We start from the raw sequence: 57,274 nt of genomic DNA, 5'->3' as shown, positions 1-57,274 counted from the left end.
CCTTGAACTCTGCATAGGCTGCATCGCGGGTGTAACCGAGGATCACTTCTTCGAGTGTAAGTCGTTGGTCGGGATCGTTCGCATCCCACTTGCGGCGGTTGAGCGCCGCATGCATGTGGATCATCGGGTCGAACGGCGCCACCGTCCAGTCACTGCCGAGCGCGAGGTGCGCGCCCGCATTTTTGATATCGCGCCATGCGAACGATTTTCCCCAGCGTTCCCTCCCGACACGGTCCAGCCAGACATCCCCATCCTCCGCGCTGAGCGGCGCATGTCCGCTCTGCATGGATGCAATGACTCCCAATTGCTTGAAGCGTGGCAGGTCGTCTGGATGAATGACTTCGATGTGTTCCACACGATGACGGCTGTCCCGCCTCCCATTTGACCTTTGAACTGCTTCATACCCGTCGAGCGTCCGCCTCACTGCGCCATCCCCGCAGCAGTGGACGAAGATCTGCAATCCCATGTTGTCGCACAAGGACGCCATGCGTGTGAAATGTTCTGCGGAGAAAATGCCCTGCGGCTTGGCATCCGGATTATCCGCATAGGGTTCGAGGTTGAGCGCGGTGTACGATTCCCAGACACCGTCCATGAAGAATTTTGCAGCCCCGCCGCGCACGTATTCGCCCTGCACCTTTGACATCTCTGCGGCTTCCTGCAGGTCCTGTTCGCTGGTTTCGGGTTTGATGTGATACGGCACATAGGCACGCAGGGTCATTTCGCCCGCATCTTCGAGCGCGGCATAGCTCATCAATTCCTGCATATCCCCGTTCATGTTGTGCACGCTGGTCACACCGCTGGCGTTGATGCGCGCAATGACCAGCTTCAACAGTTCGCGTTTGCGGGCTTCGCCCGCTTCGGGGATCAGGTCCGCGACGAGGTGCATGGCGGTCTCGCGCAGTTCGCCTGTGGCGATGCCGTTCCCGTCACGGACGATGACGCCAACCCCCTTGGCTTCCAGGCCGGGCTGCAGGATGCCCGCCATTTCGAGCGCCTTCGTATTTGCCCAGGAGGTGTGCCCGTCATAGGCGTTGATGTACATGGGTCTGTCCGGGAGGATCCTGTCCAGTTCTTCGCGTGTGGAGACGATCCCATATTTGATGCCGCGTCCGTCCACCCATGCGGAGGTTTTGTTCTGCGCGGAAAAATCCGTCAGAATATTTTTTACATCGTTCAAGTCTTTTGCTTCATATAATTGCGCGCTGCCCGCCCAAATAGCTCCCCAGAGCAGGTGGAAATGTGCATCAATGAAGCCTGCGGTGAGCGTCCGTCCCCGCCCGTCGATCACCCGCGTTGCCGGACCCTTGAATGCTTTTACGCTGTCGTTAGTGCCCACATGGATGATGCGGCCGCCTGTTACCGCCACGGCTTCCGCGCGCGGCATGTCCGCGCTGGCGGTGAAGACCTTTGCATTTTCGATCACAACTTCGGCTCTGACGGCCATTTTGTTTTCCTTGCTGCCCGCGCTGACCATGGCGGATTCTATGCCTGCACCAATAGGAAGATGGTGATGAGCACGAATTGTGCCGCCGGATAATGGCTGGCTTTATCGAACAGCGCCGCCGCCAGACGGCCCTCCTGTAATTTGTAGAGTTGGTAGCCCGGCTGCAGAAGCAGAATGTATCCAATGACAGCGCTTGCAAGCAGGTAGGGCAGACCAAGGGTTAAGGGGGATGCCAGCGGAAGAAGCATGCTGGCCGCCGTTGTCAGCCCCAGTGAAATCATGACGATCAGCCCGGCCTTTTGAGGGCCAAAGTGAATCGGGATTGTTTTTGCGTTGACACGCCTGTCTTCAGCTGTATCGTTCCAGTCCGCCGGAATATTTTGCCCGCCGATTTCCCAAAAAAAGACCCATGCCAGCAGGAGCAGCAGCAGGGCTGGCGGCGATGGATTTGGGTCGACTGCAAATATGGCTGCAATGGGGCCGCTCGACTTGACCAGCCCGCTGACAAATGTTCGCAAATAGGAGACCTTTAACAGCAGGCAGTAGATGATCTCCAGAATGGCGGCGGCGATCAGGATGAAGACGATCACGGGGTTGAGCAGGTAGGAACCGACCAGGGCTGCTGCAAACCAGCCCGCAAACCAAAGCAGGCCGCTGCGGTAATCGAGCACGTCCTGCGCCAGCGGATGGCGCAGGACAGACGCCTCCACGGAATAGCCGGCATTGATGCCGCCGCTGAATTTCTCGCGGTCCACCGCAATGCCGGCCAGGTCATTCAGGGCGTAGATTGCCGTGTACGCGGCAAAGGCGGTGAAGAGCGACAGCAGGATCACCTGCCATTGCGGGAAATGGCCCAGCCATAGCAGTGCATAAAAGCCGGGCGCGGCAATATCCAACACCCCGTGGGTGGTCCTGGAAAGTGCAAAAAAACGTTTCATATGCCATGTCTCCGATGGAGAAATTATTCCTGCTTGATGAAGTGCATCATGTAATTCACATCTTCCCTGCCTGCGGCAACCTTGAACCTGCGGGTGAAGGGGTTATACATCAGGCTGGCAAGCCTTGAAAATTCGAGCGTGTTTTCCTGCGCCCAGTGTTTCAGTTCGCCGGGGCGGATCAATTTTTTATAGGTATGGGTTCCCCTTGGCAGCAGGCGCAAAACATACTCGCCGCCAAGGATGGCAAACAGGAATGCCTTCGGGGTGCGGTTGATGCTCGAAAAAAAGGCGTGGCCGCCCGGTTTGAGCGCCTGTGCGCAGGCGGACACGATTTTCCCCGGATCCGGCACATGCTCCAGCATTTCCATGCATGTAACAGCGTCAAAGCTGCCGGCATGGTTTCGGGCGGTTTCTTCGATGCTTTCATAGCGGTACTCGATCTCCAGCCCGTGTTCCTGGGCGTGACGCCTGGCGGTTTCAATGGAGGCCTGCGAGAGGTCAATGCCTGTTACCTGTGCGCCGTCGCTGGCGAGTGCCTCCGACAGGATGCCGCCTCCACAACCCACGTCCAGGATCCTGGGATTGCGCACGGTTAAATTTTCCATGATGAATTTTTTGCGCAATGGGTTGATGGTGTGCAGGGTTCCCATTTCCCCTTTTGGATCCCACCAGGTTTGCGATACCCTGTCGAACTTGTCTATCTCCTTATGGTCGGCATTTTCAAATGTTTTCATGGGGTACTGCCATCCAATCTCCAATTATTTTTAATGCGGATTCGATCTCGTGCAGGCGGATGTCATTGGCGAAAACACAGCCTCCCAGTCCGTGGGGCAGGGGCGCGTTTTGCAGCCCGTTGCGGTGATAGGTGCGCTCCTCCAGTGATTGCCAGAGCAGGTGCGGGTCAAGCGTGGTCGTGTCCGCTGTAATTCCCAGCCTGCCGATCAGGTGAAATATCCGGCCGGTCTCCTCGTCTGATATGAGAGTACGCGATGAGGCGATCAGCGTGGAGACGATGATGTCCAGCAGAACCGCCTCGCCATGGAACAGGCTGTCTGTGTGGCGGGTTTCCAGCCCGTAGCTAAAGGTGTGGCCAAAATCCACTTTGCGCGCCAGCTCGTCTTCGAATAAATTCGGCATCAATTCCTCCAGCATTCCTTCAATGGCGCGGTCAAGAATTGCGCCGCCTTCGGGGGTTTGGAATTGGGCGTCCACGCTTTGAACCCCGTCTGCCTCCAGCATGTGGAACAGTTCAGCGTCTTTGATAATGGCCAGCTTGATGATTTCACATACGCCGTTCAGAATGTGGCGTTTTGGCAGGGTTCTAAGCAGGGATTTGTCCAGCAAAACCTTTTGCGGGGGGTGAAACACCCCCAGCCGGTTTTTGTTGCCGTTGAAGTTGACGCCGGTTTTTATGCCGATGGACGCGTCAATGTACCCCATCAAGGTGGTCGGAACCTTGATGTGCGGCACACCGCGGCGGTAGCTGCCGGCGACGAATCCCACCACATCGGTCAGCACGCCTCCGCCAATGGCAATGATGGGTTCATCCCTGCGGTGAATGGGGAAGCTGTCCAGTTCGTGCGCGATGGCCAGAAAACTTTCCACCGTTTTGTTTTCCTCACCGCCGGGGAAGGTGACGATCTTCGCCTCCATGCGCTGGTGATCGAAGTAATTTCGGATGTCGGCGGCGTAATGCATGCCGACATTTTCGTCCACAACGACAAATCTGCGCGCGTTCTCGATCCTGCCCACGGATACCAGCGCCCGATTCTGCGGGTGGAAAAGATCGGGGGCGTTGACTATCTCATATTCAATGCGATGTTGATGAGTGATGCTCCGCCTGCCTGTTCCTTCTGTCATACCACCTGCCGCCACCTGGATTTGGAATCCAACAGCCTCCTGGCAACGTTGCGGGCAAGCTCCACGCTGTGGTTCCTGAAATTGCCGCATTGTTCGCTGTTGGCATAGGGCACCTCGCCGGCGCCTAAAATATCGTTCAATATTTTTTCGTACACGCGGCAGATCCTCTCCGCATGCCCCTCATTGTACAGAACAAGGTAAAATCCCGTCTGGCATCCCATGAGTCCCACGGACAGGAAGCTTTGCGGCAGATATTTTTGAAAACCGGCCAGCAAAAAATGTTCGAAGGAATGCATCTCGGTCGAAGACAAAAAGTCTGTATTGGGCTGGTTGATGCGCAGATCAACGCAGAAAACCACATCGCCTTTCGGACCCTCTGTCCATGAACGCAGTTTTACGTGAGGGGCCTTCAACAAGCGGTGATCCAGTTCTCCGACGGTGCCGGCAGCCCACCCCAGTTCCTCAACATTTATCATATATCCGTCCTCCATCTGATCGAATCCCTGTTATACATATCGGGACAAATGCCTGAAACTGTCGTGCAGTGCCTTTTCCCACGATTGCACATGGTGATAGAGCTCCACGGACGCATAGCCGGAGAAGCCGTTGTCGGTCAGCGCTTTGAAGCTGGACTCAAAATCAAGCGTTCCCTCCCCCGGGATTTCGTGGAAATGGACAATGCCCGTCAGGGTATTTGCAACCATCCTGTCCACGAGCGGTCTGCCGTCCGCATTGCGGGTGCTGCGTAAATAAATGAGTATGGGCCTTGCCCGTTCCAGCACGTCGTAGCTCAATCCCGGAATGGAGATCAGGTAGGTGAAAATTTCATCATCGAAGGGTGTCGCGCCTGCAAACAGGCTGTTGTAGTCCACATGGGCTGGATGCTTTGAAATGTCGACTGCATTCAGGATGGTTTCAATACGCTTGGCCTGTTGCTTGCCGGGTTTTTCATCGTGAAAATAGATGGGGTGATTTCTATCCACCAGCAGGTAATCGGCATATTCGGGGAAGTAGATCAGGTAGCTGGCAAAGTCCAGGTCCATGACCGGGTTTTCGGAGATCTTGATAATTTTCAGGTTGTACCCCTGCCGCGCGTCAGAGACATGCAAATAGCGTGTGTGCGGGGCGGCCTGCGCCAGGGCGGAGACATAATCCTTCTCCGAGCAGTACATGTGGCAGATATCCAGGTGCAGTTGGAAGCGGGGAGAGTTGATTTCATTGATGAGACTCATGCCCTCTTCCACAGTTTCGATGAACATGCCGGGTTCCGGCTCGATCAACAGGCTGATATCTTCATCGTCGCGGATCGACTTCAGGCATTGATGGATGCTGTCCACCAGCAGCTCGCGCGGATTGACGGTCGGATTCGCAACATGCTCAGCCCGGATAAAGCCGCTTCCAAATGTGACCAGGGAAACGCCCAGTTTGCGGGCAACGTCGATGCCCCGTCTGACAAGGTCGATGCGGCGTTTCCTGCCTGCCAGATCCGGGCTCATCAGGGACGGCTCGTGCGGCCTGGAGGGTGTGAAGAAATGTGAGGCGGTTGCCACACAGGCCGCTTTGACCTCGACATTTTCAAATCGTTTTTTTATGGCGGCGGTGTATTCATCGGTGATATCAAACGGATTGAACTGGTCTCGATGGAAGGAAAGCTCAATACCCGCATAGCCCGCCTTGTCCACAATCTCGATTGAGTCCAGAAAATTCAGGTCGGTTAATCCAAACGTGCTGTAACTCAGTTTTATCATTGCTGTTGCTCCAAGGGTATTATGAACCTGCTCGCCGGCGCAACAGACAACCTGCTGTATGTTTATGTCAAACAAATCATTCCGGGTGGCATGGATCAACCTCCGCCCGGGTCGGTTTTGAGCGCGCTCGTGTCTATGCCTGCCGGCAATTTGCGATTCTACCACGTGGATGCCGGGAATCGGTTCCATAGTTCAAGGTTTTTATGCGGCATGCGCATCATCAGGCAGGCAGCCTCCTGGTTTATAATCACGTCCATCATGGAGAAACAAAAGGTGGTCGTCGCCATGTCCGGCGGTGTGGATTCGTCCGTTGCGGCGGCGCTGCTCAAACAGCAGGGGTATGATGTGAGCGGCATGATGCTCCGTTTGTGGAGCGAGCCGGGCAGGGAGGATTCCAACCGCTGCTGCACACCCGATTCGATGGCCCAGGCGCGGCGCGTGGCGGGCCTGCTGGATATCCCCTTTTATGTGATCGATGCGAAGGATGTCTTTCGTGAAACCGTGGTGCAGTACTTTCTCGATGGATATGCGCGCGGCGAAACGCCCAACCCGTGTTTGGTATGCAACCGCCAGATCCGCTGGACCTTTTTGTTGAACCATGCACTTGCGCTCGGTGCGGAGTATATGGCCACCGGCCATTATGTGCAAATCAGGAGCGATGAAAGCGGAAAACAGCAGCTGCTTCGCTCAGTGGATCATTCCAAGGATCAATCCTACGTTTTGCACGTCCTGACACAGGAACAGCTCGCCCATGCGCGTTTCCCGGTGGGGGAACACCCCAAGCCTGAAATACGCCGCCTCGCCTCTGACTTTGGCCTGCCGACGGCTTCGAGGCCGGATTCCCAGGATCTATGCTTTCTGGCCGGCGGCGATTACCGCAACTTCCTGCAGCGCAACCTGCCGGAGATATTGACACCCGGTGAGATCGTAACGGTGGATGGAAACGTACTCGGCGAACACAGCGGACTGGCCAACTACACCATCGGTCAGCGCAAGGGACTGGGGCTGGCTTCGCCCGTCCCGTTATATGTGATTGCGAAAATGGCGGAAAGCAACGCGCTTGTGGTTGGTGCGCAGGCTGAACTTGGCGTGGCGGAATTGACCGCGCGTGACGTCAACTGGGTGAGCGGGGAGGCTCCGCTGGAACCGTTCCATGCACAGGTGAAGATTCGCTATACGGCGAAGGAGGTCGCGGCCTGGGTGCTGCCGATGGACGGCAACCAGGTGCAGGTCAGGTTCGATGCGAAGGTGCGGGATGCAACCTCCGGCCAGGCGGCAGTGTTCTATCAGGGGGATGTCATGCTCGGCGGCGGGATCATTGTCTAAAAAATGCGCGTAGCCAGTCTATTAAGAAATAAGATGAAAGGATGTTCCATGAACTATCATATTGAGTCACTGTTGTCGGCGCGTTTGTTCGTTGTGCCGCAGTTTGCAGAGGAGCGTATTTATTTTCTGAGCAACCTCTCCGGGCACTTGAGTTTGTATGCCATGTACCATGGCGGGAGCGTGCCGGAGCCGTTGCTGCCGCCGCACATCGCCTTGCAAAACCCGGAATTGATCGGCGGGCATTCGTTCTATGCCATTCCTGAACTCGATACGATTTTGGTGATGATCGATAACAACGGCGATGAAAATTATCAGCCGATGTTGATTTCTTTGGAGGGTGGTTTCCCTGTACCTGCGTTCGATAATTTCTTCAAAGACTATCGCGTGCATTTGGGCGAGTGCGACCGCGCCAAAGGCATTGTCTATCTTGGGGCGGAACGCCGCGACAGGCCGTGGCATGAACTCTATCGCGGCAATTTGAAGACCGGCGAGTTGACCATGATTGCCGAAAGTGAATTTGGTTTCGGCGTGGCGGATCATTCACGCGACCACAGCAAGTTGCTGCTTGGCACGGGTTACTCGGTGGGGGATGGAGTGTTGTGCCTGTGGAACAAGGGCAGGCTGGAAACGCTCTACGGCAAATTAATGGAAGACCGCAGGCCGGGCGAGCAGGTTCCGTTGAACGGCTTGGGCAGCGCTGTGTTCTCGCCTTCGGGCAAGGGTGTTATCACCAGCAGTTCTGTTTTTGAAGATACCTACAGCCCGGGTTATATCTCACCCAGGAAGCCGGGTGTGTTGAAGCCGATCAGCATCAAGGGACTGGTACACAAAGGCATCGGCGAAATGGATGCGATTGGGCATGTCCATGACGACCTTTTCACGCTCACCTTCAACATTGACGGTTGTTCGTGGGCGTATGAATGTACATTCAACGAAGAGAAATTGGAATTCAAGGTCAAGCATGTTTTGATTGGGCGGGAACCGTTCGATGGCGGCACGCTCGAACATTTGGATTACGACAAGGTCGAAGATATTTTCACCTTTTCGCTTTGCACTGCCATCTCGCCGACGCAGATCTATTCCATCGAAGGCAAGCAGCGCGCGAACTTGTTTCTGCACACCAATGAGAAAATTTTAGGAATCCCAGATGCGTTACTCTCCAAAGGTGAAGACGCCTCTTTCACCTCGCATGATGGCTTGCGGGTTTCTGCCCGGCTTTACTGCCCCGCCAAAGCGCTCGGATTCAAAGGCCCGCGCCCGCTGGTGTGCTACATTCACGGCGGTCCGCAGGGACAGGAACGCCCGAACTTTGCGTGGTTCTCGATGCCGCTCATCCAATTCCTCACCCTGCGCGGATTTGCCGTCTTCGTCCCGAATGTGCGCGGCTCCACGGGCTATGGACTTTCCTACACCAAACATGTTGACCGTGACTGGGGCGGCAAGGACAGGCTCGACCACGTCCACGCGATGACGAAAACCCTGCCGAATGACAAGCGCCTCGACGTGAATCGTGCCGCTGTCGTTGGACGTTCCTATGGCGGATACATGACCCTCATGCAGGCAGGTTTGCACCCTGATTTGTGGAAAGCCTCGTGTGATATGTTCGGTCCGTATGATCTGGTGACCTTTTCCGAGCGCATCCCTGAAACGTGGAAGCCGTATTTCAAACTTGCCATCGGCGATATCGACAAGCCCGAAGAACGTGCCGACTTGATCGAGCGTTCGCCCAAGACGCATCTGCACAACATGGTCGCGCCTATGCTCGTCATTCAGGGAAGGAATGATCCGCGTGTGGTGGCGGCAGAGTCGGAAGACCTTGTGCGTGAGTTGAAGTCGAAAGGCAAGCCCATCGAACTGCTCATCTTCGAGGATGAAGGACACGATGTCCTGAAATACGAAAACCGCGTGGTTTGTTACAACGCGATCACGGATTTCTTTGCAAAATATCTACACCCGTAACATGACATTCCCAACCATTCTATTCGGGCTGGTCGTTGCCGTATTGATCGGCGTGCTCTTTCATATCTGGCGCGGCGGAAACGGCTGGCGCCTGCTTTTTTACGTTAGCTTGAGCATCTTTGGGTTTGCGCTGGGGCAGGCGGCCGCTATGATCAGCGGCTGGGGGCTGTACATGTTTGGGATGTTGGACCTCGGCCTGGGCGCGTTCGGAAGCGCCCTGATTTTGCTGGCAGGGAACTGGCTTGTCCGTTCATAACACCTGTCTGTGGAAGGTTTTCTCCGTTGCATGTTATCGAAGAACGGCGTATACTTCGCCGGTCAAAATTGTGACTGGCGGATGGATGTTCAATAGGAGAGAATCTCTGTGGATAATGTAGTTATATCAACCAGCGATGAACCCGGTCTTCAAACCGAATCGCTTGGTGAAAAGATCGAACTCATCATCGAAAAATTACCCCCAACCGAAGTGACGCTTGTCGAGATCATGGACATTGTTGGCGCGGATAGTCTGTTGCTATTAACGGTCTTTCTCTCACTCGTTTTCCTCGTGCCGGTCTCGATCCCCGGTGTAAGTACGGTCTTTGGGTCTGCTATTTTGTTGATCGGCATGACTCGGCTGTTCTCCCGCAAATTGTGGCTGCCGGAAAAGATTGCCATCCGCAGACTTTCTGCTGATAAACTGCGGCAAGGTTTCAAAAAAGCACTGGTCTGGTTTCACCGCCTCGAAAATATCAGCCATCCGCACCGCCTGAGCGGCTTGACAACCGATGGCGCGATGACGGTTTTGAATAATCTGTCGTTTATCTTTGCAGCTGTCCTTCTGATGGCTCCGTTTGGTTTTATCCCATTCAGTAATACCCTTCCCGCGCTTGCCCTCGTTTTTCTTTCCCTTGGGATGATACAGCGGGATGGGGTTTTTTTTGTGTTGGGAAATCTTTCAAATCTCCTGACGGTTATTTACTTTGGTTTCCTTCTGGCAGGGGGCAGTTGGTCCATGCATGAATTCCTTCAAATACTCTAAAGGTGAAATAAAGTTATGGAACAAAACACCACTAAAAAAAGAACATTATTGGAATATTTCTGGATCAGCGCGCGCGGATTTGCGATGGGCGCGGCGGATGTCGTGCCCGGTGTATCGGGCGGCACAATGGCATTTATCCTCGGCATCTACGATGAACTACTCGCCTCGATCCATGCCGTTGATCTGAATTTCATCCGCCGCATTCTCACTTTCAAATGGCGCGAAGCCTTTGCCGATTTTCCCTGGAAATTTTTGCTTGCGCTTGCCCTGGGTATCGGTGCGGCAATCCTGACCCTGGCGAACGCCCTGCACTGGGCGCTGGAAAATAAACCCGTATTTATCTGGTCATTTTTCTTCGGGCTGATCGTCGCCTCGATTGTGACTGTCCGCAGGCGCGTCGCTTCGTGGAGTGGGGTGAATATTCTGGCTGCAGCGGCTGCCACGCTTGGAGCCTACATCCTCGTTGGGTTAACACCTTCTGAAACGCCCCATACCCCGCTCCTGCTTTTTCTGAGCGGCGCCGTCGCCATCTGCGCCATGATATTGCCGGGCATATCCGGCGCATTTATCCTCGTGCTTTTGGGAAAATACGCCTATGTTCTTGGGGCAGTGAAGAATTTTGATCTGGTGACGATTGCGCTGGTTGGCGCAGGCGCGGTCGTCGGTCTGCTTGCTTTTGTCCGTTTGCTGCGTTGGATGTTGAACAAAAACCACGATCTTGTCGTATCCATCCTGATGGGTTTCATGCTCGGATCGCTACGCAAGGTCTGGCCCTGGAAAATCCTTGAACCTGTCCATGAGTCATTCGTTCGCGAGATGAATTTTATTCCGTCGGCCTTTAATGGTGAAGTCATGCTGGCGCTTGGATTCATGATTCTGGGCGTTGCCCTGGTGCTTGTGATCGAATACGCTGCGAATCGGCGCAATATTGAATAAATCCGCCCGGGCTCCTTATGAAATGGCTGACGGTCGTTTTTGCGTTTTTTCTGACCACGATCATCATTCTTGCCGATCTGGGATATATGCAGGGCAGGTTAAGGCTCCTGCACTTGATCCCCTATGGAGACAAGCTCGGACATTTTTTACTCGTCGGGGTGCTCAGCTTTCTGCTGACTGCCAGCCTGCTCCAGGCGCATCCCTCCCGCGACCCAGCCTGGATCGCCGTTTCCGTTGGTTTGATCCTCGGTTTTATATTTACGGTCGAGGAAGCCTCCCAAGCCTTTATCCGCGGGCGGGAGGCTTCGTTTAAAGACCTGTTTGCCAACTATGCGGGGATCATATTCTTTGGTTTTCTCGCATGGATATTAAATGGAAAGCGGGCGCCTTGAGACGCCCGCTTATGTAAAAAAACAGGCTGCCACGTCAAAAGTGACAGCCTGTTTTTTTACGGTATCAACCTCAAATGCCCTTCCGCATGATCGACGACGGAATCCAGCTCCCACCACATGGGGTAATACTCCACATTTGCCCAGAGCGGAGTCATGTCAATATAATGGGGGTGGTAGGCATGACCCGACTGCCCCGTGGTGTGGACGCTGAGCGAGTTGTTCAAATCACTGAAATCCACGATCATGCGCATGGATGGCAGCCAGTCAGTCTCGTAGCCGTCCTGGACTGACCAGCCTGTGGCATTGACCAGCGCATCCCCGCCGCCCGTGGGGAACGGTCCGCGGTTGAACAGGTCCTCGATCAGGAAGATCCCCGATTCCCCCAGGGTGCCGTTGCGGAAGGTGGCGGCATGCAGGTCCCCCCATTGCCATTGCGTGACGTCTTTTCCAAGCAGATGTTCGAGTTCGGCAACGCCCTGCTCGAATGACAGTTTTATGATGTCGTTCATGGTTTCAACAACAGCGCTTGTGGACACGTCATCCCAAAACGGGTCGTGCGGGTCATGTGCCATTTTGCGCATGATCTCGTTCCAGCGCGAGCCGCCGTCCACCTGATAGCGCTCGGGCAGTTCGTCGTTGAAGGTGTTTTGCAGGAGGTGCCGCCAGAACGCGTTGAAAACCGCGGCGGAGGTCGAATCGATGCGATTCTGATAGTCCCAACCCCTTAATGCATCAAGGGCAATGGCTTCATTGGGTTTCGCAAACCTAAATTCGCCTTGCAGCAGGACGGGCACAAACATCTCTGCGTTCACATCGTGTGCATCCGCGTGCATGTGCTGGATGAAGGGCATATCGATTTTGCCGGGCGCGTTTTCGATCATGTCCACAATGCGGCTGGCGCGGAAACCATAATCCCAATCTGCGGTGATGAGATATGGATAGTCATCGGGGGGAATCTGGTTATTCGCGGTGACAATGTATCCTTCGACGGGATTGAACGTATGGGGCAGTTCATCGAATGGAATGTATCCCGTCCACTCGAAATCATCCGTCCAGCCGGGCACAGGCAGCGTGCCATCGCCATTTTTGCGAATGGGAATCATCCCGGGCATTTGATAACCGATGTTCCCATCCACATCTGCATACAGCAGATTTTGGGCCGGTACATGGAAGGCGCGCGCGGCTTCGCGGAACTCCTCCCAGTTCTGCGCTTTGTTAAATCCCCAGATCGCTTCGAAAGGCGTGGATGGCGTCAGCGCCGTCCACGCCAGCGCGATGACATAATTTTCCGGCAGGTCAACACCTGCGCGGTCCCTGAAGGCCTCAAACTCCTCATCCTTTGGGCTGCCCTGATCCTTGAGCGGGCCATAGGCATCCGAGATGACCGGCCCGTGACGGGTGCTGCGGACGGTGGTCGTGACCGCTTCACCGCCCACGACCTGAATGGTTTCCTCCCGAATTTCAAAGTCCACCCATTGGCCGTTTGCCTCGTACTGGTCCGGGTTCTCAGGGTTCACCTTTTCGATAAAGAGATCCATGACATCCGGACCTGTGTTCGTGAATCCCCAGGCGATCCTGTCGTTGTGACCGATAATGAGGCCGGGCACACCGGCGAAGGAAAAGCCTGTCACTTCGAATGGGCATGCCGCTGTTTTCTCCATACAATGCAAGCCGATCTGGTACCAGATGGACGGCATTTGGATGCCAAGGTGCGGATCGTTGGCAAGGTAGGGCATGCCGGTGTCGGTAAAGGTGCCGGAGACTGCCCAGGAGTTGGAACCAATTCCATCGCTCCAGGCGCCCAGCACAGGGTCCAGCAGGGAGGCGTTATAGGCAAGAGCCTCCAGCGGCAGGGATGTGTAGTCAAAGTTTGGAGATTGGCCGTCTTGTTGAACGTTCGTTGACTGTACGTCCACAAGCGTGTTGACGATCACGGGATGGTCATCGGGATACGAGGGATAAAGCTGCGCCACTTGCTCGGGTGTTAACGTGTTGAGCAATACGGCGCGTTCGATCTCGGCGCCCATGTTGCCGCGCAGGTCCCACGCCATGGCCTTGCCCCAGGTCAGTGAGTGGATGGGAGTCCAGGCTTCGAGTTCGTAGTCCGGGCTGAGCAGGCCGAGGATGGCATACTCGAGACTTAACGCAGTGCCTTTATGATCTTTAAGATAGGCATTTACGCCGTCTGCATAGGCTTGCAGGATGGCTCTCGATTGCGGGCTGAGTCCCTCCCATTCCGCCTCGGCGATTTGCCTCCAGCCAAGCGTGCGCAGGAAGGAATCGGTTTCCACCTGCCCGCTGCCGAACATTTTGGAGAGCTCGCCTGACCCGATGTGCCGCCAGGTATCCATTTGCCAGAAACGCTCCTGGGCATGGACATATCCCTGTGCAAAGAACAAATCATGCGAAGTGGAAGCATGGATGTGCGGGATGCCCATTTGGTCGCGGTAGATGTCCACGGGTCCGTCCAGTCCGTCCAGTTTGACCTCGCCGTCAATTTGCGGAAAGGACTGCCCTGCCACCTTGTTTGGCAGGTGGCTCTTGAAATAATACGCTCCTCCCGCAGCGGCGATGAGAATAAGAATCAGTCCCCCAACCAGAATCCGTACGATTAACCTGCCTGCTTTTTTCATATTTCCTCCGGCGTGAAAATAATTGATCCGCGGAAGCCGCGGGGAATATCCCCTGTTGCTCCACGGATCTTTGATTGATTTACTGCAGGTATTATTGGATCCTGCCCAGCAGTCTTGGATACCAATACCACAGGATGTCTGCGGCAGGTTTGCTATGGGTGGATGTGGATTTGTCCTGCAATGCCACCGGCATGTAGTAGCCGCGGCTGATGAAGCCGGAAATCCACTGACGCGCATTGACTGCGCTGAGCAGGGCTTCGTAAATATCCGCCTGGGTTTGCAGGTTCAAACTCACCGAACTGATATCTGCATTGGGTCTGGATAAGGCGGCCAGGTCGAAACAACCGCCTGCGCCATTTGCGATGCATCCGCCGGCCGCGCCCTCGGCGGAGGGATATGCCACCGCAAGAATGAGCGGCTTGTTCAACAGGGATACAAGCGGCGCAATTTCATTGTCCAGCAGGCGCCCGGCTTCGTTTGCGTAGTCTGTTTTTGTGGCGCCCTGGCTGGTGGACAGCGGAGCTGACCATAACAGATAAATTCCATCCACATCCTGGAGGAAGTTCAACGGTGTCTCGAGGCTGGATTGGGTGAAAGGCATTGCCCAGAATACCTGTCCCTTGAAATGGGCGCGCACGTCCGCAATGATGGCTCTCCACTGCGCTTCCACATCGGCTGGTGTATTGGACGGATTCCCGTCTGGAAGCCTCCCGCCGGGCAGGGCGGGCGTGATCCAATCGCCGCCGAGGAGGATGGATTGCGCGCCTGTTTGCGCGGCAAGGTCGGCATAGTTGACAGCGAAGGCCCGGTAGCGGGTAAACCACGCCTGCCACCACTGTGCGTCCCGCGGGGCACTCAGCCAAAACGTGGTAGCGGGCGGGATTGAACCATCTGATGAGGTCTGGAAATTGGGGGTCGGGAAGAGCGCGACGTTCAGTCCCAGGGCGCGGGCTTGTGAGACCATGATGGCCGTATCGATCCAGAGCGGGTCTTGACCGGGCACAGTTTCAAATCGCAGGGGCGAGACGTTCGTGTAGGTCCAGCCGGGGGTCAGGACTGCCATGTTGGATCCAATGGCTTGTGTGTTCGCAAATGCCTGCGGTGCATAATAAGACCAGTTTGGACGGTAGCCGGGCTGGTATTCGACGCCTGCCACGAAACTGCTTGTGCGCGGCGTAATGACTGCCCCGACCAGCGTGACCGGTTCCGGATTTTCATACCATTTCCATACGCCTATGGTATCGCGGATATCCTGTCCGAGCACGCTGGTGGAAATCTGCCGTCCGTTCGGGGATGAGCCGGCGGTTTGACCGTCGTCGGCGCTTCCACACTGCCCGTTGCGGCAATAACGGTATGAAAAAGAGCCCAGGAAATTAAGCGGTCCGTAAAGTTTATATGCCCAGCGGTTGTTGCCGAGCGGCCACATCGGAATGGGTTCCATCCAGCCAAAGGTGTTGAACTGGATGTAGATAAGGTCGCCGGGCGGTGTGACGGACGGCACGCTCACTTCAAAAAGAATCGGTGCGGACTCGCCGGCGGACCAGGAGACGATCGTATCTTGAATCGTAATATCCTGGTCCGGGACGATGAGTTCGCGTATCTTCCATTGACCGTCCGCCTTGTGTTCGGCATTCCAAAACCCATCCCCCAAGGTGTATTTGTATTGAATATATGCGCCGGCCGGCAGGCCAAGCGTGATGAGGTATCGCCCATCCGCCTGCAGATTCATGATCGGCATTCGGTCGGTATTGGTACTGACCCCGCCAAGCAGGTCTGCAAAGGTGTTGCCGAGCTGCAGGATGTTGCCGGCGATACGCACCGGCACGCCCGGGACTGTGGATGCCGGAACCGAAACAATGAAGGTTACGCTGACAAGCTTTGACGGCTTGACTCGCAGGTCAACGATGGTTGTCCGGCCCTCCGCCACGGTTGCGCCTTGTTGGAAGGGGGCATACATTCCATCCATGCTGTACGCCAGCAGGTTTTGCGTGCCGCTCGGCAGGCCGCCCAGTTCAAAACGTCCGAGCGAATCGGTAATATGCTGGAGTCCCCCGGCAGTAACCAGAATATTCGGCAGGGGGGCGCCTGTGTCGGCATTGAATACCTGCCCAAGGATCGTCCCAGCCGGGCGGGTGTGGGACCTGTCGCTCCAGTCCGCCACAATATCCTGCACCTCACCCGGTCCCGCCACAAAATGCATCCGATAGCGGATGGCCGTATCGAGACTGGTATCCTCGACCACCTGGGTTGTACCACGCCGAATATAGCGGTACTTGACCACGGAGTTAAAGGGCAGCGGGAGCGTGGCAGTGTATGTCAGTGTATCGCGCGCGCTCATTGGGAATTGCGTGGCGTTCAGGGAAAGCCCGGTCACTTCATCCATGACCGCGATGGCCAGTGTCTCGTTTGCCTGCAGAGGCTCGGGCAGTGTCACAATGAACATGGTCTGCGCCACAGGCTGTGGCGTGGCTTCCGGAGGCGCCTCTTCTGTTGTTTGCATGGGGTTGCCTGCCTCGAGCGGGTTTGGAAACAATGAAAGCGTACAAGCCTGCCCGGCAAGGACAAGCACGAACGCCGCTGTAATCAAGCGGGATGATGATGACTGCCTCTTCATTCCTTCTCCTCGAATCTGAACACCGATTCGCACGGCACCCTAGCCTGTTCCCTCGTTGGCGGCATCGGCCTGCGCCTCGGCATCCCTCTGTTTTCGCCCGGCTTGGGCGATATAACCCAGGCCGATGCTGATAAAGTATAACAAAATCATGGGAATCATCACCAGCCCCATGTTGATCGGGTCGATCGTTGGGGTGATGGCGGCGGCAATAATGGAAATAATTACGATAGCCAGCCTCCATTGTTGAGCCAGCACGGCGGGCTTTACCAATCCCATGAACGACAACACGTATATCACAAGCGGAAATTCAAAGAAGATGCCGATCCAAAACATCAAGCCTGTTACAAAGCTGAAATATTCACGTGCCGCCCAAAACTCCGAGATTTTCGTGAAGCCTCCAAGAAAAGGAAGCGCGGCGGGAAGCAGGACAAAAAAGGTAAACGCCATGCCGGTCAGGAAGAGCAGGCTGGCAAAGGGTATGCCCGCCAGCCCCATCTTCTTTTCACGCGGTTTCAAGCCCGGCGCGGCAAACAGCCAGATTTCAAAGGCAATGTAGGGAAATGCCACGGCAATCCCGACGGACATTGAGACGCGCATAAAAACGCCGATCTCCTCTGTCACCTGAATGGCCTGCAAATTTTCCAAGCCTCCGATCGGCGCGGAGAGGTATTCCATGATGTCCTGTGCCACCCAGAAGGCGGCGATCACGACACCCGCCAGCACAATGACCGAACGCAGGAGATGCCCGCGCAGGGCCTCCACCTGGTCCCACAACAGCTGGCGTGTGTCTGCTTTCGTCACAAGGTCGGCAAATACATCTGCGATGGGGCGTTCTTCCGGCTCGGTATGTAGGAATTTGTGGAATTGATATATTTTCCGAAATGGGAAGGCAAGTACATTGAAGACCAGGCGGAATGGAAATGTAATCACCTTGAAAAGAAAACGGAAAACGGAAATAATTCCCCGCCGCAAGGCTGAAAAAAAGTTACGCATCTTTTTGCCGGCTGCTTTCAGATTCGTTTTCTTCTGTGCCGGACGATGTGTTTTTATTTTTGGACCCTGCCGCTGCGGAGTCGCCGGGGGAAGGCTGGGAGCGTGGGGGCAGGGTTGGCGTATTGACCCTCTGCGGGCTGCCGTCCTGAACCGGCGGGTTGGCCGTCCGCCCCTTGCCGACAGTGTCGAAATCATGCCTGGGCAGGTTGGCGGTGTCCTTCAAGCCGCTCCCGATCTGGTTCAATTCTTCGTTCGCCTCGCGCATCAACTTGTTCGGCAATGTCCGTAATTCACGGGACGTCTGCTGGAATACCTTCCATCCGTCGGATGTGATAATACCCCGAAGCCACTTGCCAAGGGTCATGCCCGCCTTCTGCATGTCTTTGGGGCCGAGCAAGAGCAGCGCGATGATGATGATGAAAATAAGTTCGTTAATGCCAATGCCAAGGATTTCCATGAATTATGATTCCAGTTTTGCTTCCTGTGCAATTCTATTCTTTATGATCTGGTGGATCTCGTTCTCGTGTTCTGCGAGGGTTCCGAGCACTCCGTTGACAAACCGCGGCGCGGAATCCGAGCCAAAAAGTTTTGCCAGCTCCACGGCTTCGTTGATGGCAACCTTGACCGGTGTTTCGCGTGAGACGGCAAACTCCCAAAACGCAATCCGCAGAATATTGCGGTCTATTGCGGCGATCTGATCGAGGGGCCATTCGGGCGCATATTTTGCTATGAGTTGATCGAGGTCCTTTGTAAGGGGGAGCACGCCAAAGACGATCTTTCCTGCAAATTCAGCGAGGTCATCGGCCAGCAAGGTATCCTCCAGGCGGGTCTTCAACACATCGCCTGGAAGATGGTTGGCAATATCCGTTTCGTACAATACTTGCAGAGCAATGGAGCGCGCTCTGGTGCGGGGTTTCATAAGGTCATGCCTCGTTGTCCTCGTAATCAATGTCTTCGATGTGGATGTTCACGCAGCCGACCTCCATGCCGACCATTTCCTGAATGGCACGGGCCACGTTTTGCTGCACGTTGCGGCTGACCTCGCGTATGTTGATGTTTTCCTGGAGGATAAGATACAGGTCCGCGTAGACGGTATTCTCCTCCGCTTCAATACGGACCCCGTCGCCTGTTCCTCGTCTAAAGAAACGGTTCACCCCGCCTGAGACAGGCGCGAACCTGCTCACGCCCGGCACGCCAAGGGCGGCAAGGCGTGCAATGGTGGTCAATACCTCGGGGGAAACGGTGGTTTTACCTTGTGCGTTTTCCATGGATTATCTCCTTACATCATGGCCATGCCGCCGTCCACGCCGATGATTTGACCGGTGATATACGCGGCCCCATCGGAGGCGAGAAATGCGGCGGTGAAAGCGATCTCTTCGGGTGTGCCGAGGCGTCCAAGCGGAACCATCTTGAGCGCAGCTTCGAGCATTTCAGGATTCATGGCGTTCAGAATTTCCGTATCCACAAAGCCCGGTGCGATCGCATTGACGGTGATATTGCGCCCCGCAATTTCCCGCGCGAGGGCTTTGGTGAAGGCGATCTGTCCGCCTTTGGATGCGGAGTAGTTCGTCTGCCCGGGATTGCCCATCTGCCCGGCGACGGAGGCCATGTTGATGATGCGTCCGGTTCGTTTTCGCATCATATGCTTGACAGCGGCCTTCGAGCAGTTGAAAGTGCTTTTTAGATTTGTGTTGATGACGGCATCCCAATCCGATTCGGGCATCATCATAATCAGCTGGTCGCGGGTGATGCCGGCGTTGTTGACGAGGATGCCCAGGTCGCCAAACGCATCAATCGTGAACCTGACCAGCGCCTCGCCCTGTTTAAAATCCGATACATCGGCTTGATGCGCGGCGGCTTTTCCGCCTGCATCCTTTATCTGTTGCACAACCTCCTCGGCGGATTCGGGTGATTTGTTGTAGTTCACAACCACTGCGGCGCCGCGGGATGCGAATTCCAGGGCAATGGCGCGGCCAATTCCGCGTGACCCGCCGGTGACAAGCGCAACCTTGTTCTCCAAAGTTATTTTGAACGACATGATATAAAATCTCCTGTCATGAAATTATACATCACATCATGTGCGGACGCCGCCGACACACATTGGCTGGAACCTCCACAGTCATTTCCGAGCCGTATTTGGATCTGAGTGCGGCTTGGCCTGATGGCAATTCGGTGGAGGCCCAGCTTGAGTTGGCATGATTCTGGCCGGGTACAGGGTAGCCGGTTCGTTTTTATTACCTGGTGCCCGGCGGATTTTCCCTTAAATAGTTCACCACTGAAAAGGGCCTCGGAGGAAACTCCGAAGCCCTTTTTATTTCAGCAAAACTTTTTGGGTTGCCTTGAAAGCCAGGGGCGGCAGGTTATTCCTCTCAAACCATTCGACTGCATCGGCATCGTCAGCCGGGAACAGGTCTCCGCTGACCACCTCCGCCAGATAGACGATGATAAAGTCTGCACCGCGCTCATGCTCGCGCCCGGAGATGATATCCAGCACGCGCATCACATGCACACTCAAACCTGTTTCCTCCAAACATTCACGTTCCGCCGCCTCGGCCGGGTCTTCTCCACTGTTGACGAAGCCGGCCGGCAGTGTCCACATTCCGCGAAACGGCTCATTGACCCGCCGCACAAGAAGCACGCGGCCATCCCGTTCGATCAGGACAGCCGCCGCCACCTTTGGGTCTTGAAAATGGATCCACCTGCACTGCGGGCAGACGGGACGCACCTTCCCGAACTTTTCCTCATGCGTAACCTGCGTCCCGCAGCGCGGACAGAACTTCACAGAATGATCATGTGCCATTTCGGGGGATCATCGCCATTTGCGCGCAGCGGATTGACGCATGAACCACATCCAGGCCCCGCTCAGGATGCCGACGATCAGGAACCCGATCTGCCATGCGATTGGAAAAGGCGCCTCCCTGCGGACTTGAGGTTGATCCTGTAATTCTGTTTCAGATCCCGCCTCCTTGGGCGCCAGCATGGTGTCCGGGGAGGGTTCGCCCTCACGGGCCGTATCTTCCTGCGCAGCCTGCGGAGCCATTTCCGATGACGGCGCTTCGGCTGCAGATTCTTCAGCAGCAGGTCCACCACTGCCGCACGGTTCTTCACATCCGCCGCCAATCCCCGGGCCTCCTCCGCCAAAGCCGTATGCGCCATACACGGGAGCCTCAAAACTGATATAAGGCGACATTGCATTCACTGTCAGCGAAAGCGTCAGCAGGAGGGTTGCAAAGACAGTGGCAAACCTGAAAACAGGATAGGTCCTCGGCAGGGGCGGCTTCTGTCCGACCATCCTGCGGGTCAATGTGAAATTGCGCGGCGCTCTGCGGGATGGGAGCTTGCGGAGAATGCCACGGGCGGCGCGCAGGTCATTTAAAACAGAAGCAAGCTCAGGGTCCGAATGGAGGCGGGATTCGATTTGTGCCAATTCAGATGTATTGAGCTGTCCATCTACATATGCGGAAAGATGTTCGATCTCACGGAAATTTTTCATGGGGTACTTTCCCCTTCTAGACGAAATGAAGCGGGTAAAAGTTCCTCGAAGGAGCGCAAACACTCACGTAATCTTAAACGGGCGCGCGCAAGACGACTCTTTATGGTTCCCAGCGGAACGCGGGATGTGGCGGCGACTTCGCTGTAATCCATGCCTTGAATATCGGCGAGCACGACGACCGTGCGAAAGTCTGTGGGAAGCGCATCGAGGCAGTGCTGGATGGCATGCTCAAGTTCATCGGCTTCGGCTTTTTTATCGGGAGTCATGCTGGAATCCGCCAGCCACTTGGGCGAATCCATTTCCTCCCCGTCGCTGGTTTCAGGTTCGAGCGGCGTGGTGGGACGGCGTTTCTGGCGGCGGAGTTCATCGTAGCATGCGTTTGTCACGGTGCGCATGAGCCACGCTTTGAAACTGCCGCCGCGAAAGGATGAGATGCTGCGGAAGGCGGAGATGAACGCTTCCTGAGACGCATCCTGTGCGGCATCCTCATCCCCCAGGATGCGCAAGGCCGTGTTGAAGACCATATCCTGATAATGCAGGATCAAGGTATTGAAGGCCTCCAGATCGCCGTTTTGCGCGGATTGAATGAGGGCGTTTTCGTCCATGGGTATATTTTACCGCCTTATTTGAACGGGCTTATTTTGAACCGCGCCTTGCAATGGAAATATACATCCATCTCCAAACCAGCATTCCCAGGGCATTGCTGCCACCGAGAATTAACGCGAAGAGTGGAATGGCAAGACTCTCCAGCAATGCAGAGCGCAGAAGGGTCGCCAGTGGAGCGGCAAAGAGCATGGCGGGCGGAATGCGCCAAAGCAGTTTTGAGTTCGTGATGATCTGTTCATCGAACAGCCCAAACCAGGGAGCGATCATGAACCACGAAACCAGCACCGGGAAAAATACCGCTCCCATGCGCGGGAGGTAGGATGCATTCATTTCAGCATGTGTGGCAAACCCGATGACGGTGAGGATGGCCATGGCGAGCACGTCGCCGAGCAGGAGGGGAAGGTTCTTGTTCATAAACTTATTTGTCATGACATGCCTGCAAAGTGACAACAACCCCTTAATTGGCGGGCAGATTGATTCGTCGCCGCTACCGCAACTCCTCGCAAGGACATCTATTCCCGTCTGCCCTTTGTCACAATGCGGATGGGGGTCCCCAAAAATCCGTATTCCTTGCGGATCTGGTTTTCGAGATAGCGCAAATACGTGAAGTGCATTAACTTCGGTTCATTGACATAGATCATGAAGGTCGGCGGGTCGCTGCGGACCTGTGTGCCGTAATACATTTTGAGCGCACGTCCTGCGTGGGTTGGGTGCGGATGCGCATCCTGTGCCTTGTGGATGATCTGATTGATGGTGGAGGTTGTCAGGCGCGCGAGACGTTCCTCCTGCACCCGCAACGCCATCGGCAGGACCTGTTCCACGCGCTGTCCCGTCTTGGCGGAGATATACAGGATCGGCACATAATCCATGAAGTTCAAATCCTGCAGAATCTTTGTGGTGTAGGTTTCCATGGTGGTGCTGTCTTTTTCGAGGGCATCCCATTTGTTCACCAGCACAACGCAGGATTTCCACTCTTCGAGGACGAAGCCCGCAATGTGAGCGTCCTGTGCCGTGATGCCTGTGGTTGCATCGATCATCAGCAGGGCAACATCCGCCCGCTCGATGGATTTGAACGAACGCAACACGCTGTATTGTTCGACGCCGTGCTCGATCTTTCCGCGCCGGCGGATGCCCGCTGTGTCGATCAAGGTGATCTGCAGCCCCTCGAATTCCATTTTGGTGTCAATCGAGTCGCGGGTTGTGCCCGCAATCGGGCTGACGATGACCCGTTCCTCGCCGACCAGTTTGTTCAATAGGCTTGATTTTCCAGCATTCGGCTTGCCGACGATGGCAATCTTGATGCTGTCATCCTCCACTTCATCCTTTGGTACGGGCAGGGATTCCACAAGTGCGTCCAGCAGGTCGCCTGTGCTTGTGCCGTGGATGGCGGAGATGGGGTAGGGGTCGCCCAGACCGAGTTCGTAGAATTCAGCGGCCTGGTCACGCCTTTCGCGGGTTTCACATTTATTCACGACAACGAAGATCGGAGGCGAGAACCTGCCATCGGGCATTTTCTTTTGCGAGCGGCGCAGGATTTCCGCCACCTCACGGTCCGGCGCGGTGACGCCTGACTCGCCATCATTCACGAACAGGACGACATCCGCCTCTTCAATGGCGGCTTGCGCCTGTATGCGGATATCTTCGATAAACTCGGCGGAACCAATCGAGAGCGGAGTCCGACCGCCGTGCGACGGGTCAATGCCGCCGGTATCCACAATGCTGAATATGCGCCCATTCCACTCCGCCTCGCCAAACAAACGGTCGCGCGTGGTGCCGGGCACTTCATCCACAATCGCCAGTCGTTCACCCGCAAGCCGGTTGAAGAGCGTGGATTTGCCGACGTTCGGCCTGCCTACAAGTGCAACAATGGGTTTCATGTAATTTTATTTTTCCAACTTAATGAGCGTGATTTTTGTTACGGTCTCGGCGTGGGTGACGGTGTGCTGATGGGAGCGATAACCACCTCGATGGTATTCGGCAGGATCGATTCAACGACGATGTTCGCGATCAAAATCTCCACTTTGGGCGCAATTTGATACGTGCCGGCGGCAAGCCCGGTTAAATCCACGGTTGCGCGCACGCCCTGGCGCGTCAGGGTATCCAGCAGGGATAAAGGTCCGGAGAGGATCACGTCAACACTGGTTGGGGAGATTTGCGCGGTCAACCCATTTTCAAGTCCAATGATTTCCACTCTTTCCCCTGCGAGTGTAACACTACTTTCAATCGGCGAGACGCCGGCCTGCACCAGCACCGTCTGTTCGCCGATCACGGAGATGCCCTCCGGCAGATTGATCGTAAGGCGTGTGTTGATGTCATCCTGTGCATTTTGCAGGTCAAGCGGTTGTGTTTCCACAACGCCGGGCAGCCTGCTCACAAGCTGCGGGTCTGTCGAAAAGATCGTCACCACCGGCGGGAACACGGAAAGGTCCGTCAGGCGATACCCGCTTGCCACACGTCCAATGATCGTCACCTTCACGGCCACATCACGGTAGCCGCCCTGTTGGATGACCGGCAGAGTGACATGGATCGATTCAGGAGACACCGTGACCCTGTTCACCTTTTGACCCTTGTCGTCAAGGATTTCCACCGTCAGGGTCTGTTCGTAATTTTCGCGGATGCCGTTTAAGTCCACGGATATGCGCGCACGCATCACTTGCTGGACCTGGGACTGTGCGCCTGCCACCACAACTTCCATTGGCTCCATGCTTGCATCTCCCGCCTGATAACCGATGGCGGGCTCTCCGGCGACGCTCAAGTCCACGCTCAGGGTTTTCGTTGTGAGCGGCTCCAACAGAAAGGTGACTGTGCGGGGTGCAACAGAAATGATTTGTACCGGACGCACATCAATTTGTATCTGCAATTCAACGGAGTGTTCCCCTGAACTCATGCCTGAGAGGTCCAGGATGGCCCGCACAAGTTGAGGATCCGCCTCGATCATGTTCCAAACAGAGCGTGGTGCACGCAGGGTCACCTCCACTTCCTTTGGGACGCTGCTGTTCAGCACGAGATTGGGGGACTGCCCGATCACCTGTACGGGGACGGGTGATGGAAGCAGGCGTGTCTCATCCGGGTCTGCGGAGGTGACGGCGGAAATCCAAACGGCCATGGCAAGTGCGAATGCCCACAGGAAGGTACGGTAATTTTTTGAGATCCAGCGAAACATTATTTATCTTCTCTTCGATGAAACAAACCCGGTAAAAGTCTTTCAAGCAGGTTCGGTTTATATTCCCGGCCGTTTGGACGGAAGAATGCGATCAAAATATTTTCCAGGCGTTCAGGGTCCAGCCGGCGCAGCATTCTGCCGGCATGCGCAATGGAGATCGCGCCCGTCTCTTCTGAAACGACGATGGCAATGGCGTCGCTGGCTTCGGAGGTGCCCAGCGCGGCACGGTGGCGAAGTCCCATTTGACGCTCCGGGGTGCGGTTCAGAATTCCACTGGCAGAAAGCGGAAGCACGCAAGCCGCAGCAATGACCTTGGAGTTGTAGATAATTACGCCGCCGTCGTGCAGGGGCGTGTTCGGATAGAAGATTTGCAACAGCAGTTCGGGTGTCACTTTTGCTTCGATTTGAACGCCGCTCTGTGCGAACTCATCGAGGTTGTCCAGTCTCTGCATGATGATCAACGCACCGTGCTGGCGGGCGGATAACCTTGCCGTTGCACTAACCACGGCATGGATGGTCTGCTCGAGGCTGGCATCCGCTGATTGAACGGAAACAGGCCAGACGGTCCCGGCGCGACCGATGCGTTCCAGGGTCCGCCGAATCTCCGGGGCAAATATCACCGGCAGGGCCAGTAACAGGGCCGGCAGTGAGCTTTGTGCGAACCACGAAAAAGCGGGCAGTTCCACGAGGCTGGTGAGCAGGATGAGCGCCACGACCAGCAGGATCATTCCGCGCAGCAAGGCCATTGCCTGTGTGTCGCGAAGGGTGTAAAGCAATGCAAAGAAGATCAGCGTGACGAGCAGGATGTCAAAGATGCTCAGCCAGCTGATTCGTTGAAAAATGAAGAAGAGGTTGTTCAGGAATTCGGTCACGGTATAGGGTGGTGAGAGTCAGGGTGCGGCAATCCAGGATGGATGAATACCATGGCGTGCCGCATACATTACCAGCAGGAGGTGCGGCATTTTTTGTAACAGGTTGCAATCACCGGCTGCCAACCTCTAGATGGGGCGCAGGACGCGGTCCCTGCGCAATTGTTTGAAGAAGAGCGAACTTCCCGCGGTTGTGGATTCGCTTGCGGCATCCTGCCAGGCTTGCACACCGAGGGTCTCGGCTGTGCGTTTTTCGTAGCCAAGTCCCTTCCAGAGATCCTGTTGCATGGAAAGATCGTGCATGGCAAAGATAAGGGATGCTTCGCTTTGCAGTTCGCTCGAGGCGCTTTCCACTTCCTTGATCAGGGTCTGAAGCGCTTTTTGAACATCAAGGTTTTCATCGAGGAAGATGTCGGTTGTGCGCGTTACCAGGTTTTCCACCTGCCAGCCCGCCAGGCCGACGAGTTTTTGGTCCTGTTGAAGAATCATGTACGCCTTGTCGCCGAAATCCTCCATCACATCGTCTGCGGTGACCTTGCGTTTGCCTTTGCTCAGGCGTGTGATCAATTCAGCGATGGCTGCCGAATTTTTGGGCTTTCCGCGCTGGACCATGAATTCGCCGCTGGGGGGCAGCGGTTTCCTGGCAGCCGCGGGCTCCACACCGCTTGTGGCAGGGACAACCTCTTTCCAGGCTTCGTTGACCTGTTTCCACAGGTCATCATAGGAGCCGGTGTTGGTGATGACGATATTTGCCACCGCCACTTTCGCGCTTTGTGCCGACTGGATGCGGATTCGTTCCAGCGCCTGTTCGCGCTTCATCCCGCGCTTGCGGATCAGCCTTTCCAGCTGGACATCTTCCGGGGCATTTGTCACCCAGATGGAATCGCACACCATTCGCAGTTCACCCTCGAGCAGTTTTATCGCTTCGACCACGATCACCGGTTGGGATGCACGTTTTGCGAGGATTTCCGTCGCCTGACGCACCAGCGGGTGGACAATGGCTTCCAGTTGTTTCAGCGCTTCGGCGTCATTGAAGACGAGATTGCCAAGTTTACTGCGGTCGATCTCGCCGTCCTTGTTGACCAGCCATTTGCCAAAGCGGTCAATCACCTGTTGATAGCCCGGCGCGCCCCTGGCATAGGTTCGGTGTGTGAGTGCGTCCGCGTCAATGGTATATGCGCCCAAATGCTCCAGCATGCGGCGCACCACGCTCTTTCCGGTTGCGATGTTGCCAGTCAGACCAATTACAAACTTCCCGGGCCAGTTGCTCAAATGGATCCTCTTTAATGGTACCTGAATGTAAGCTGCTCCTCTATTTTAATGTCTTTTCTCGAAATGTCCACCTCTCAAGCGTTGACTCTCCCCTCGCCAGCGTGTATCATACATTTACCTCAGGCTGGTCGGGCAGTCGCGGTCCTGCGTTGACGGGATCGAGGAAAGTCCGCACTCCAAAGAGCACGGCGTCGGATAGCACCCGGGGCGGGGAAACCGCCGAGAGGCGTGAACCTGCCGGATAAAAGGGCCACAGAAAAAAGACAGCTCTCCACCCTGCGGGGTGAGAGTGATGGTGAAAAGGTGGTGTAAGAGACCACCGGCGCGCGCAGTAATGCGCGTGGCCAGGTAACCCCCGCCGGGAGCAAGGCCAAGCAGGGACGAAATCGTCTGTGGACGATGGGAGACAGCTCGTCTTCGCACGTGCCTTTCCCTCTTGTGGGAAGGGCCAGTCCCGGGTAGGCTGCATCGAGCGGCGCGGCGACGCACCGCCCAGAGAGATGACTGCACAAGCGGAGCGATCCGCCGGACAGAATGCGGCTTATAGACCAGCCTGAGGCATTTTTAAGGATTGGACAGATTATACGGACTGGACAGAACCCCATTGAGGGGCGGTGTGCGTTTATAGACCAGCCTGAGGCGTTTTACTGTTATGGATAGCAACCCGCGATTATCTTCCATTGTCAGCCTTCTGCTTCGGGAACCGTTGCCTGCGGACTCAGTTCAATTAGCAGTCGGCGAATTGAATGACCTTAACGAAGAACAGCTACGTGAACAGTGGGAAGAACTTGTGGCGCAAACATCGCTCGCGCAAACTACATTAAATATCCGCATGATTCCCGCCGAGCTGCAGTGCATGGCGTGCTTTCTGAAATATCATCCCCAAAGAAAGGAAACGGTCTGTCCGCAATGTAATAGCGTGGGCGCGAAGATTCTGGCTGGCGAGGAGTTTTACCTTGAATCTTTTTAAGAGGAAAATTGGACCCGTTCTGACTGGGTGGACAGTCATGGTCTTCCTGGCTGCCTGTAACCTGCCGGCCGGCGGATCCACTCCGCCCGAAGACCTGCTCGCCACGCTTGCGGCATCCACCCCGCTGCCAGTCGACTCTCCCCCTCAAGCGGCCATCCCGGTTTCCGCAGATGGTGAACCGTTCGGCAGGATCGCTTTTACCTGTCAGGTGTTCAAAGTCACCGCCTATAATCAGATTTGCATCATCAACGCGGATGGGACCGGCTTCCGCCGTCTGACCACCGATAACACCCGGCAGCATTACTATCCATCTGTCGCTCCCGATGGAAAGAGTGTCATCTATGCCGCCTTCCGCGAACCAAATATCTACGAGATTTACGAAATGGACATTGTCACAGGCAGTCTCACTCAATTGACCGACAGGCTTGGCAACGTCAACGGCCCTGAAATTTCCCCCGACGGCAAATCCATTGTTTTCAAACTATCCACGCCGACCTCAAATGAACTCTGGTTGATGGATCGCGATGGAAGCAACCAGCGCAGGATCCCGAACGCCTCAGGCTGGGACCCAACCTGGTCACCGCATGGAAATTATATTTTGTTTGCATCCGATGCCCAGGGCGGAGTACAGTTATACAGGATCAGGCCCAATGGCAGTGACCTGCAAAAGATCAGCAGCCTGCCCGCGATACGGGGAAGAAGCGACTGGTCGCCGGATGCACAGTTCATAGTCACGTATTCCGGTCAACCATGGAATCGGGATGTCTACATCATGAATGCGGACGGTTCGAACGCGCGCATGCTGTCGCCAACAGGCGGCAATTCGCAGGGACCGTCCATCTCGCCCGATGGTCAGTGGGTGGCGTTCACCTCCTACTTTGATAAATACGGTGATGACCACGGCTGCGAGATCTACGTCATGCGCGTGGACGGCACGGACGTGCGCCGCATCACGGACAACGATTATTGTGATTACCAGCCCCGCTGGGGACCATAATGACGTAGGGGCGCAGCGTCGCTGCGCCCCTACCGAAATCAAAGGAGAATGACATGGACATTAAAGGTAAGGTGGTCATCGTTACAGGCGCGTCATCAGGGATCGGCGAAGCCACCGCCCGCCAGTTCGGACGCCAGGGTGCGAAGGTGGTGCTGGCCGCCCGCCGTGTGGACAAGCTGCTGTCGCTTGCGCAGGAGATCGAGGCGATGGGTACAGGTGCGGATGCTTTTGTTGTGCAAGCCGATCTCTCTAGGCTGAATGATATCCAAAAGCTGGTCGCACAAACCTTGGAAAAGTTCGGACGGATCGATGTGCTGGTCAATAATGCCGGTTTTGGCCGCTTGGACTGGCTGGAAAATCTTGACCCCGTGAAGGATATTCAGGCGCAGATTGACGTGAACGTGATGGGCGTCATCCAGACCACGCGGCAGGTGCTGCCGCTCATGATGAAACAGCGCGCAGGCAGCATCATCAACATGTGTTCGATGGCGGGCCTGGTCGGCACGCCCACCTATACGATCTATGCCGCCTCCAAACACGCCGTGCATGGTTTCTCCGAGGCCCTGCGCCGTGAGGTCAAACCCTGGGGCATTGACGTTTCGCTCATCTACCCGGGCGGTGTTGTGACCGAATTCAGCCGGCACGCCGGCATCAAGCGCAAGACCAATGCCTCCACGCCCAAATTTATGCTATTGACTGCGGAGCAGGTCGGCGAGGCTGTGGTAAAACTGGTACGCCGCCCGAGGCGCATGTGGATCATTCCCTGGCTGTGGAGTGTAACTGCTTTCATGAATAAATTCATGCCCGCTTTTGTGGATTACACGACGATCACCCGTTTCACCATTCCCGAACGGGAAGATGAATTGAAGGTGAAATAAAAAATCAAAATTGGAGGGCTGATAAGAATGGGTTTCTTATCCAAATTGTTTGGGCCTTCGGTGCCGAACATCACGGCAACACAGCTGAGCGAAAAATTGAAATTCGGAAAACATCCGCTGGTATTGGATGTGCGCCAGCCCGATGAGTTCCGTCAGGGACACATCCACGGTGCAAAACTCTGTCCGCTCAATGAGTTATATAAGCGCATGGGGGAACTTCCCAGGGGACGCGAGATCGTCTGCATTTGTGCCACGGGCAGCCGCAGCCGTTCGGCAGCGAGGATTTTGGCAAGGGAGGGCTTTGGCGTTTTCAACATGCAGGGCGGCATGCTGGCGTGGAGGCGCGCAAAACTCCCTGTGCAAAAGGGATAGATTTACGCCGCTTTCAAATCCTTCAAATTCAATTGATAGCCCGCGCGTCCGTTGTATTCATTTACTTCATAGGTGAATACGATATCCACGCGCGGCGGCATGTTTTTGTTCCACCCGCCCAACCGAAAACCGATCGCATCGTGCGTAAATCTGTTTTCATCTTCGAGTGATAACTTTAAGTGCTTCCCGTCTGCGCCGACGGTGCGAGCGTTTTTGATTTTCACGTTGCGCGCCACAAAGCGGGCTTCCTGATTGCCATACCCCGTCGGCTCGAGATAGCGCAGACATTTTTCATACAGGTCCGGACGCACTTCCGTGAGGGATACTTCCGCATCCGCGGTGACCGTCGGCCTGAGATCTTCGCCGGACAGTTTTTCCGCGGCGATGGCTTTCAATCTGGCAACCAGGCCTGACAGATTCTCATTCTTCACCGTGAAGCCTGCCGCTGCGGCATGTCCCCCGTGGCGGACGAGCAGGTCCGCGCACTGATCGAGGGCATCCGTGATGTGGAATTCGGGAATGGAGCGGCACGAGCCGCGCGTCTCCTGCTCGCCTTTGGATGCGACGATGGCGGGGCGATAGAATTTTTCTGTCAAGCGTGAAGCGGCGAGACCGACCACGCCTGAATTGAATTCCCCATGCGCGGCAAAGAGCAGATAGGCATGCGGGTCTTCGCCCATCGCAATTTCCTCGGCACGCGTCTGCGTCTCGCGCGTGATGCGCTGCCGTTCGCGGTTTTGCATATCCAACTGCTGTGCCAGTTCACCGGCTTTGAAGACATCGGTCGTTGTCAATAGTTCAAAGGCCGCCAGCGCCTCCTTTAATCGTCCCGCAGCATTCAAGCGTGGACCGAGCAGGAAGCCGATGTGCCCGGCGTTCACTTTCGCGAGTGCCAGATCCGAGACCCCTGCCAGCGAGAACAATCCCTGCCGCGTGGTCTGCCGCATCTGCCGAAGGCCTCTGCGCACAAGCACGCGGTTTTCACCAACCAGCGGCGCAAGGTCGGCGACGGTTCCCAATGCGACCAGATCAAGAAGATTGTCAAGGAATTGATCGTTCAATCCGTCTTCGGCCTTTGATGCCCGGATAGAAAACAAGGCCTCCGCAATTTTGTACGCGATTCCCACGCCGGCCAGATCCTTATCCGGGTACACATCGCCATGTTGTTTGGGGTTGATGACAGCGAAGGCCGGCGGCAGGTTTTCAGCGTCAGGGTGATGGTGGTCGCTGATGATGAGGTCCATCCCGATGGTGCGCGCATGAAGCGCCTCGTTCGGCGAGCGGATGCCGCAGTCCACGGTGATGACCAGCTTGATGCCGTCCGCTTTAAGCTCATCCAGCGCGTTGTTGTTTAATCCATAACCTTCCTCAAAACGGTTCGGGATGTAACCGCGCACATCCGCATCCAGTTTTTGCAGAGTCTCCACGAGCAGCGCGGTGGCTGTGACCCCGTCCACATCGTAATCGCCGTAGATGGCGATGGGTTCGCTGTTCATGATGCCGGCCTGGATGCGCTCAACCGCCTCACGCATCCCCGTCATTTGAAACGGGTCGGTGTTGATGTTCGGTTTTGCATTGAGAAAGGCGCGCGCATCGGCCTCGTTGGCATAGCCGCGGTTGAAGAGGATCTGTCTCAAAACGGGCGGAAATTTCGACAGCTCGGCATCCGCTTCGGGCGTGATCTGAGGCGGGATGATCCAGCGTTTTTCCTTGGGCGGGTCGAATGTCATAACGAAAAGAGTATAAACGCTCAACCTGTCACATGGAAGGGTGTTGTATAATGCATCCATGCAAAGGAGTGAATGATGCGGCAGCTTGCGCCCGATGAAAAGACGGCCATGGTGATGGCTTATACTTCAGACATGCTGGTACGCGGGGAGGTTGTGGTCAAGGAAAATTTCCGTGTCAGCATCTGGCTTCGCACACAGGGTGTTCCGAATTACCTTCATCTGTTATCGCCGCAGGTGGTTTCGTTTGGCGGAACAGTTCCCAAAACGCTGACCTTTTCGGAATTATTTCTTCCAACCGAAAGGGTCATCGCCTTCCATCTTGCTCCGCCCGCACAGGATCCTTTGGATTACGATGCCGGTGAACTGAACCGTACGATGCAACCTTTGGTCGTCATGATCGGCACCTTTTTATTGAAGGGCAAACTGCGCGTCTCAACGCAGACCGACCTGGCAACCTATCTGGATGTTTCCCATACCGCCTGGATGTCCATGTACGAGGCAGTCATCAGCAACCCATATCTGCCGCAGTTCGGCGTACAGGTGTCGATGCTGCTGGTAAATCCAAAGGCGGTAACTTTTGGGATACCCTAGGCACGCCCCCGCCTCTTCTCCAACAAAAAACTAACGGAACCGTAATTGACAACCGCTTGGTAATCATTTACACTATCCCAACTCCGATGGGGAGTAGCGCCCGGACTTTTTCGGGAAAAACAGTCGCCAAGACGGAAAGAGATTTCCCGGCTGTTTGAACGTAAACGCAAGACCATCGCCTTGTGGGCGGTGGTCTTTTTTGTTGAACAAAATATACAGGAGAAAAAAATGCAGACCAATAATACCTGGTACGCAAAAACATCGGAAGAAGTATTCGCTGAACTAAAAAGCCGGCCTGCCGGGCTGAAGCAGGCGGAGGCGGAGCAGCGTCTCACCGAATACGGTCCCAATGAAATTCAGGCAGCCAAACGCATTTCCGCCTGGGAAATTTTATTCGAACAGTTCAAGAACATCCTGATATTGATCCTGCTCGGTGCAACCATCCTCTCCCTGTTTCTCGGGCATGGTGTCGAGTCCATTGTGATTGCCGTGATCGTATTGTTTGCCGTCTTTCTCGGTTTTATCCAGGAATATCGTGCCGAGCGTGCCATCGAAGCCTTGCGGCGCATGGCAGCTCCCACAGCCTCCGTTTTGCGTGACGATGCGGAAGTCAAAGTGCCGGCCCGCGAACTGGTGCCGGGCGATGTCATTCTTGTACATACCGGCGACCGCATCCCTGCCGATGCGCGCCTGCTCGAATCCGTCAATTTGCAGGTGGACGAGGCGGCGCTGACGGGTGAATCTGTTCCCTTGGAAAAATCCACAGAGCCGCTTCCCAATGCGGAACTAAGCCTGGGAGACCGCTCGAACATGGTCTACGCCGGGACCGCCGCCACCTATGGACGTGGTCAGGCTGTGGTGGTGGCCACGGGCATGTACACTGAATTTGGCAAGATCGCCCAACTCTTGCAGACCGTGGAAAGCGGACGTACGCCCCTCCAGCAAAACCTGGATCGCGTTGGGACGGCGCTGGCGCGTGCGGCATTTGTGGTTGTTGCGTTGATCGTGGCGCTGGGGTTGATGCGCGGACAACCCTTTGTCGAAATGCTGATCTTCGGCATTGCGCTGGCGGTGGCGGTCGTGCCGGAAGCCTTGCCGGCCGTGGTGACCATCTCGCTTGCCATCGGTGTGCAAAAAATGGTCAAACGCAATGCGCTCATCCGCCGCCTGCCGGCCGTGGAGACGCTCGGCAGCACCTCGGTCATCTGCTCGGATAAGACCGGTACGCTGACCAAGGATGAAATGACCGTACGAAAAGTATATGCCGCCGGTGAGTTGTTCACGGTCAGCGGCCCGGGATATGCGCCGGTCGGCGAGTTCTCCCGCGATGGAAAACCGGTCACTGAAATGCCGGACGGGCTGCGCCAGATGCTGACTGCCGCCACGCTCGCATCTGATACACACCTGGTCAGCGGCGCGGAAAATGAATCGGGAAGTGAATGGGATATTAAAGGAGATCCAACGGAAGGCGCGTTGGTGGTGGCGGCGGCCAAGGCTGGTTTGCAGAAAGAGGCGCTCGATGCCGAATATCCCCGCGTACAGGAGATCCCGTTCACATCCGAATCAAAACGCATGACCACACTGCATCAGACGAAGGACGGGGTGATCGCATACGCCAAAGGCGCTCCCGAAGTGATCCTGGATGATTGTGACTGGCAATTGACCCCGGATGGACCCAAGCCGCTCGACGCGCGCGGACGAAAACAGGTGTTGGATCAGGCACAAAAAATGGCGGGCGAGGCATTGCGCGTTTTGGGGATCGCTTGCAAAGAGAATGTGAACCTTGAAACCGCTCAAACCGGCATGACCTTTCTGGGCCTGACCGGCATGATCGATCCTCCGCGCAGCGAAGCAAAGGAGGCGATCGCCGTTTGTGAGGAGGCGGGCATCCGCGCCGTGATGATCACGGGCGACCATCCTGCAACTGCGCGGGCGGTGGCAAATGAACTGGGTTTGTTGAAAACCGGGCGGGTGGTCAGCGGTGCGGAACTGGAGGCGATGTCTGACGAACAGTTCAAGAAGGAAGTGGAAACCATCGACGTGTATGCGCGTGTTTCCCCGGCGCATAAATTGCGCGTGGTCACCGCCTTGCAGGCCAACGAACATATCGTGGCGATGACCGGTGACGGCGTGAACGATGCGCCCGCGCTCAAGAAGGCGGACATCGGCATTGCGATGGGCATCACCGGCACGGACGTCACCAAGGAAGCCGCTGCGATGACCCTGACCGACGATAATTTCGCCTCCATCGTTGCGGCCGTGGAGGAGGGGCGCGGTGTCTTTGGCAACATCAAAAAGTATTTGATGTTCCTGCTCTCCTCGAATATCGGCGAGATCACCCTGATGGCTGCCGCCACCCTGCTTGGCCTGCCACTGCCGTTGACAGCGGTGCAACTGCTGTATGTGAACCTGGCAACGGACGGCCTGCCCGCACTGGCGCTGGCGGTGGACCCGTCGGATGCCGACATCATGCGCCGCAAGCCGCGCAACCCGCTCACCGGGATATTTACCCGCCCGGTAAAATGGATATTGGGCATCGCCGGGCTTTGGTCTGGTTTCGTTAATATCAGCCTGTTCATTTGGGCATTGAACTCCGGGCGCAGCATGGAAGAGGCGATGACGATGACCTTCATGTCGCTGGTGGTGATCCAGTTCTTCAAGGCCTACAACCATCGTTCGGAGCACCGCACGGTATTCGAACGGCCGTTCCGGAATAAATGGTTGAACCTTGCCATCGTGTGGGAATTCTCACTGTTATTGCTGATCGTGTACTTGCCTTTCCTGCATGAGCCATTCAGCACCTACAGCCTGCCGCCGATAGATTGGGTGATCATCTTCGCCGTGGCAGCCACCATCACCCCCGTTCTGGAACTGGTCAAGTGGTTCATCCGTAAGGGCTGGTTCGGCGATATGGAGTAGTCGGATGGAGATCACGCTCACCACCCCCGCCTTGTTGTTCCCGACGGTTTCATTATTGCTGCTGGCATACACCAATCGCTTTTTGACCCTTGCGACCATCATCCGTAATTTGCATGATCGATATAGCAGGGATCATGAGGAAAGCCTGCTCCGCCAGATCGCAAATTTACGCTACCGCGTGTATCTCATCCGCAATATGCAGATCTACGGCGTGTTGAGCCTGCTTTTTTGCGTGGTCAGCATGTTCGCGCTCTTTGCAGGCTGGGTGGCGGGCGGGCAGTGGAGTTTCGGTATCGCGCTGGTCTTGATGATCATTTCGCTCGGCATCTCCCTGCGCGAGTTGCAGATCTCGGTGGGGGCATTGGATTTGTTGTTGGCGGAGTTGGAGGATGGGGAGAGGCCGGGCTAGGGGGTTATGTGTGTCTCGAGGGAACCGCGGGTGATGAGCCCGCGGTTTTTTATTCCCTTGTGTTGACCGTCATCTCCCCCAAGTGGCGGAGATAAATGCTCCCCAGCCGATGGATGTGAGGGAAGCATGCTTCGTGTATGATTTGAATGGACTAAACCTGTTTCATCGAATCGAGAAATCCAAGAGGTAAAAATGAAGAAAATACCCGTATTTGTTTTGTTTGCCGCATTGCTCGTCACGCTGACTGCTTGTGCCCCCGGCTCCACTGTAAACGTCGAGGAGCTCGATACCGAGATTCAATTTACCCTGCCCGGTGTCAACCCGCAGTTGAACGAGCCGGCTGAGAATGGACGGGTGCCCGGCTTCGGTACAGGGTTTTGGCATGGACTTGTGGCTCTGATCACCCTGTTCGTATCGTTTTTCAATCCCGCGGTGCAAATGTACGAAGTACACAATAACGGACCCATGTACAATCTGGGCTTCCTGCTGGGAACCATCCTGTTGTTCGGTCTCCTTGGATTTATGGGCGGCAGGCGGCGGTAATAACAACGGAAAGCAAACCGCAGGTGATGAGCCTGCGGTTTTTTTATCAGGGGCTGCGCCATGTCGTACAATCCGCATCAACCGAATAGGGGATAGGAAACAGCGGTATGTGAATGTATGCTTGTTGCCAACCGACGTAATTCCTCGGCAAACCATCGATTTTAAAAATAGAAGGAGAATATAGACATGAGCCCGTTGTTTCCCAACAAGACTGTTGTGTTTTTACTTGGCATCCTGTTCCTGCTGACAGCTGCCTGTGGAGGCTCCGCGCCTGAATCCGCGCCGCCCGAGGTGATCTCGGAGCCCGCCGGGGATCAACCAGCGGCGACCGAAGTCCCGCCAACACAGGCCGCGCCTGTTGACGAACCGCTGGGCGGCAGTCCGGATAACCCCATTCCGTTTGCGGAAACGCTCCTCACGCCGGATTGGGAGGTACAAGTCCTGGAAGTGCAGCGCAGTGACAAAGCGCATGAAGACGCGGACATGGAATATGTGTTCGTACACCTGCGCGTGAAGTATGTTGGGACGGAAGCCTCGGCGTATGTGTATGGGAAGATGTTCCGCGGCACGGGCAGTGCAAATGAGATCTACAAAGCCACTTCGTTCATTGACGTGACAGCCCCCGACCCCGAGTTGGAAGCCGACCTTGCCTCCGGCGGCGAGGCTGAAGGCTGGGTTGCGATTCAGGCCCGCAAGGATGAAGCCGGCCTCATGCTGGTGCTCTGGCCTTATGTTTCCTACGAGAACAACACGGCCATGTTCAGTGAAGCCACGCCGAAATGGTTCCTGTCCCTTAATCAGTAACGACAGTAAAGGAGAACGAGCAGATGGCGATCGATCCACCCAAACGGCAGACATCGAAGCCGGAGAGTTCGGTCATCCAGTGGCTGCTTGAATCTGACCCTTCGATCCGCTGGCAGGTGCTGCGGGATCTGACCGATGCGCCCGTGCATGAAGTCGCGGCGGAGCGCGCGAAGGTCGCCACCGAGGGCTGGGGCGCGCAGCTGCTTGCCATCCAGGGGGCTGATGGGAGTTGGGGCGGCGGAGCGTTCAACCAAGAGTTAGACTCCACAATGCACGTCCTGTCGCTGCTGCGGGAATTGGGTCTCGATCCCGCGAGCGGCGAGGCGCGTCGTGCGGTGAACCTGGTCCGCGATGGCGTACGGTGGAAGGGATGGGATTGGGACGGCGCGTGGCGGGGAATGGAATTCGACGGCAACCCCTTCTTCGCAGGCGAGGTCGAGCCGTGCATCAACGGGCAGGTGGGGGCGAGCGGCGCCTATTTTGGCTAGGAGGTCCAGCGTATCCTCGAACGCCTGCTCGCCGAGCAGCTGCCCGACGGCGGTTGGAATTGCGAGGCGGAGAACGGCTCGACGCGGTCGTCGTTCAACACCACGATCTGCGTGTTGGAGGCTCTGCTCGAGCACGAACGGGCGGCCGCAGGAAACCCGCAGGTGACCGAGGCTCGTCTCCGCGGGCAGGAGTACCTCCTCGAGCGCCGCCTCTTCCGGCGGCGTTCGACCGGCGAGGTGATCGAGCGCGACCGCAAAGGCGACGCCTCGTTTATGCGTTTCGCCTTCCCGACCTGGTGGCACTACGACGTGCTGCGGGGCCTCGACTACCTGCGCTGCGCCGGCGCCACGCCCGACGAACGAATGGCGGAGGCGATTGACCTGGTCGCGTCGAAACGCGGCGGCGACGGACGCTGGCTGCTAGAGACGCGCCATCCCGGCCTGATGCCGGTCGAGATGGACGAGGGTGAGGGCAAACCAAGCCGCTGGAACACCCTGCGCGCCTTGCGCGTGCTGGACTGGTATTTCGCACCTGCCAGTTAGACGAAATTATCACCAGGCACTGATTTTCTGCCACATTAACCTATAAAAAAATGGTAGGTGAAAAAATGTGTTTCTAATTTAATCACTTTATTACCTTACTTCTTTCGCCTCAGAATATTGTTTTTGAATCTCTAAAAGAAAAGAAGTGAAACTATTAAATCGCTTGTCTTCAAGCACATTCAAAATGTCTTCATCAAAAATATTGTGAGCTATGTTTTCCATATCTCCGCGATGTTTATCGTACTTCTTCCCTGCTAATGTAAATATCTCTGCAAGTTCATTTGCAGGACTAAAGAAACTCGTTTCAGGGTCAATTACACATAAGTCATAACCAAGTTGCTCCGCTATATATTCTGATGTTAGTTGGGTATCTATTCGAGTAAGGACTTTATGCATTGCTAATATCCATGCTTCGAGTTCCATAACGGCAAAGAAGAAATGTACAGGAGTAGTCCCTAGCTGCAAAATTTCATTGTAAGACTGAATAAAGTAATTATTAACTTCTAAATTAATTTCCATCGACCTTTTCTTATAAGCGCTTGAGCACATATCACGCACGCCAACTATTTCATAACCTGCACTTACGTACCCATCATATCTGTCTTTTATAGCGCTAGAAACCCTCTCGTCATTGCCAACATTAATTATTTGGTAATGAATAAGAGGGTTTGCTGATTTATAGTCAAAGGGGACTGCCCTTAAATTATCCCCATACAATTCCAGACATTCAAAGCTAATATTTTGGTCGCCTATCAAATGCCATAGAATTTGACGAATTAATATTTGTTCGCCTTGCCCTTCTGTAAAGATAACAACCTTTTTCATTTTTTCGTTTTTTTCCTATAATACCCACTTGAGAAAAAGTCGAAATTATTTAACCCTGTATCATCAAACTCATCAAATAACTCTTTTGAATTCCTGTAATTTAAGTTCTGCACTAGCCCGCCAGTCCTCACCAAAACTATCCACTTTTCCAGAGGAATAGCATTCATAATAAAACGATCATTCGTTGTCATAATCAGTTGGGTAGATGCGCGTTCTGCCTTGTCAACCACCCTCTTCACGAGTGCAGATGACCGTTCATAATCAAGACCTTGTCCTATATCGTCAACAAGCAAACAAGTGACCTGATTAGTGGCAAGTGCATAACTTACTTGTGCAAGGACAGATAAAGCACTAAACATACCATCGGACATTTCATGTTGTCCGGTAGCAATTGGCAAATCGCTTTCTTTTAAATATAAACCAATTGGTGGCGCAGAAACTGATATTGGTAACGGAGAATCGATAGAGATGCCCTCAAGAGCATCAACGCCTACAGCTTCAATTTCGTAACCCAAGTACTTCATATCCTCAAGTATGGATTGAGAAAAACTATCTTTAAGTTCCTCTAGTGCTTGAATAAAAATTCTAACCACTTGATCGGTTTTTCTAATATCTATTCTTATGTCATTATCAGATCTAGCCTCCCCGCCCAGCCTCAGTAATATTTGGTCTTTTCCTAACCCACCACCAAAATCATATCGGGCAACACTTTTTGCCCAAGTATGTAAATCATCAAGATATGAATGTTGGATAGAATCTCTCTTTGTCGCTACGGCAATTTGGTCACTGTCAATTTTGAAATCAATATCATCCCCTACTTTTTCTGCTTTTAATTTCCCTTCCCCTTTTGCATCTCGGGTTAAATATAGTTCTTTATCAATGATTAGCTTTTCAGATTCCACGACTCTCTGATGGTACTTCAAAAAGTATACATATGACTTTCCTGCAATACTAAACTCCGCTCGATAATTTCCCTCCCCGAAACGTAACTTCCCACCCTCGGCAATGTTGGATGCAAGACCTCTTATTATGTTTAAAAGCCGAGTTTTTCCGGTTGCATTTTTACCAATAATTAAATTTGTCAAACCAAAGCTGCATTCATCAACTTTCCATTCTTTTGGTTGACCATCAAATTGTGAATACTCAATTTTTTCAAGTCTCATCTTGCACCTCACTCTATGAACTTTTTGATTACTTGATGTAATATTCTTTACTAAAACAATATTGTAATTATAGCCTAATTGGTTCTATGTATATAATTACTTGATTATGGGTCGGACGATCATTGTGTTTGTACTGTATAATCCCCCGCACAATGGGTTTCACCCCAAGCCATCTGAAAAACGAATAGTACTGAGCGGGGAGGGAATGTCCCTCGAAGCGGAATCCATTTCAAGCGGGGCGGGAAGCGTTCGAATGGCGAGTATCGTATAATCCTATCCAATGTTCCAATTCCAGATCACATCCAAAAACAAGCGCGCCCGCACGGGCGTCTTCAGCACCCCGCACGGCGAACTGCTCACGCCGGTCTTCGCGCCGGTCGGCACGCAGGCCACGGTCAAGACGCTCACGCCCGAACATCTCAAAGACATCAGCGCCACGCTCGTGCTGAGCAATACCTACCATCTCTACCTGCGCCCCGGCGACGAACTCGTGCGTGACATGGGCGGCCTGCACAAGTTCATGCAATGGCAGGACCCCATGCTGACCGACTCGGGCGGCTTTCAGGTTTTTTCCCTGGCGAAGACGCGCAAGATCGACGACGACGGCGTGACCTTCAAGAGTCATATTGACGGTTCCACGCACCGCTTCACGCCCGAAAAAGCCGTCGCCATTCAGGAGAACCTCGGCGCGGACATCATCATGGCCTTCGACGAATGTTCCGACCCGACCGACAAAGCCTACAGCGCCGTCGCCATGCAGCGGACCCATCGCTGGGCGGAACGTTCGCTCAAGGCGCAGACGCGGCGCGACCAGGCTTTATTCGGGATCGTGCAGGGCGGCGTTCAAGCGGACCTGCGGGCTGATTCTGCCCGATTTATCGCCTCCCTCGATACGCCCGGCATCGCCATCGGCGGTCTCTCCGTGGGCGAGACCAAGCAGGAGATGCACGAGACGCTCGACGTGGTCACGCCGCTGTTGCCCGAAGACAAACCGCGCTACCTGATGGGAGTCGGCACCCCCGAGGATTTGATCAACGGCGTCCTGCGCGGTATTGATATTTTCGATTGTGTATTGCCGACACGTCTGGCGCGTCATCACTCCGCGTTTGCCCCCGAAGGACGCCTCAACCTGATGAATGCTTCCTTTGCCCGCGACGAGCGTCCGATTGATGAGACCTGCGATTGTTACGCCTGTAAAACATTTACGCGGGCATATATCCGCCATTTGATCGTGGCAAAGGAATTGCTCGCGGGTACCTTGTTGTCCATCCACAATTTGCGGGCATTGATACGATTAATGGAGAAGATAAGGATGTATATCACTGAAGGAACTTTTGAAGAGAAAGTGCCTGAGTTGTTGAAGCAATGGTCGAATAATGCAAAACGATTGGTTAATGGATGATGGAACATGGATAATGGTTAATGGAGAACGGAAATGACCGTTATGAATCTGGATAAATTGGAAGTGTGGACGAGGGCGAAAGACTTTGCCCTGGCGGTGTACAAGGAAGTTGTGCCACATTTACCAGCCGACGAGAAATGGAATTTAACTCAACAACTGAAACGCGCTGCACAAAGCATCCCCGCCAATATTGCCGAAGGGCATGGGCGTTTCCATTATCTTGATAATGTCCGTTTTTGTTACATTGCCCGCGGGTCCCTGACCGAAATTCAGAGCCATATCTCGCTTGCTTATGAACTGGGCTATGTGTCAAGGGAGATGTATGAAAGAATGACAATCTACGCCGAGTCAATTGGAAAACAACTCAATAACTATATCGCCTACCTCAAACGCTCCAAACAGGGAGAAAAAGAATTTCCGGCAGGTTATACTGTTCGAGAAGAGCCTGAACTTTATATTCTTGATGATCCAGACGAAGACGCCCAAAACCATTAACCATCCTCCATTAACCATTCAACTATGACCCTCCTCCACGCCTTCCTGCTCGGCATCATTCAAGGACTGACCGAATTCATCCCCGTCTCATCCACCGCGCATTTGCTCATCACGCAGAACCTGCTTGGAGTACCTGCAGATGGGGCGATGTTCTCCTTCCTCGTCATTGTCCAACTCGGCACACTGGTTTCGCTTTTTGCCTTCTATTGGAATGACCTGCTCTCAATCCTTAGATCTACATTTCAAGCCCTGCCCATCCTATTGACCAGACCGCGTGACACCTGGAACCTCGCACCTGACACTTGGCTTGGTTTTTACATCATCCTTGCCACCATCCCCGCACTTTTGGCAGGTTATCTGCTGCGGGATGCCGTCGAAGCGTTGTTCCGTCAGCCCATGCTGCAGGCGTCCATTCGCTTGCTTTCCGCGGCGGCACTGCTGACCCTTGCCGAGTGGCTGACGAAAAAAAATCGCAATCTTGATTCAATGACCTGGCTGGACGCGCTGGTGGTCGGTTTGTTCCAGATCATCGCGGTCTTCCCCGGCGCATCCCGCTCCGGCTCCACGATCGCAGGCGGCATGTTCCGCGGCTTTGACCGTCCCGCCGCTGCGCGGTTCGCGTTCCTGATGTCCGTGCCGGTCATGCTCGCCGCAGGCGCATATGAAATGCTGGACGTGCTGCAAATGCCGAACTTCGGCGAATTCCTGCCACTGCTGGCGGCGGGATTTGTCTCCGCGGCGCTGGTTGGCTGGTTTGCGATCAGGTGGTTGATTAACTATTTGAGCAGGCGTTCGCTGTATGGGTTCGCCCTGTATTGCGCGCTGTTTGGAACGATCGTATTTTTTCTGAAATAGGCGGATGAATCCATGCAATTACGACCATTCCTCAAACTTCTTGTAGAAACTGAATCCCCCTCCCATGATAAATCCGCTGTGGACCGTGTCGGCGCGATCGTTGCGGAGGAAGCCGGAAAACTCGGCGCGCACGTGGATGTAATTCCGAATCAGACCACGGGGAATCATGTTCTTTGCAAATGGGGTAGTGGGCAAAAGCCCATCCTCCTGCTCTGTCATATGGACACGGTCTTTCCGCTTGGCACGCTGGTGTCCATGCCTTATCGTGAAGCGGAGGGGAAGATCTTCGGTCCGGGCGTTTCGGATATGAAAGCCAGCATTGCCTTCGCACTTGCGGCAATTGAAGACGCCATCCAAACGGGACTTTCCCGCCCCGTGATCCTGCTGTGCACCTCCGATGAAGAGATCGGCAGTCCGACTTCGCGTGAGACCATCGAGAAGACCGCAAGGGAAGCGGAACTCGTCCTGGTGATGGAACCCGCCATGCCGGATGGTGGCCTGAAGACCTGGCGCAAGGGCGGCGGTGGATTTCATGTCAATGTGAAGGGACGTGCCGCACATGCAGGCGGCGACCATGAAAAGGGGCGCAACGCCATAGAAGAGATGGCGCATCAGGTGCTTGCCATCCAAAAAATGACCGATTACTCGAAGGGCACCACGCTTAACGTGGGTGTGATCCATGGCGGGACGGTCTCGAACGTTGTGCCGGATGAGGCGGACATCGAAGTGGACGTCCGCATTTTACAGCCCAAAGAGTGGGCGCGCATCGAAGGCTTGATGAAAAACCTGAAACCCATCCTGGACGGCACCACCGTCGAAGTTGACGGCAGGCTGAACCGCGGCCCGATGCCCTTCGACGAAACCATGAAAGCGACCTTCGAGAAAGCCAGATCCATTGCGGCGAAAATTGGCATGGAACTCACGGCGGGCGGCACTGGCGGTGTGTCGGATGCGAATTTCGTCGCCCCGCTGGGTATCCCTGTGCTGGACGGACTCGGCGCGGTCGGCGCAGGCTATCATTCGGAGCGTGAATTCATCCTTGCAGACAGCCTGGAACATAGGAAGAACCTTCTTGCAGCGTTGGTGAAGAATTGGTGATGATGTGAACAGACTGTCCTTCCTGCTTTTCTCCTTCCTCCTTTTTTCGTGCGTCTCCCCTGCGCAGCCCACGCAAACGGAACCTGTGACCGTCCACGCCACCGCCTCCGCCCAGCCATGGCTGGGCAAACTCTTTGCCTGTGCGAATGCGCGGGGCATCCTCTTGGATGTCACCATCGAATCGGCGGAAATCCAGTTGCGCCTCGGCGAGCCGCAGACCCTGCCCGCTCCAGCCTATCAAATCGGCGAGGAGGAAATCCTTGTTGCCACGCATCGTGAAAGCCCGATACAGAATGTATCCATGGAAGAGGTGCAGGATCTATTCGCCGGGCGGGGGGATGATTCGGTGCAGGTCTGGGTGTATGCGTCAGGGACGGATGTGCAGATTGCCTTTGATCAGCTCGTGATGAAGGGCAGAAGCGTCACGTCCTTTGCGCGGGTGGCGGCCAACCCGCAGGAAATGTCCGCTGTGCTGAATTCCGAATCGAATGCAGTTGGGATCATCCCAGGGCATTGGCTGGCGGGAAACGTCCGCGAGGTGTACTCGGCCGGGAGGCTGCCGGTGCTGGCGCTCACAAATCAGGAGCCGCGGGGGGAGGCGCAGGCATTGATCGGTTGCCTGCAAAACGATTGAAATCTGTTTGCAAACCCGCCTTTTGCAACGAATTGCACAATGGCGGTAAAATCAACCTGATATGGAACCATGCCTGATTGAATTAAGAAATGTATCGAAAACATATTCCACGGCCGCCGGGGATTTCAGCGCATTAAAGAATATTGACATCCGGATTAATGCAGGCGAGTTCGTCGGCATTGTCGGAAAATCCGGTGCGGGGAAATCCACCTTGTTGAACATGATCAACGGTGTCGACCAGTTGACCGGCGGCGAGGTCATGGTCATGGACGGCGGCAGGTCCATTTCCGTGCATGAAATGAGCGAAGACCAGCGCGCTCTCTGGCGCGGCCGCAACATGGGGGTCGTCTATCAATCCTTTCAGCTTTTGCCCATGCTTACGCTCGTCGAGAACATCACGCTGCCCATGGATCTTGCCGACAATTTCAAACCGCGCGAGTCGCGCGGTCGCGCGATGGAATTGCTCGAAATGGTGGAACTTGCTGAACATGCCGACAAACTGCCCGCCTTCATTTCGGGCGGCCAGCAGCAGCGGGTTGCCATCGCGCGCGCGCTTGCCAACGATCCCTCCATCCTTGTTGCAGACGAGCCTACGGGCAGCCTCGACTCCGTCACGGCCGATCACATCTTCGAGGTCTTCGAGCATCTTGTTTCGGACCAGGGCGTGACCATTATCATGGTCACGCATGACTCGAGCCTTACGGGTCGTTTCTCGCGCAGTTTGACGATCGCAGACGGTGAAATGGTAACCGGGATCGACTCTGCTGAATCAAAAGTTGACAAGACCGTGCGGAGGCGCAGAAAATGAAAACGCCCCCCGCCACTCCCGTTGGCCGCAGGACACCGCCTCGCGCCAAACCGGCAGCTGACCCCGTCCGAGGAACAGCCTCCAACATGGACGCCATCATCGACTTGCAGGGCGTCGCCAAGACCTTCTCCAACGCAGCGGGGGAATTCACCGTCCTCAAGGGCGTGGACCTGGCGATCCGGCGCGGCGAATTCGTCTCCATTGTCGGAAAATCGGGGAGCGGCAAATCCACCCTGCTGAACATGGTCACGGGCATTGACCATCCCAGTACCGGCAGCGTGGTCGTCAACGGCACGGATATTTACATGGATTTCAATGAAAGCCAGCGTTCGAAATGGCGCGGCCGGAATCTGGGGATCGTCTTTCAATTCTTCCAGTTACTGCCGATGCTGACCCTTCTCGAAAACGTCATGCTCCCGATGGATTACGCGGAGATGTATGACTTCGATGAACGTCCCGAACGCGCAATGGATCTGTTGACACTGGTGGGTCTGGAGAACTTTGCGGATAAACTGCCCGTGCTGGTTTCCACCGGTCAGCAGCAGCTGGCGGCGATCGCGCGCGCCATGGCGTGTGACCCGCCCCTGCTCATCGCGGATGAACCGACCGGCAACCTGGACACCCGTTCGGCAGACACCATCATTGGGCTTTTCGAACATTTTGTTGCGCAGGGAAAAACGATCGTCATGGTCACGCACGACCCCTCCCTCACTTCACGCACACACCGCAATGTCATCATCTCGGATGGTGAATTGATCGACGAGACCATTTCCCAATCCCTGCCGCAGTTGCGGCACCGCCACATGCTGGAGTTTACGAAGCTTGTCGAGCGGCGTCTCTACCAGCCGCGTGAGACCATCATCTCGCGTGATCAGCCCGTGGATTACTTCTTCATGATCCGCAAAGGCGAAGTGGAGGTTGTCCTGCAGGAAAGGAAGAAAAAGGAATATGTCATTTCACGGCTGGGCGGGGGTGAGTTTTTCGGTGAAATGGAATTATTGCGCGGCGGCAAGTCCATTGCGAATGTTCGGGCGGGCGGGGAGTCTGTGGAGGTGCTGGCTTTGCCGCGCGCGGATTTTGTCCGCGTGATGAATGCATCGCCCATCACGGCCGAGGCGCTGGCAAGGATCGTGCAGAAGCGTCTCAACGAGCACAGGGTCGCGGACCATCGGAGCAGGTAGCCATGTCCGCACCAGGTCTGCGAACGACCCCGCACATATTATATATAGAAGACAGTGACGAATCGCGCGCACTTGTGCGCCGTTTGCTTGCGGATAAATATGTGGTGCTGGAGGCATCCAATCCGCTGGACGGGTTGCAGCTGGCGGAGGAAACAAACCCCAGCCTGGTATTGATCGATCAAAACCTCCCGCACATGACGGGTAGTGAAGCCGCAACCCGCTTGAAGAAGATGCTCCCGAACACGCCGATTGTCATCCTTTCCGCAGATACTTCCAACGGTGCGCGGGAACGCGCGCTCGCGGCAGGGGCGGTTGGATTTATTTCAAAACCGATCGACGCTGGCTTTGAAGGTTTGGTGAACGAATACCTGCATGGCAGGGTTGAACACCTGGACCATGCCGAGATGCATCTTCAGGCATACCAGCAGGAATTGGTGGAACGCCTCGAGGACACCATCCGCCTGTTGGGCAGCGCGCTGGAAAAGAACAAATATCTGCTCCAGCAGAACGAGCGCATGGTCTCCATGCTCGAACGCAGGCACCGCCTGCTGGAAACCGCAGCACGCGTCGGGCAGATGGTGACCTCCATTTTGGATTTGAATGAACTGCTCAAACACACCGTCAACATCATTTGCAGCGAGTTCAATTTTTATTACTCTGGCATCTTCCTTGTTTCCGGCGATGGGAGCTGGGCGGAGTTGCGCGCGGGGTATGCCGAGGCGGGGCGCAGGATGCTGGCGATGAAATATCGTCTGCCGGTGGATGACCAGTCGATGATCGGCAGGGCGATTCTGAGTCAACTGCCGCAAATTGCCCTGGACGTGGAAGGCGAGGATTCGCGCTTCAAGAATCCGCTCCTACCGAATACCCGCTCGGAGATGGCGCTGCCACTGATCGTGGATTCGGTCCCGCTCGGCGCATTGACCGTGCAAAGCAGCCAGTTGAATGCCTTTTCGGAGGACGACATCACCTCCCTGCAAGCCATGGCCGAGCAGGTCGTGATTGCCATCAACAATGCGCAGTTGATGCACAAACTTGAGGAAGCCAATGCGGAGATCCTGCGCACCAAGACATTTGAAGCCATAGCCACTGCCACGGGCGAAGCCATCCACTGGGTGGGGAATAAAGCCGCGCCAATCCCGGGCAGCATAAAACGTGTGCGCGAGGATCTGCACTATCTGCTTGCGCTGGTGGCACACATGGATGAATCAGTGTTGGAAAATAAATCGTTGCGTGCGGCAGTTCAGACGGTCCGCGGGGAGGCGCAGGCACTGGGAATCGACCTGAAAAATATGCTTGCGGAAATGTCCGTCATGAAGGCGAACCGGTTGCAGGCGCTGGTCAGTGTCGAATCGTTGATGGAGGATCTGGATATTGCGGAGAACAGCGCCATGACGATCTTGGACATCAAAGAGGGATTGATCGGACCTGCGCGCCAGCGTCATGACGCGAAAGTGTCGTTGAGCGCGATGATTGCGGATACGGTTGCAAACATGGGCCTGCCGGACGGTGTGATCGAGATGGACTGGCCGCAGGATATGCTGCGGGTGAATGTGGATGTTCGGCAGATGGACCAGGTATTCAATAACCTGATCAAAAATGCGTGGGAGGCGTTAACCAATGCAAAAACGCCTGATCCGAAAATTCTCGTGAAGGGGCGTCGGGATGCTGACCCGAGTTTTGTCTTGGTGACGATAAAGGATAACGGGCCCGGCATCCCGCGGGAGATTCAGGAAAAAATCTGGGTTTCATTCTTCACCACCAGGGGCGGTACGGGCGGCACGGGGTTGGGGCTTTCCGCTGTGATGCAGATCGTGAATCAGCACGGTGGCAGGATCTGGCTGGAAAGTGAAGCGGGCAAGGGCGCATCTTTCTTTGTGCGCCTGCCCGCGGAGAAATAAGAAACAATGGAGGAAGCATGACAACGGTTCTTTTAGTGGATGATGAGAAGTTGATCCAGCGCAGCCTTGAGAAGACCCTTTTGCGGGCGGGTTTTGAGGTGTTGACTGCATCCGATTGCAAAAGCGGGAGTGAGGTATTCATGCAAAATGCAGGGGAAATCCATATTGCCGTGCTGGATCTGAACATGCCGGGTTTTGATGGCACACCCAAAACGGATGCAGGCTTCGATTTGCTGGACGATCTAAAAAAGGAAAAGGCCGACCTGCCCGTGGTGATCCTGACCGCCTATGATGAAGTCAGCCGCGCAAAGGATGCCGTCTCGCACGGCGCAAGCGCGTTCTTTGTCAAAGGGCGCGAGCAGGGACTGGTGGGGTTGATCCGCAAGATATTGGGATGAACAAACCCTTAAGGTTTGAACAGACAAAAGAGGAACTTATGACAAGCGATCTCCAACGACATGCCACATTATTGAAAGCTGCGGCGCGCGCCGCCAGGAACATCACCACCATACTGGATCCATATGAATTGTTTCAACGCACGGTGAACATCATTTGCGATGAATTCGGTTTCTATTATGCCGGCGTCTTCCTGCTCGATGACAGGAAGGAATATGCTGTGCTGAGAGCTGGACGCGGCGAGGCGGGCCGCGCGATGATCAACGAGGATCACAGGCTTGCCGTGGGCGGGAACTCGATGATCGGCGCATGCATCGCGAACCGTCAGGGACGCATTGCGCTGGATGTCGGGACGGAGGCGGTTTTCTTTGAAAACCCCCACCTCCCCAAGACCCGTTCCGAGATGGCGCTTCCATTGATCGTGGGCGATGAGGTCATCGGCGCCTTGACGGTCCAATCCACGGAGGAAGCCGCCTTCCATGATGAAGACATCGCCGCCCTGCAAACGATGGCAGACCAGCTTGCCGTGGCCATTCAAAACGCCAATCTTCACCGCCAGGCGGAACGCCGTTCGCGTTTGTTGAAAGCCGCAAACCGCGTGGGCAGGGAGGTCACCTCCATTCTTGATCTTGAACAACTCCTCCCGCAAACCGTAAATATTATCTGCGAATCGTACGGCTTGTATTACGCAGGCGTTTTTCTTTTGGAGGAGGCGGGTGAATATGCCGTCCTGCGTGCCGGGTATGGCAAGGCCGGCAAAGCCATGCTGGCGGAGGGACACAAACTGAAAATCGGCACGGATTCCATGATCGGTGCGTGTATTGCGATGGGGGAGGCGCGCATTGCACTGGACGTGGGCGAGGAGCGTGTGCATTTCAAAAATCCACATCTGCCTCATACCCGCTCCGAAATGGCTCTGCCCCTTGTATATGGCGGCAAGGCATTGGGTGCCGTCACCGTTCAAAGTTCCGAGGAACGCGCATTCAGCGAGGATGACATCACCACCCTGCTGACCATGGCGGAGCATCTTGCTGTTGCAATCCACAACGCGCGCTTGATCGAGGAACTTAAGGATGCGCACAATGAAATCCTGCGCAACAAGGTCTATGAAGCGTTGACCGCCGCATCCACCGAAGCCATTCACTGGATCGGCAACAAAACGCTTCCAATTTCGCTGACCATTGCGCGCCTGCGCGAGGAGATCGCAGATGGAGACGTGGACATTGAGTCCTTGAAGGAGGACCTCGATATGATCTCCGAAAGCGCGGCACAGATCATTCAAGTGAAGGAACAGTTGATCGGCGCAGTGCGCGAAATGAAACCGCGTCCCGTCCTTTTTGCGGATGTGCTTCAAACGGCCGCCCGGCAGAGGGATGTTCCTGATAACTTGTTGAAGGTCGCCATAGATCCCGCGGCAACCTATGTCATTGCAGACAGTACGCAGCTCACGCGCGCACTTGGCAACATTTTTCAAAACGCTGTTGAAGCGGGCGCAAAATCGGTAGCGGTGAGTGTACGTCCCACAGAAGAACGCGGCATGCTGGAGATTATCATCGAAGATGACGGCGCAGGCATGGATGAGGAAACCATGCGCAAGGCCTGGTCGCCCTTCTTCACTACACGCGGCGTCTCGCACCATGGGCTGGGCCTGCCTGCATCCCTGCATGTCATCTCGCAATCGCAGGGAAGAATTGCGCTGGTCAGTGAGCGGGACAGGGGAACGACCGTTGCCATGTTTATGCCGCGCGGAATTGTGAACAACAGCCAGGTCCAGGCGCGAAGTGTGAAAAATATCCTATTGATCGATGATAACGATGATTGGTCAAGACTCTTTGCCGAATTACTTAAGGATTCGAAAATCAAATTAACGCAGACGGTGGACCTGAAAAAACTTCCCTCCGCCGACCTGATCCTTGTGGACGAGAACCTCGCCTCCCGGCCCCTGACCGATGTCCTGTCTGCGCTTTCAAAGGCGGGACTCGCCTCGAAGACCGTCATCCTCACCTCGGCAATCAACCCTGAGCGCGTGACGCACTTTCTGCGCGAGGGCATCAGGGATGTGACGGTAAAACCGTATTCCACAGATGAAGTGAGTGAGCTGTTGAAGTCATCACGGCATGAAAGTGGTTTATGAGACCCAGATGGCGTAAGGTGTTCCACGATTTATGGGACAGCAAGGCGCGCACCCTGCTGGTGGTGTTTTCAATTGCGGTGGGTGTATTTTCGATTGGCGTGATCTCCGGCGCATACGCGATCATTTCCAATGACATGAGCGTTTCCTACGCGATGAACAATCCCGCCAATGTTGAACTTCGCACGGTGAACTTCAACGACGATGTGCTGGCTTCGATCAGGAATATGCGCGCCGTGGGCGATGCGGAGGCCCGCCGCGTGTTCAACATCCGTGTGCGCGTGGCCGGCACGGAGAAATGGTCGACGCTGGATTTGGTGGCTTTCGAGGATTTCGAAGCCAATTCGATTAACCTGCTCATGCCGCTTCAAGGCCAGGCGGTGCCTCGCAAGCGTGAAGTCGTGCTCGAGCGTGATGTGCTCAAGAACCTTGACGTGGCCGTGGGCGATACGCTTGAATTCCAACTGCAGGATGGGTCAACCAAGACCATGCCCGTTGCCGGTTTCGTGCAGGATACCGCCATGGGCGCGGGCGATTTTTTGGCGTCTCCGCACGGCTATATCACCCTGAATACCGTGCCGTATCTCCGCCAGCCGGAGTTATACAACCGCGCCTATATCACCACGGCAACAGGCGGCGATGACATCCATCACATCCGCGAGATGGGCGCACAGATAAAGGATAAACTCGAAAAGAACGGCACGCGGGTCATCCGCACGCGCTTTTCCGAGACATCCAATCATCCGCTGGGAAGCACGGTGAATGCCATTCTCGGCATCTTGATGGCGTTGGGCATCCTGATCGTATTCCTTTCCAGCTCGTTGATCGCGAATACCTTGAGCGCGTTATTAACCCAGCATTTGCGTCACATCGGCGTGATCAAACTGGTGGGCGGGCGCAGGCGGCAGGTCTTCATGATGTATCTGGCGTTGATCATGTCCTTTGCAGTGCTGGCGCTGCTAATTGCCGTCCCGCTGGGCGGGCAGGGCGCATATGGTTTGGCTGTATTCATTGCAAGCGAGTTGAATTTCAATATTCTCGGCTATCGCATTGTGCCGGTGGCTCTATTGATTCAGATCGCGGTGGGCCTGCTGGTCCCGCTTGTGGCGGGGCTTGCGCCGGTCATCAACGGCTCGCGGATCACGGTCCTGCGCGCGCTCAGCGGGGATTTGACCGGCGACGAGAGCCGGCCTCAAGGGCAGCCACACACGCGCGTTTCATGGTTTGACTGGATGCTGGTGCGCTTGACGAGGATATTTGCATCCCGCGGGATCCACGTCCCGCGTCCGTTCATTATCTCGTTAAGAAACACCTTCCGCCGCCGCGGACGCCTGGTGTTGACCCTTTTTACGCTGACGATGGGCGGCGCGATCTTTATTGCAGTGTTCAATGTCCGCACGACGCTGCATGATTACATCGGCTCGATCGGGAAATATTTTGCCGCCGATGTTTCCCTTGACTTTGACCAGCCATATCGTTTGCGTGAGGTGGAGCAAACCGCGCTGCAGGTGGAGGGGGTTGTGGGCGTGGAAGGCTGGCAATTTGTAAGCGGTGAGCTGCTGGATGGGAATGGCGATGTTTTGGAAAACATCAATATCTTTGGCCCGCCTGCGGACAGCCTCCTGATCGAACCGCTGCTGGTGCAGGGACGCTGGATCCATGCCGGAGATGTGCGCCAACTGGCGTTGAGTGAGGCTGCACTTGGCTACTTCCCAAACATCAAGCCCGGTGATCATGTGGGCTTGAAGATCAACGGCCGCGAGGAAAGCTGGGAGGTGATCGGCATTTTCAAGTTTGTGGACCGCGAGGGTGTGCTGGCGTATGCGCCCTATGAATATATTTCGCAGATGAACAACCTTGCGAACCGTTCGTATTCATTTCGGTTGACCACGCAGCACCATGAAAGATCCTATCAGGATGCGAAGGCGGAGGAGCTGGATACGTTCTTCCGTGCGCATGGATTCAAGGTGCGCGTGGCGGAGGCGGGACGCGCCTCGCTGGATACCGCCGTGGAAAGCCTGGATACCCTCGTCGTGTTCCTGCTCATCATGGCAATTCTGACCGCCATCGTCGGCGCCATGGGTCTGACGGGTACGATGGGGATGAATGTCCTCGAGCGGACACGCGAGATCGGCATCACCCGCGCCATCGGCGCAGACGACCGCGCGGTCATGCGCACGGTCATCGCGGAGGGATTCGTGATCGGCGCGATATCCTTTGTGCTGGCGATCATCCTGTCGATCCCATTCACTTATTTACTTTCGACCATCGTAAGTTTGGCGGTCTTCGAGACGCCTATTGAGGTGGTCTTTACCTTTATGGGCTATGCGATTTGGTTCGGCTTGGTGTTATTGCTCTCGGTGGTTGCGTCCATTTTGCCCGCGCGCAACGCCGCGAGGTTGACCATCCGCGAAGTTCTGGCGTATGAATAAAAGAAGGAAAACATGAAGAAAAGAATTTTGTATATCATGACATTGCTTGCAATCACGGCCTTGTTCCTTGCGGCCTGCGGGGTTCAGGCAACTCCGGCGCCGTCTGCGCCCGCGCAGGCCGTCTCATCGAATGATGTGGTTGCAGAGGGACGGTTGGAACCGGTTCGATCCACGCACCTGTCCTTTCAGGCGCGCGGGGTGGTGGAGGCGGTGCTGGTGAAGGCGGGGGATGCCGTCAAACGGGGAGATGTATTGGTCCGCCTCGCAAATGCGGGCGGGGCGGAGGCGCAGGTCATCATCGCGCAAAACGCCTACGATCTCCTGCTGCGCAATGAGAGCGGGGAGCGTGCCAGACTTTTGCAATCCTTTATGGATGCGCAGATCATCCGCGCGCAGGCTGAGCGAACATGGGACGATCTGAACGTGGATGCCATCGACGACCGCATCGAAGATCTTGAGGCGGATGTGGAAGACAGACGGGAAGACCTGAACGACGCGCAGGATGACTTCGACAAATACAAGGACCTCGACGAGGACAACTTCCGCCGCAAGGCAGCGGAAGACGACCTCGAAAACGCGCAAAAGGATCTGAACAGCGCGATGCGCAGTCTGGAGGAGGAGACCCGCAAACGCGACACCGTCAGGGCTGAATATGAGTTGGCGCTTGCCGCCGAGGCGGAGGCGAAATATCAGTATGAGATCAGCCTGGATGGACCCAATGCCGACCAATTAATGCTGGCAAAGGCGCAGCTCGATGCAGCCCAGGATGCGCTTGCCAATTATGTGCTCGCTGCGCCGTTTGATGGCGTGGTGGCTGGAGTGAATGTGAAAGCGGGGGAGCAGGTTGGCGCCGAGACGCGCGTCGTGAGCCTGGCGGATTTCAGCGAATGGGTCGTGAAAACAACCGACGTGACCGAGCTCGAAATTGTGCAATTGAACGTCGGTCAGCCGGTGAACATCCTGCCGGATGCCCTGCCCGGCCTTGAGCTGGGCGGCGTTGTCACGGAGATCAGCAACGTATACACGCAGCAGGGCGGCGATGTCATCTATGCCGTCACCGTCCGTGTGAACGGCACGGATCCGCGCATGCGCTGGGGCATGACGGTTGAAACCGTATTTTTAGAACAATTGAGTGATTGAAATCAAGGCGAAAAAATGCAATAATGGGGTTGCTCCGATAAAGGGCAAAACCGGGGAAACCCCGGTTGCGCAAAGCCCTGAATCTAACGCTGAACTGAGCCACGATTACCAGGGTTGCCGACAAAAGCAAAACCGTCGAAAGGCGGCGGCGCAAAGTCAGAGCGTCTACAACCAGTTAATTCTGGTCATGACCGGCCGGCTGCCGAAACGCAAACTCAGGGAAACCTGATGACGCAAAGTCATGGGTCTACAATCACACATTATTTTTTTGTGGTCATGACTGCCAGACTGCCGAAGAGCAAACCGTTTTGCAGGGATGACTGATTTTTGAGTCATCCCTGCTGGTTTTTAATCGCCTCCCTCTTCGCGGAAAGCTGCCCGGCGGTTTATCGGCATATCCTGCCTGTAGGGGAGTGTGCCCGCAGCGGGTAATGTACCCGAACGGGTATAATCGCCTTCATGGCAAAATCATCCCGAGCTCTTGACCCCGAATCCAAACCCGATGACCGCGTGGATCATGCCCTGCGTCCGCAGAGACTGGCGGATATCATCGGGCAGGATCAGGTCAAGGAAAACCTGTCCATTTTGATTGATGCGGCCAAGCACCGCGGGGAGGCCTTGGACCACGTCCTTTTTTACGGCCCGCCTGGCCTGGGCAAGACTACGCTTGCACATGTGCTCGGCAACGAAATGGGAGTCAACGTCAAAGTGACGGCGGGTCCCGCCATCGAGCGCGCCGGCGACCTGGCCGCCATCCTCACCAACCTCCGTGCGGGGGATGTCATCTTCATTGACGAAATCCATCGCCTCGGACGCGCCGTTGAAGAAGTGTTGTACCCCGCCATGGAGGATTTCTCGCTGGACATCGTCATCGGCAAGGGACCCTCGGCTCGTTCCATCCGCCTGAAACTGCCTCGGTTTACTGTGGTCGGAGCCACCACCCGGCTTGCGCTTGTCACCGCGCCTCTGCGGGCGCGGTTCGGCGCGGTCTACCGCCTGGACTATTACGATATCGAAGCGATGCGCAAGATCGTACGCCGCGCCGCAGGGATGTTGAAGGTCGGCGCGGACGAATCAGGCATCGAAGAGATGGCACACCGCGCGCGTGGGACTCCGCGTATCGCCCTGCGTCTCCTGCGCCGTGTTCGGGACTATGCCCAGGTACGTGCGGATGGGTTGATCAACCAAAGGGTGGCGAAAGAGGCCTTGGACCTGCTGCAGGTCGATCCGCTCGGCTTGGATGATGTCGATCGCCGCGTCCTCAAGACCATCATCGAAAAATACAACGGCGGACCCGTCGGCTTGAACACCATCGCCGCGTCGATCAGCGAGGAGCAGGATACGATCATGGACGTGGTCGAGCCGTACCTGCTGCAACTTGGTTTTCTCGACAGAACCCCGCAGGGACGCGTGGCGACCAAATCTGCGTATGAGCATTTGGGATACGAGTATACGGAGGAGGGTCAGCCGAGGCTTCTCTAGGTTCTAACGTTGGCAGGTTGGGACGTTTGAAGGTTAACCCGCCAACATGCAAACCTTCAAACGTTGAAACTCAAGGACATGGAAACCATCGCCCGTTATCTCATGATCGGGGGAATCGCCCTCTTCCTCATCGGCGGAGGCGTGTATCTCGCCGCGAAGTTCGGCATCCCGCTGGGACGCCTGCCCGGTGACATCCGCATCGAAGGGGAGAATGGGACGTTCTATTTTCCGATCACAAGTTCGATCTTGGTATCTGTTCTTCTCACCGTTATATTCAATATCATTTCCCGCTTTCTGCAAAAATAAATATTGAAAACCTCCGACTTCGACTATCATCTCCCTGAATCTTCCATTGCGCAAACGCCCCTCGAGCCGCGTGATTCATCGCGCCTGCTTGTGCTTCATCGGTCAACAGGCGAATTGGAGCATAAAACCTTCCGCGACATCAAGTCCTATCTCAGGGTGGGGGATTTGCTGGTCTTGAACCAGACGCGCGTTATCCCTGCGCGCATCTTCGCCAAAAAAGAGACGGGCGGCAAGGTGGAGATTCTCCTGCTCCGCCGCCGCGACGAGTTGACATGGGAAGCGCTGGTGGGCGGCAAAGGCTTGCGCGTAGGCAAACGGATATTCATCGAAGTGAACGACACTACCTCGGATGTCGAAGCAGAGATTATCGAAACTTTGAATGACTCGGAGCGGTTGATCAAATTTTCCGAGCCCATCGAGCCGTATTTTCCAAAAATTGGGCATGTCCCGCTGCCGCCGTACATTCACGAAACATTGAACGACCCCGAACGCTATCAAACCGTCTTTGCAAAGG

General features: G+C 55.3%; 56 protein-coding genes, 1 other RNA gene and 2 riboswitches (2 of these 59 only partly in view). Of the genes, 33 read left to right on the top strand and 24 right to left on the bottom strand.

Annotation, left to right across the window (positions count from 1 at the left end; all coding sequences use genetic code 11):
* The 6 genes in view from QY332_15105 to QY332_15080 are tightly spaced (at most 38 nt apart) and all read right to left on the bottom strand, a layout consistent with a single transcriptional unit that may run on beyond the window.
* Positions 1 to 1,444, bottom strand: the 5' portion of a protein-coding gene (locus QY332_15105) for an amidohydrolase (protein ID WKZ34944.1). 146 nt of this gene lie to the left of the window's left edge; only the first 1,444 of its 1,590 coding nucleotides appear in the window; its start codon is at positions 1,442 to 1,444; its stop codon lies beyond the left edge, outside the window.
* Between the two features lie 38 nt (positions 1,445 to 1,482).
* A complete protein-coding gene (locus tag QY332_15100; protein ID WKZ34943.1) occupies positions 1,483 to 2,382 on the bottom strand; it encodes a UbiA family prenyltransferase in 900 nt (299 codons plus the stop codon).
* Positions 2,383 to 2,405: 23 nt separating this feature from the next.
* On the bottom strand, positions 2,406 to 3,116 hold the full coding sequence (gene ubiG, locus QY332_15095) for a bifunctional 2-polyprenyl-6-hydroxyphenol methylase/3-demethylubiquinol 3-O-methyltransferase UbiG (protein ID WKZ34942.1): 711 nt from the start codon (positions 3,114 to 3,116) through the stop codon (positions 2,406 to 2,408).
* Complete coding sequence (locus tag QY332_15090; GenBank protein WKZ34941.1) at positions 3,103 to 4,242, bottom strand: sedoheptulose 7-phosphate cyclase; 1,140 nt, start codon at positions 4,240 to 4,242, stop codon at positions 3,103 to 3,105. Before QY332_15090 ends, ubiG begins: the two co-directional genes overlap by 14 nt.
* The gene (locus tag QY332_15085) at positions 4,239 to 4,718 is read right to left on the bottom strand and encodes an S-ribosylhomocysteine lyase (protein WKZ34940.1); all 480 of its coding nucleotides are present in this window, start codon (positions 4,716 to 4,718) and stop codon (positions 4,239 to 4,241) included. The genes QY332_15090 and QY332_15085 overlap by 4 nt, the downstream gene beginning before the upstream one ends.
* Before the next feature lie 30 nt (positions 4,719 to 4,748).
* On the bottom strand, positions 4,749 to 5,990 hold the full coding sequence (locus QY332_15080) for a sugar phosphate isomerase/epimerase family protein (protein ID WKZ34939.1): 1,242 nt from the start codon (positions 5,988 to 5,990) through the stop codon (positions 4,749 to 4,751).
* 21 nt (positions 5,991 to 6,011) lie between these two features.
* On the opposite strand from QY332_15080, the gene mnmA reads away from it, so the two are divergent.
* The 6 genes from mnmA to QY332_15050 all read left to right on the top strand — a co-directional run bounded on the left by mnmA (position 6,012) and on the right by QY332_15050 (position 11,624).
* On the top strand, positions 6,012 to 7,316 hold the full coding sequence (gene mnmA / locus QY332_15075) for a tRNA 2-thiouridine(34) synthase MnmA (protein ID WKZ34938.1): 1,305 nt from the start codon (positions 6,012 to 6,014) through the stop codon (positions 7,314 to 7,316).
* Between the two features lie 48 nt (positions 7,317 to 7,364).
* Positions 7,365 to 9,275: a prolyl oligopeptidase family serine peptidase gene (locus QY332_15070; GenBank protein WKZ34937.1), complete on the top strand. Its 1,911-nt coding sequence runs from the start codon at positions 7,365 to 7,367 to the stop codon at positions 9,273 to 9,275.
* Complete coding sequence (locus QY332_15065; protein ID WKZ34936.1) at positions 9,253 to 9,531, top strand: hypothetical protein; 279 nt, start codon at positions 9,253 to 9,255, stop codon at positions 9,529 to 9,531. Before QY332_15070 ends, QY332_15065 begins: the two co-directional genes overlap by 23 nt.
* Before the next feature lie 108 nt (positions 9,532 to 9,639).
* On the top strand, positions 9,640 to 10,296 hold the full coding sequence (locus tag QY332_15060; protein ID WKZ34935.1) for an exopolysaccharide biosynthesis protein: 657 nt from the start codon (positions 9,640 to 9,642) through the stop codon (positions 10,294 to 10,296).
* A gap of 15 nt (positions 10,297 to 10,311) precedes the next feature.
* Positions 10,312 to 11,232 (top strand): DUF368 domain-containing protein, encoded by a 921-nt coding sequence (locus QY332_15055; GenBank protein WKZ34934.1) that lies wholly within the window; start codon positions 10,312 to 10,314, stop codon positions 11,230 to 11,232.
* A 17-nt stretch (positions 11,233 to 11,249) separates the two neighbouring features.
* Entirely contained in the window at positions 11,250 to 11,624 is a 375-nt protein-coding gene (locus tag QY332_15050) for a VanZ family protein (protein WKZ34933.1), read from the top strand.
* 56 nt (positions 11,625 to 11,680) lie between these two features.
* Here the strand turns inward: QY332_15050 and QY332_15045 are convergent, their stop codons facing one another.
* The 15 genes from QY332_15045 to coaE all read right to left on the bottom strand — a co-directional run bounded on the left by QY332_15045 (position 11,681) and on the right by coaE (position 27,267).
* The gene (locus tag QY332_15045) at positions 11,681 to 14,257 is read right to left on the bottom strand and encodes a penicillin acylase family protein (protein WKZ34932.1); all 2,577 of its coding nucleotides are present in this window, start codon (positions 14,255 to 14,257) and stop codon (positions 11,681 to 11,683) included.
* 91 nt (positions 14,258 to 14,348) lie between these two features.
* Entirely contained in the window at positions 14,349 to 16,871 is a 2,523-nt protein-coding gene (locus QY332_15040; protein WKZ34931.1) for a hypothetical protein, read from the bottom strand.
* Between the two features lie 39 nt (positions 16,872 to 16,910).
* On the bottom strand, positions 16,911 to 17,864 hold the full coding sequence (gene tatC, locus QY332_15035) for a twin-arginine translocase subunit TatC (GenBank protein ID WKZ34930.1): 954 nt from the start codon (positions 17,862 to 17,864) through the stop codon (positions 16,911 to 16,913).
* Positions 17,857 to 18,321 carry a hypothetical protein gene (locus QY332_15030; GenBank protein ID WKZ34929.1) on the bottom strand — a complete coding sequence of 155 codons (465 nt, stop codon included), beginning with the start codon at positions 18,319 to 18,321 and terminating at the stop codon, positions 17,857 to 17,859. The genes tatC and QY332_15030 overlap by 8 nt, the downstream gene beginning before the upstream one ends.
* A 3-nt stretch (positions 18,322 to 18,324) precedes the next feature.
* Positions 18,325 to 18,783: a transcription antitermination factor NusB gene (gene nusB / locus QY332_15025; protein ID WKZ34928.1), complete on the bottom strand. Its 459-nt coding sequence runs from the start codon at positions 18,781 to 18,783 to the stop codon at positions 18,325 to 18,327.
* A 4-nt stretch (positions 18,784 to 18,787) separates the two neighbouring features.
* On the bottom strand, positions 18,788 to 19,132 hold the full coding sequence (locus QY332_15020; GenBank protein WKZ34927.1) for an Asp23/Gls24 family envelope stress response protein: 345 nt from the start codon (positions 19,130 to 19,132) through the stop codon (positions 18,788 to 18,790).
* Positions 19,133 to 19,143: 11 nt separating this feature from the next.
* Positions 19,144 to 19,902 (bottom strand): 3-oxoacyl-[acyl-carrier-protein] reductase, encoded by a 759-nt coding sequence (fabG, locus tag QY332_15015; GenBank protein WKZ34926.1) that lies wholly within the window; start codon positions 19,900 to 19,902, stop codon positions 19,144 to 19,146.
* A gap of 273 nt (positions 19,903 to 20,175) precedes the next feature.
* Entirely contained in the window at positions 20,176 to 20,664 is a 489-nt protein-coding gene (locus QY332_15010; GenBank protein WKZ34925.1) for an NUDIX hydrolase, read from the bottom strand.
* Positions 20,665 to 20,673: 9 nt separating this feature from the next.
* A complete protein-coding gene (locus QY332_15005) occupies positions 20,674 to 21,357 on the bottom strand; it encodes a hypothetical protein (protein WKZ34924.1) in 684 nt (227 codons plus the stop codon).
* Entirely contained in the window at positions 21,354 to 21,962 is a 609-nt protein-coding gene (locus tag QY332_15000; GenBank protein WKZ34923.1) for a sigma-70 family RNA polymerase sigma factor, read from the bottom strand. Before QY332_15000 ends, QY332_15005 begins: the two co-directional genes overlap by 4 nt.
* Positions 21,963 to 21,993: 31 nt before the next feature.
* Positions 21,994 to 22,392 (bottom strand): DUF3054 domain-containing protein, encoded by a 399-nt coding sequence (locus QY332_14995; GenBank protein WKZ34922.1) that lies wholly within the window; start codon positions 22,390 to 22,392, stop codon positions 21,994 to 21,996.
* Positions 22,393 to 22,475: 83 nt separating this feature from the next.
* Positions 22,476 to 23,840 carry a ribosome biogenesis GTPase Der gene (gene der, locus QY332_14990; protein WKZ34921.1) on the bottom strand — a complete coding sequence of 455 codons (1,365 nt, stop codon included), beginning with the start codon at positions 23,838 to 23,840 and terminating at the stop codon, positions 22,476 to 22,478.
* Between the two features lie 38 nt (positions 23,841 to 23,878).
* Positions 23,879 to 25,126, bottom strand: a complete 1,248-nt coding sequence (locus tag QY332_14985) for a CdaR family protein (GenBank protein ID WKZ34920.1) — start codon at positions 25,124 to 25,126, stop codon at positions 23,879 to 23,881.
* On the bottom strand, positions 25,126 to 25,998 hold the full coding sequence (cdaA, locus tag QY332_14980) for a diadenylate cyclase CdaA (GenBank protein WKZ34919.1): 873 nt from the start codon (positions 25,996 to 25,998) through the stop codon (positions 25,126 to 25,128). Before cdaA ends, QY332_14985 begins: the two co-directional genes overlap by 1 nt.
* Positions 25,999 to 26,124: 126 nt before the next feature.
* A complete protein-coding gene (gene coaE, locus QY332_14975; protein WKZ34918.1) occupies positions 26,125 to 27,267 on the bottom strand; it encodes a dephospho-CoA kinase in 1,143 nt (380 codons plus the stop codon).
* Between the two features lie 120 nt (positions 27,268 to 27,387).
* On the opposite strand from coaE, the gene rnpB reads away from it, so the two are divergent.
* The 5 genes from rnpB (at position 27,388) to QY332_14950 (ending at position 30,484) form a co-directional block, all read left to right on the top strand.
* Positions 27,388 to 27,827: RNase P RNA component class A (rnpB, locus tag QY332_14970), an RNA gene on the top strand.
* Between the two features lie 92 nt (positions 27,828 to 27,919).
* Positions 27,920 to 28,237: a hydrogenase maturation nickel metallochaperone HypA gene (locus QY332_14965; protein ID WKZ34917.1), complete on the top strand. Its 318-nt coding sequence runs from the start codon at positions 27,920 to 27,922 to the stop codon at positions 28,235 to 28,237.
* Positions 28,224 to 29,234 carry a hypothetical protein gene (locus QY332_14960; protein WKZ34916.1) on the top strand — a complete coding sequence of 337 codons (1,011 nt, stop codon included), beginning with the start codon at positions 28,224 to 28,226 and terminating at the stop codon, positions 29,232 to 29,234. The genes QY332_14965 and QY332_14960 overlap by 14 nt, the downstream gene beginning before the upstream one ends.
* A gap of 53 nt (positions 29,235 to 29,287) precedes the next feature.
* Positions 29,288 to 30,112 (top strand): SDR family oxidoreductase, encoded by an 825-nt coding sequence (locus QY332_14955; protein ID WKZ34915.1) that lies wholly within the window; start codon positions 29,288 to 29,290, stop codon positions 30,110 to 30,112.
* 27 nt (positions 30,113 to 30,139) lie between these two features.
* Complete coding sequence (locus QY332_14950) at positions 30,140 to 30,484, top strand: rhodanese-like domain-containing protein (GenBank protein WKZ34914.1); 345 nt, start codon at positions 30,140 to 30,142, stop codon at positions 30,482 to 30,484.
* Positions 30,485 to 30,486: 2 nt separating this feature from the next.
* Here the strand turns inward: QY332_14950 and recJ are convergent, their stop codons facing one another.
* Positions 30,487 to 32,238: a single-stranded-DNA-specific exonuclease RecJ gene (gene recJ / locus QY332_14945; GenBank protein ID WKZ34913.1), complete on the bottom strand. Its 1,752-nt coding sequence runs from the start codon at positions 32,236 to 32,238 to the stop codon at positions 30,487 to 30,489.
* Between the two features lie 48 nt (positions 32,239 to 32,286).
* Here recJ and QY332_14940 point away from each other — a divergent pair, with 48 nt between their 5' ends.
* The 7 genes from QY332_14940 to QY332_14910 all read left to right on the top strand — a co-directional run bounded on the left by QY332_14940 (position 32,287) and on the right by QY332_14910 (position 38,511).
* Positions 32,287 to 32,805 (top strand): hypothetical protein, encoded by a 519-nt coding sequence (locus tag QY332_14940; protein WKZ34912.1) that lies wholly within the window; start codon positions 32,287 to 32,289, stop codon positions 32,803 to 32,805.
* Between the two features lie 228 nt (positions 32,806 to 33,033).
* On the top strand, positions 33,034 to 35,724 hold the full coding sequence (locus QY332_14935; GenBank protein ID WKZ34911.1) for a cation-translocating P-type ATPase: 2,691 nt from the start codon (positions 33,034 to 33,036) through the stop codon (positions 35,722 to 35,724).
* A 4-nt stretch (positions 35,725 to 35,728) separates the two neighbouring features.
* Positions 35,729 to 36,133 carry a DUF2721 domain-containing protein gene (locus QY332_14930; protein ID WKZ34910.1) on the top strand — a complete coding sequence of 135 codons (405 nt, stop codon included), beginning with the start codon at positions 35,729 to 35,731 and terminating at the stop codon, positions 36,131 to 36,133.
* Between the two features lie 192 nt (positions 36,134 to 36,325).
* Positions 36,326 to 36,676 carry a hypothetical protein gene (locus tag QY332_14925; protein ID WKZ34909.1) on the top strand — a complete coding sequence of 117 codons (351 nt, stop codon included), beginning with the start codon at positions 36,326 to 36,328 and terminating at the stop codon, positions 36,674 to 36,676.
* 186 nt (positions 36,677 to 36,862) lie between these two features.
* Entirely contained in the window at positions 36,863 to 37,480 is a 618-nt protein-coding gene (locus tag QY332_14920; protein ID WKZ34908.1) for a hypothetical protein, read from the top strand.
* Positions 37,481 to 37,503: 23 nt separating this feature from the next.
* The gene (locus QY332_14915) at positions 37,504 to 37,968 is read left to right on the top strand and encodes a hypothetical protein (GenBank protein ID WKZ34907.1); all 465 of its coding nucleotides are present in this window, start codon (positions 37,504 to 37,506) and stop codon (positions 37,966 to 37,968) included.
* 162 nt (positions 37,969 to 38,130) lie between these two features.
* On the top strand, positions 38,131 to 38,511 hold the full coding sequence (locus QY332_14910; protein WKZ34906.1) for a hypothetical protein: 381 nt from the start codon (positions 38,131 to 38,133) through the stop codon (positions 38,509 to 38,511).
* 90 nt (positions 38,512 to 38,601) lie between these two features.
* Here the strand turns inward: QY332_14910 and QY332_14905 are convergent, their stop codons facing one another.
* Positions 38,602 to 39,336 carry a hypothetical protein gene (locus QY332_14905; GenBank protein ID WKZ34905.1) on the bottom strand — a complete coding sequence of 245 codons (735 nt, stop codon included), beginning with the start codon at positions 39,334 to 39,336 and terminating at the stop codon, positions 38,602 to 38,604.
* Positions 39,333 to 40,499, bottom strand: coding sequence for an AAA family ATPase (locus tag QY332_14900; GenBank protein ID WKZ34904.1), 1,167 nt, complete (start codon positions 40,497 to 40,499; stop codon positions 39,333 to 39,335). The genes QY332_14905 and QY332_14900 overlap by 4 nt, the downstream gene beginning before the upstream one ends.
* A gap of 280 nt (positions 40,500 to 40,779) precedes the next feature.
* Here QY332_14900 and tgt point away from each other — a divergent pair, with 280 nt between their 5' ends.
* From tgt to queA, 15 genes are all read left to right on the top strand, one after another.
* Positions 40,780 to 41,901, top strand: coding sequence for a tRNA guanosine(34) transglycosylase Tgt (tgt, locus tag QY332_14895; GenBank protein ID WKZ34903.1), 1,122 nt, complete (start codon positions 40,780 to 40,782; stop codon positions 41,899 to 41,901).
* 33 nt (positions 41,902 to 41,934) lie between these two features.
* Positions 41,935 to 42,396, top strand: a complete 462-nt coding sequence (locus QY332_14890) for a four helix bundle protein (GenBank protein ID WKZ34902.1) — start codon at positions 41,935 to 41,937, stop codon at positions 42,394 to 42,396.
* Between the two features lie 24 nt (positions 42,397 to 42,420).
* Entirely contained in the window at positions 42,421 to 43,251 is an 831-nt protein-coding gene (gene uppP / locus QY332_14885) for an undecaprenyl-diphosphatase UppP (protein WKZ34901.1), read from the top strand.
* Positions 43,252 to 43,263: 12 nt separating this feature from the next.
* Complete coding sequence (locus QY332_14880) at positions 43,264 to 44,349, top strand: M20 family metallopeptidase (protein WKZ34900.1); 1,086 nt, start codon at positions 43,264 to 43,266, stop codon at positions 44,347 to 44,349.
* A 4-nt stretch (positions 44,350 to 44,353) separates the two neighbouring features.
* The gene (locus QY332_14875) at positions 44,354 to 44,983 is read left to right on the top strand and encodes a hypothetical protein (GenBank protein WKZ34899.1); all 630 of its coding nucleotides are present in this window, start codon (positions 44,354 to 44,356) and stop codon (positions 44,981 to 44,983) included.
* Between the two features lie 61 nt (positions 44,984 to 45,044).
* Positions 45,045 to 45,791: an ABC transporter ATP-binding protein gene (locus QY332_14870; protein WKZ34898.1), complete on the top strand. Its 747-nt coding sequence runs from the start codon at positions 45,045 to 45,047 to the stop codon at positions 45,789 to 45,791.
* Entirely contained in the window at positions 45,788 to 46,972 is a 1,185-nt protein-coding gene (locus QY332_14865; GenBank protein WKZ34897.1) for an ATP-binding cassette domain-containing protein, read from the top strand. Before QY332_14870 ends, QY332_14865 begins: the two co-directional genes overlap by 4 nt.
* 2 nt (positions 46,973 to 46,974) lie before the next feature.
* Positions 46,975 to 48,873 carry a response regulator gene (locus tag QY332_14860; GenBank protein ID WKZ34896.1) on the top strand — a complete coding sequence of 633 codons (1,899 nt, stop codon included), beginning with the start codon at positions 46,975 to 46,977 and terminating at the stop codon, positions 48,871 to 48,873.
* A 17-nt stretch (positions 48,874 to 48,890) separates the two neighbouring features.
* Entirely contained in the window at positions 48,891 to 49,271 is a 381-nt protein-coding gene (locus tag QY332_14855; GenBank protein WKZ34895.1) for a response regulator, read from the top strand.
* 38 nt (positions 49,272 to 49,309) lie between these two features.
* On the top strand, positions 49,310 to 51,403 hold the full coding sequence (locus QY332_14850) for a GAF domain-containing protein (GenBank protein WKZ34894.1): 2,094 nt from the start codon (positions 49,310 to 49,312) through the stop codon (positions 51,401 to 51,403).
* Positions 51,400 to 53,832 carry an ABC transporter permease gene (locus QY332_14845; protein WKZ34893.1) on the top strand — a complete coding sequence of 811 codons (2,433 nt, stop codon included), beginning with the start codon at positions 51,400 to 51,402 and terminating at the stop codon, positions 53,830 to 53,832. The genes QY332_14850 and QY332_14845 overlap by 4 nt, the downstream gene beginning before the upstream one ends.
* Positions 53,833 to 53,844: 12 nt before the next feature.
* Positions 53,845 to 54,972, top strand: a complete 1,128-nt coding sequence (locus QY332_14840) for an efflux RND transporter periplasmic adaptor subunit (GenBank protein WKZ34892.1) — start codon at positions 53,845 to 53,847, stop codon at positions 54,970 to 54,972.
* A 115-nt stretch (positions 54,973 to 55,087) separates the two neighbouring features.
* Positions 55,088 to 55,179: riboswitch (cyclic di-GMP riboswitch) on the top strand.
* 2 nt (positions 55,180 to 55,181) lie between these two features.
* A riboswitch (cyclic di-GMP riboswitch) is annotated at positions 55,182 to 55,268 on the top strand.
* 163 nt (positions 55,269 to 55,431) lie between these two features.
* The gene (gene ruvB, locus QY332_14835; GenBank protein WKZ34891.1) at positions 55,432 to 56,454 is read left to right on the top strand and encodes a Holliday junction branch migration DNA helicase RuvB; all 1,023 of its coding nucleotides are present in this window, start codon (positions 55,432 to 55,434) and stop codon (positions 56,452 to 56,454) included.
* Between the two features lie 78 nt (positions 56,455 to 56,532).
* The gene (locus QY332_14830) at positions 56,533 to 56,760 is read left to right on the top strand and encodes a DUF2905 domain-containing protein (GenBank protein WKZ34890.1); all 228 of its coding nucleotides are present in this window, start codon (positions 56,533 to 56,535) and stop codon (positions 56,758 to 56,760) included.
* Between the two features lie 3 nt (positions 56,761 to 56,763).
* Positions 56,764 to 57,274, top strand: partial view of a tRNA preQ1(34) S-adenosylmethionine ribosyltransferase-isomerase QueA gene (queA, locus tag QY332_14825; GenBank protein ID WKZ34889.1) — the start only. It continues 530 nt past the right edge of the window; the window shows 511 of its 1,041 coding nt (coding positions 1-511); it begins with the start codon at positions 56,764 to 56,766; its stop codon lies beyond the right edge, outside the window.

Source organism: Anaerolineales bacterium, assembly GCA_030583885.1.
Taxonomy (GTDB): Bacteria; Chloroflexota; Anaerolineae; order Anaerolineales; family Villigracilaceae; genus Villigracilis.
The sequence above is the reverse complement of the archived record's forward strand: the minus strand, read 5'-3'. Positions and strand labels throughout refer to the sequence as shown.

Excerpts from the sequence above, each read along its gene's own strand:
- QY332_15085 (WKZ34940.1), bottom strand. The coding sequence starts at position 4,718 with ATGATAAATGTTGAGGAACTGGGGTGGGCTGCCGGCACCGTCGGAGAA.
- QY332_14995 (WKZ34922.1), bottom strand. The coding sequence starts at position 22,392 with ATGACAAATAAGTTTATGAACAAGAACCTTCCCCTCCTGCTCGGCGAC.
- QY332_15100 (WKZ34943.1), bottom strand. The coding sequence starts at position 2,382 with ATGAAACGTTTTTTTGCACTTTCCAGGACCACCCACGGGGTGTTGGAT.
- QY332_14930 (WKZ34910.1), top strand. The coding sequence starts at position 35,729 with ATGGAGATCACGCTCACCACCCCCGCCTTGTTGTTCCCGACGGTTTCA.
- QY332_14830 (WKZ34890.1), top strand. The coding sequence starts at position 56,533 with ATGGAAACCATCGCCCGTTATCTCATGATCGGGGGAATCGCCCTCTTC.
- QY332_15070 (WKZ34937.1), top strand. The coding sequence starts at position 7,365 with ATGAACTATCATATTGAGTCACTGTTGTCGGCGCGTTTGTTCGTTGTG.
- QY332_14890 (WKZ34902.1), top strand. The coding sequence starts at position 41,935 with ATGACCGTTATGAATCTGGATAAATTGGAAGTGTGGACGAGGGCGAAA.
- QY332_15055 (WKZ34934.1), top strand. The coding sequence starts at position 10,312 with ATGGAACAAAACACCACTAAAAAAAGAACATTATTGGAATATTTCTGG.
- QY332_15005 (WKZ34924.1), bottom strand. The coding sequence starts at position 21,357 with ATGAAAAATTTCCGTGAGATCGAACATCTTTCCGCATATGTAGATGGA.
- QY332_14855 (WKZ34895.1), top strand. The coding sequence starts at position 48,891 with ATGACAACGGTTCTTTTAGTGGATGATGAGAAGTTGATCCAGCGCAGC.
- QY332_14985 (WKZ34920.1), bottom strand. The coding sequence starts at position 25,126 with ATGTTTCGCTGGATCTCAAAAAATTACCGTACCTTCCTGTGGGCATTC.
- QY332_14965 (WKZ34917.1), top strand. The coding sequence starts at position 27,920 with ATGGATAGCAACCCGCGATTATCTTCCATTGTCAGCCTTCTGCTTCGG.
- nusB (WKZ34928.1), bottom strand. The coding sequence starts at position 18,783 with ATGAAACCCCGCACCAGAGCGCGCTCCATTGCTCTGCAAGTATTGTAC.
- QY332_14950 (WKZ34914.1), top strand. The coding sequence starts at position 30,140 with ATGGGTTTCTTATCCAAATTGTTTGGGCCTTCGGTGCCGAACATCACG.
- QY332_14920 (WKZ34908.1), top strand. The coding sequence starts at position 36,863 with ATGAGCCCGTTGTTTCCCAACAAGACTGTTGTGTTTTTACTTGGCATC.
- QY332_15010 (WKZ34925.1), bottom strand. The coding sequence starts at position 20,664 with ATGGCACATGATCATTCTGTGAAGTTCTGTCCGCGCTGCGGGACGCAG.
- mnmA (WKZ34938.1), top strand. The coding sequence starts at position 6,012 with ATGAACCTGCTCGCCGGCGCAACAGACAACCTGCTGTATGTTTATGTC.
- tatC (WKZ34930.1), bottom strand. The coding sequence starts at position 17,864 with ATGCGTAACTTTTTTTCAGCCTTGCGGCGGGGAATTATTTCCGTTTTC.
- QY332_15050 (WKZ34933.1), top strand. The coding sequence starts at position 11,250 with ATGAAATGGCTGACGGTCGTTTTTGCGTTTTTTCTGACCACGATCATC.
- ubiG (WKZ34942.1), bottom strand. The coding sequence starts at position 3,116 with ATGAAAACATTTGAAAATGCCGACCATAAGGAGATAGACAAGTTCGAC.
- ruvB (WKZ34891.1), top strand. The coding sequence starts at position 55,432 with ATGGCAAAATCATCCCGAGCTCTTGACCCCGAATCCAAACCCGATGAC.
- uppP (WKZ34901.1), top strand. The coding sequence starts at position 42,421 with ATGACCCTCCTCCACGCCTTCCTGCTCGGCATCATTCAAGGACTGACC.
- QY332_15045 (WKZ34932.1), bottom strand. The coding sequence starts at position 14,257 with ATGAAAAAAGCAGGCAGGTTAATCGTACGGATTCTGGTTGGGGGACTG.
- QY332_14915 (WKZ34907.1), top strand. The coding sequence starts at position 37,504 with ATGGCGATCGATCCACCCAAACGGCAGACATCGAAGCCGGAGAGTTCG.
- QY332_14850 (WKZ34894.1), top strand. The coding sequence starts at position 49,310 with ATGACAAGCGATCTCCAACGACATGCCACATTATTGAAAGCTGCGGCG.
- QY332_14900 (WKZ34904.1), bottom strand. The coding sequence starts at position 40,499 with ATGAGACTTGAAAAAATTGAGTATTCACAATTTGATGGTCAACCAAAA.
- QY332_14925 (WKZ34909.1), top strand. The coding sequence starts at position 36,326 with ATGAAGAAAATACCCGTATTTGTTTTGTTTGCCGCATTGCTCGTCACG.
- QY332_14860 (WKZ34896.1), top strand. The coding sequence starts at position 46,975 with ATGTCCGCACCAGGTCTGCGAACGACCCCGCACATATTATATATAGAA.
- tgt (WKZ34903.1), top strand. The coding sequence starts at position 40,780 with ATGTTCCAATTCCAGATCACATCCAAAAACAAGCGCGCCCGCACGGGC.
- QY332_14845 (WKZ34893.1), top strand. The coding sequence starts at position 51,400 with ATGAGACCCAGATGGCGTAAGGTGTTCCACGATTTATGGGACAGCAAG.
- QY332_15080 (WKZ34939.1), bottom strand. The coding sequence starts at position 5,990 with ATGATAAAACTGAGTTACAGCACGTTTGGATTAACCGACCTGAATTTT.
- QY332_15040 (WKZ34931.1), bottom strand. The coding sequence starts at position 16,871 with ATGAAGAGGCAGTCATCATCATCCCGCTTGATTACAGCGGCGTTCGTG.
- QY332_14905 (WKZ34905.1), bottom strand. The coding sequence starts at position 39,336 with ATGAAAAAGGTTGTTATCTTTACAGAAGGGCAAGGCGAACAAATATTA.
- QY332_15020 (WKZ34927.1), bottom strand. The coding sequence starts at position 19,132 with ATGGAAAACGCACAAGGTAAAACCACCGTTTCCCCCGAGGTATTGACC.
- QY332_14870 (WKZ34898.1), top strand. The coding sequence starts at position 45,045 with ATGGAACCATGCCTGATTGAATTAAGAAATGTATCGAAAACATATTCC.
- fabG (WKZ34926.1), bottom strand. The coding sequence starts at position 19,902 with ATGTCGTTCAAAATAACTTTGGAGAACAAGGTTGCGCTTGTCACCGGC.
- QY332_14955 (WKZ34915.1), top strand. The coding sequence starts at position 29,288 with ATGGACATTAAAGGTAAGGTGGTCATCGTTACAGGCGCGTCATCAGGG.
- QY332_14840 (WKZ34892.1), top strand. The coding sequence starts at position 53,845 with ATGAAGAAAAGAATTTTGTATATCATGACATTGCTTGCAATCACGGCC.
- QY332_15090 (WKZ34941.1), bottom strand. The coding sequence starts at position 4,242 with ATGACAGAAGGAACAGGCAGGCGGAGCATCACTCATCAACATCGCATT.
- QY332_15000 (WKZ34923.1), bottom strand. The coding sequence starts at position 21,962 with ATGGACGAAAACGCCCTCATTCAATCCGCGCAAAACGGCGATCTGGAG.
- QY332_14935 (WKZ34911.1), top strand. The coding sequence starts at position 33,034 with ATGCAGACCAATAATACCTGGTACGCAAAAACATCGGAAGAAGTATTC.
- der (WKZ34921.1), bottom strand. The coding sequence starts at position 23,840 with ATGAAACCCATTGTTGCACTTGTAGGCAGGCCGAACGTCGGCAAATCC.
- QY332_14940 (WKZ34912.1), top strand. The coding sequence starts at position 32,287 with ATGATGCGGCAGCTTGCGCCCGATGAAAAGACGGCCATGGTGATGGCT.
- QY332_14880 (WKZ34900.1), top strand. The coding sequence starts at position 43,264 with ATGCAATTACGACCATTCCTCAAACTTCTTGTAGAAACTGAATCCCCC.
- QY332_15030 (WKZ34929.1), bottom strand. The coding sequence starts at position 18,321 with ATGGAAATCCTTGGCATTGGCATTAACGAACTTATTTTCATCATCATC.
- QY332_14865 (WKZ34897.1), top strand. The coding sequence starts at position 45,788 with ATGAAAACGCCCCCCGCCACTCCCGTTGGCCGCAGGACACCGCCTCGC.